Annotated in this window: 54 protein-coding genes and 4 pseudogenes (2 of these 58 only partly in view); 27 read left to right on the top strand and 31 right to left on the bottom strand. The window is 67.8% G+C overall.

Annotated features, from left to right (window positions below):
- A protein-coding gene (locus E4P42_RS08460) for a DMT family transporter (RefSeq protein ID WP_135125261.1) crosses the window boundary here: on the top strand, positions 1–527 show its 3' portion. It extends 307 nt beyond the left edge of the window; the window shows 527 of its 834 coding nt (coding positions 308–834); its start codon lies off the left edge, out of view; it ends in the stop codon at positions 525–527.
- A gap of 6 nt (positions 528–533) precedes the next feature.
- Here E4P42_RS08460 and E4P42_RS08455 read toward each other — a convergent pair whose 3' ends face one another.
- The 4 genes from E4P42_RS08455 to E4P42_RS08440 form a co-directional block, all read right to left on the bottom strand.
- Complete coding sequence (locus tag E4P42_RS08455; RefSeq protein ID WP_135124985.1) at positions 534–1391, bottom strand: ABC transporter permease; 858 nt, start codon at positions 1389–1391, stop codon at positions 534–536.
- Positions 1388–2263: an ABC transporter permease gene (locus tag E4P42_RS08450; protein WP_135124983.1), complete on the bottom strand. Its 876-nt coding sequence runs from the start codon at positions 2261–2263 to the stop codon at positions 1388–1390. The genes E4P42_RS08455 and E4P42_RS08450 overlap by 4 nt, the downstream gene beginning before the upstream one ends.
- Positions 2264–2273: 10 nt before the next feature.
- A complete protein-coding gene (locus E4P42_RS08445; protein WP_135124982.1) occupies positions 2274–3470 on the bottom strand; it encodes a spermidine/putrescine ABC transporter substrate-binding protein in 1197 nt (398 codons plus the stop codon).
- 88 nt (positions 3471–3558) lie between these two features.
- Positions 3559–4725 (bottom strand): ABC transporter ATP-binding protein, encoded by a 1167-nt coding sequence (locus E4P42_RS08440; RefSeq protein ID WP_135124980.1) that lies wholly within the window; start codon positions 4723–4725, stop codon positions 3559–3561.
- Positions 4726–5040: 315 nt separating this feature from the next.
- Here E4P42_RS08440 and E4P42_RS08435 point away from each other — a divergent pair, with 315 nt between their 5' ends.
- Positions 5041–5472: an SRPBCC family protein gene (locus E4P42_RS08435; protein ID WP_135124978.1), complete on the top strand. Its 432-nt coding sequence runs from the start codon at positions 5041–5043 to the stop codon at positions 5470–5472.
- On the opposite strand, the gene E4P42_RS08430 is transcribed toward E4P42_RS08435, so the two are convergent.
- Complete coding sequence (locus E4P42_RS08430) at positions 5469–6935, bottom strand: MFS transporter (protein WP_135124976.1); 1467 nt, start codon at positions 6933–6935, stop codon at positions 5469–5471. The genes E4P42_RS08435 and E4P42_RS08430 overlap by 4 nt on opposite strands.
- A 110-nt stretch (positions 6936–7045) precedes the next feature.
- Here E4P42_RS08430 and E4P42_RS08425 point away from each other — a divergent pair, with 110 nt between their 5' ends.
- From E4P42_RS08425 to E4P42_RS08415, 3 genes are read left to right on the top strand one after another with little or no spacing between them, the layout of a single operon-like run.
- On the top strand, positions 7046–8461 hold the full coding sequence (locus E4P42_RS08425; protein ID WP_135124974.1) for a cytosine permease: 1416 nt from the start codon (positions 7046–7048) through the stop codon (positions 8459–8461).
- A gap of 58 nt (positions 8462–8519) precedes the next feature.
- Positions 8520–8999, top strand: coding sequence for a TspO/MBR family protein (locus E4P42_RS08420; RefSeq protein ID WP_135124972.1), 480 nt, complete (start codon positions 8520–8522; stop codon positions 8997–8999).
- Positions 9000–9059: 60 nt separating this feature from the next.
- The gene (locus E4P42_RS08415; protein WP_135125259.1) at positions 9060–9587 is read left to right on the top strand and encodes a phosphate-starvation-inducible PsiE family protein; all 528 of its coding nucleotides are present in this window, start codon (positions 9060–9062) and stop codon (positions 9585–9587) included.
- Positions 9588–9591: 4 nt separating this feature from the next.
- Here E4P42_RS08415 and E4P42_RS08410 read toward each other — a convergent pair whose 3' ends face one another.
- The 16 genes and pseudogenes from E4P42_RS08410 to E4P42_RS08330 form a co-directional block, all read right to left on the bottom strand.
- A complete protein-coding gene (locus E4P42_RS08410) occupies positions 9592–10674 on the bottom strand; it encodes an isocitrate/isopropylmalate dehydrogenase family protein (RefSeq protein ID WP_135124970.1) in 1083 nt (360 codons plus the stop codon).
- Between the two features lie 56 nt (positions 10675–10730).
- Positions 10731–11783: a tartrate dehydrogenase gene (locus tag E4P42_RS08405; RefSeq protein ID WP_135124968.1), complete on the bottom strand. Its 1053-nt coding sequence runs from the start codon at positions 11781–11783 to the stop codon at positions 10731–10733.
- Entirely contained in the window at positions 11780–13384 is a 1605-nt protein-coding gene (locus E4P42_RS08400; protein WP_135124966.1) for a DASS family sodium-coupled anion symporter, read from the bottom strand. The genes E4P42_RS08405 and E4P42_RS08400 overlap by 4 nt, the downstream gene beginning before the upstream one ends.
- A gap of 92 nt (positions 13385–13476) precedes the next feature.
- Positions 13477–13851 (bottom strand): hypothetical protein, encoded by a 375-nt coding sequence (locus E4P42_RS08395; protein ID WP_135124963.1) that lies wholly within the window; start codon positions 13849–13851, stop codon positions 13477–13479.
- A 75-nt stretch (positions 13852–13926) separates the two neighbouring features.
- Positions 13927–14349, bottom strand: a complete 423-nt coding sequence (locus tag E4P42_RS08390; protein ID WP_135124961.1) for a hypothetical protein — start codon at positions 14347–14349, stop codon at positions 13927–13929.
- Positions 14350–14450: 101 nt separating this feature from the next.
- Complete coding sequence (locus E4P42_RS08385; RefSeq protein ID WP_135124959.1) at positions 14451–14636, bottom strand: long chain fatty acid-CoA synthetase Faa4p; 186 nt, start codon at positions 14634–14636, stop codon at positions 14451–14453.
- A 161-nt stretch (positions 14637–14797) separates the two neighbouring features.
- Positions 14798–15226 (bottom strand): DUF5313 domain-containing protein, encoded by a 429-nt coding sequence (locus E4P42_RS08380; RefSeq protein ID WP_135124957.1) that lies wholly within the window; start codon positions 15224–15226, stop codon positions 14798–14800.
- Positions 15227–15254: 28 nt separating this feature from the next.
- Positions 15255–15743 (bottom strand): MarR family winged helix-turn-helix transcriptional regulator, encoded by a 489-nt coding sequence (locus E4P42_RS08375; protein WP_135124955.1) that lies wholly within the window; start codon positions 15741–15743, stop codon positions 15255–15257.
- Positions 15744–15817: 74 nt separating this feature from the next.
- Positions 15818–16261, bottom strand: a complete 444-nt coding sequence (locus E4P42_RS08370) for a hypothetical protein (protein WP_245233941.1) — start codon at positions 16259–16261, stop codon at positions 15818–15820.
- A 39-nt stretch (positions 16262–16300) separates the two neighbouring features.
- Positions 16301–17392 (bottom strand): NADH:flavin oxidoreductase/NADH oxidase, encoded by a 1092-nt coding sequence (locus tag E4P42_RS08365; RefSeq protein WP_135124953.1) that lies wholly within the window; start codon positions 17390–17392, stop codon positions 16301–16303.
- A 467-nt stretch (positions 17393–17859) separates the two neighbouring features.
- Positions 17860–19044, bottom strand: a pseudogene (locus tag E4P42_RS08355) (FAD binding domain-containing protein); the annotation flags it as partial.
- Positions 19041–20411 carry an MFS transporter gene (locus tag E4P42_RS08350; protein WP_135124951.1) on the bottom strand — a complete coding sequence of 457 codons (1371 nt, stop codon included), beginning with the start codon at positions 20409–20411 and terminating at the stop codon, positions 19041–19043. The pseudogene E4P42_RS08355 and the gene E4P42_RS08350, both read right to left, overlap by 4 nt.
- Positions 20411–21892, bottom strand: coding sequence for an aldehyde dehydrogenase family protein (locus E4P42_RS08345; RefSeq protein WP_135124949.1), 1482 nt, complete (start codon positions 21890–21892; stop codon positions 20411–20413). Before E4P42_RS08345 ends, E4P42_RS08350 begins: the two co-directional genes overlap by 1 nt.
- A 219-nt stretch (positions 21893–22111) precedes the next feature.
- Positions 22112–24490 carry a PEP/pyruvate-binding domain-containing protein gene (locus E4P42_RS08340; protein ID WP_135124947.1) on the bottom strand — a complete coding sequence of 793 codons (2379 nt, stop codon included), beginning with the start codon at positions 24488–24490 and terminating at the stop codon, positions 22112–22114.
- A 3-nt stretch (positions 24491–24493) separates the two neighbouring features.
- A complete protein-coding gene (locus tag E4P42_RS08335; RefSeq protein WP_135124945.1) occupies positions 24494–25483 on the bottom strand; it encodes a TIGR03617 family F420-dependent LLM class oxidoreductase in 990 nt (329 codons plus the stop codon).
- Between the two features lie 7 nt (positions 25484–25490).
- Complete coding sequence (locus E4P42_RS08330; protein WP_135124943.1) at positions 25491–26606, bottom strand: hypothetical protein; 1116 nt, start codon at positions 26604–26606, stop codon at positions 25491–25493.
- Between the two features lie 50 nt (positions 26607–26656).
- Here E4P42_RS08330 and E4P42_RS08325 point away from each other — a divergent pair, with 50 nt between their 5' ends.
- Positions 26657–27274: a TetR-like C-terminal domain-containing protein gene (locus E4P42_RS08325; protein ID WP_135124941.1), complete on the top strand. Its 618-nt coding sequence runs from the start codon at positions 26657–26659 to the stop codon at positions 27272–27274.
- A 2-nt stretch (positions 27275–27276) separates the two neighbouring features.
- Here E4P42_RS08325 and allB read toward each other — a convergent pair whose 3' ends face one another.
- Positions 27277–28644: an allantoinase AllB gene (allB, locus tag E4P42_RS08320; RefSeq protein ID WP_135124939.1), complete on the bottom strand. Its 1368-nt coding sequence runs from the start codon at positions 28642–28644 to the stop codon at positions 27277–27279.
- A gap of 224 nt (positions 28645–28868) precedes the next feature.
- On the opposite strand from allB, the gene E4P42_RS08315 reads away from it, so the two are divergent.
- Together E4P42_RS08315 and E4P42_RS08310 are read left to right on the top strand one after the other, a co-directional pair.
- Positions 28869–30389, top strand: coding sequence for an NCS1 family nucleobase:cation symporter-1 (locus E4P42_RS08315; protein ID WP_135124937.1), 1521 nt, complete (start codon positions 28869–28871; stop codon positions 30387–30389).
- Between the two features lie 8 nt (positions 30390–30397).
- Entirely contained in the window at positions 30398–31120 is a 723-nt protein-coding gene (locus E4P42_RS08310; RefSeq protein ID WP_135124935.1) for an aspartate/glutamate racemase family protein, read from the top strand.
- A gap of 53 nt (positions 31121–31173) precedes the next feature.
- Here E4P42_RS08310 and E4P42_RS08305 read toward each other — a convergent pair whose 3' ends face one another.
- Positions 31174–32001, bottom strand: a complete 828-nt coding sequence (locus E4P42_RS08305; RefSeq protein ID WP_135124933.1) for a bifunctional allantoicase/(S)-ureidoglycine aminohydrolase — start codon at positions 31999–32001, stop codon at positions 31174–31176.
- The gene (locus tag E4P42_RS08300; RefSeq protein ID WP_135124931.1) at positions 31998–33275 is read right to left on the bottom strand and encodes an aldolase/citrate lyase family protein; all 1278 of its coding nucleotides are present in this window, start codon (positions 33273–33275) and stop codon (positions 31998–32000) included. Before E4P42_RS08300 ends, E4P42_RS08305 begins: the two co-directional genes overlap by 4 nt.
- 176 nt (positions 33276–33451) lie before the next feature.
- On the opposite strand from E4P42_RS08300, the gene E4P42_RS08295 reads away from it, so the two are divergent.
- From E4P42_RS08295 to E4P42_RS08280, 4 genes and pseudogenes are all read left to right on the top strand, one after another.
- Complete coding sequence (locus E4P42_RS08295; RefSeq protein ID WP_135124929.1) at positions 33452–34213, top strand: IclR family transcriptional regulator; 762 nt, start codon at positions 33452–33454, stop codon at positions 34211–34213.
- 26 nt (positions 34214–34239) lie between these two features.
- On the top strand, positions 34240–35526 hold the full coding sequence (locus E4P42_RS08290) for an MFS transporter (RefSeq protein WP_135124927.1): 1287 nt from the start codon (positions 34240–34242) through the stop codon (positions 35524–35526).
- Positions 35527–36363: 837 nt separating this feature from the next.
- Positions 36364–37002 carry a hypothetical protein gene (locus tag E4P42_RS08285; protein WP_135124925.1) on the top strand — a complete coding sequence of 213 codons (639 nt, stop codon included), beginning with the start codon at positions 36364–36366 and terminating at the stop codon, positions 37000–37002.
- 183 nt (positions 37003–37185) lie between these two features.
- A pseudogene (locus E4P42_RS08280) lies at positions 37186–38417 on the top strand (transposase).
- Positions 38418–38564: 147 nt separating this feature from the next.
- Here E4P42_RS08280 and E4P42_RS08275 read toward each other — a convergent pair.
- On the bottom strand, positions 38565–39239 hold the full coding sequence (locus tag E4P42_RS08275) for a hypothetical protein (RefSeq protein WP_135124923.1): 675 nt from the start codon (positions 39237–39239) through the stop codon (positions 38565–38567).
- A gap of 43 nt (positions 39240–39282) precedes the next feature.
- Here E4P42_RS08275 and E4P42_RS08270 point away from each other — a divergent pair, with 43 nt between their 5' ends.
- A complete protein-coding gene (locus E4P42_RS08270) occupies positions 39283–40038 on the top strand; it encodes a hypothetical protein (RefSeq protein ID WP_135124921.1) in 756 nt (251 codons plus the stop codon).
- Between the two features lie 895 nt (positions 40039–40933).
- Positions 40934–41676, top strand: a pseudogene (locus tag E4P42_RS27185) (NAD(P)H-binding protein).
- Here E4P42_RS27185 and E4P42_RS08260 read toward each other — a convergent pair.
- Positions 41649–41849, bottom strand: a pseudogene (locus tag E4P42_RS08260) (acyl-CoA dehydrogenase family protein); the annotation flags it as partial. The pseudogenes E4P42_RS27185 and E4P42_RS08260 overlap by 28 nt on opposite strands.
- Before the next feature lie 651 nt (positions 41850–42500).
- A complete protein-coding gene (locus E4P42_RS08255) occupies positions 42501–43328 on the bottom strand; it encodes a MerR family transcriptional regulator (protein WP_135124919.1) in 828 nt (275 codons plus the stop codon).
- 183 nt (positions 43329–43511) lie between these two features.
- On the opposite strand from E4P42_RS08255, the gene E4P42_RS08250 reads away from it, so the two are divergent.
- The 6 genes from E4P42_RS08250 to E4P42_RS08235 all read left to right on the top strand — a co-directional run bounded on the left by E4P42_RS08250 (position 43512) and on the right by E4P42_RS08235 (position 48120).
- Positions 43512–43805, top strand: a complete 294-nt coding sequence (locus E4P42_RS08250; RefSeq protein WP_135124917.1) for a nuclear transport factor 2 family protein — start codon at positions 43512–43514, stop codon at positions 43803–43805.
- A complete protein-coding gene (locus tag E4P42_RS08245; RefSeq protein ID WP_135124915.1) occupies positions 43802–44641 on the top strand; it encodes an SDR family NAD(P)-dependent oxidoreductase in 840 nt (279 codons plus the stop codon). The genes E4P42_RS08250 and E4P42_RS08245 overlap by 4 nt, the downstream gene beginning before the upstream one ends.
- 455 nt (positions 44642–45096) lie before the next feature.
- Positions 45097–45246, top strand: coding sequence for a hypothetical protein (locus E4P42_RS26945; protein WP_167759404.1), 150 nt, complete (start codon positions 45097–45099; stop codon positions 45244–45246).
- 99 nt (positions 45247–45345) lie between these two features.
- Entirely contained in the window at positions 45346–45504 is a 159-nt protein-coding gene (locus E4P42_RS26940; protein WP_167759403.1) for a hypothetical protein, read from the top strand.
- A gap of 50 nt (positions 45505–45554) precedes the next feature.
- Positions 45555–47252 (top strand): GMC family oxidoreductase, encoded by a 1698-nt coding sequence (locus tag E4P42_RS08240; RefSeq protein ID WP_135125253.1) that lies wholly within the window; start codon positions 45555–45557, stop codon positions 47250–47252.
- A 58-nt stretch (positions 47253–47310) separates the two neighbouring features.
- Positions 47311–48120, top strand: a complete 810-nt coding sequence (locus tag E4P42_RS08235) for an LLM class F420-dependent oxidoreductase (protein WP_135124913.1) — start codon at positions 47311–47313, stop codon at positions 48118–48120.
- A gap of 26 nt (positions 48121–48146) precedes the next feature.
- Here E4P42_RS08235 and E4P42_RS08230 read toward each other — a convergent pair whose 3' ends face one another.
- Positions 48147–48659 (bottom strand): DUF4189 domain-containing protein, encoded by a 513-nt coding sequence (locus E4P42_RS08230; protein WP_245233939.1) that lies wholly within the window; start codon positions 48657–48659, stop codon positions 48147–48149.
- Between the two features lie 33 nt (positions 48660–48692).
- On the opposite strand from E4P42_RS08230, the gene E4P42_RS08225 reads away from it, so the two are divergent.
- Positions 48693–48923 carry a hypothetical protein gene (locus E4P42_RS08225; RefSeq protein WP_135124911.1) on the top strand — a complete coding sequence of 77 codons (231 nt, stop codon included), beginning with the start codon at positions 48693–48695 and terminating at the stop codon, positions 48921–48923.
- 51 nt (positions 48924–48974) lie between these two features.
- On the opposite strand, the gene E4P42_RS08220 is transcribed toward E4P42_RS08225, so the two are convergent.
- The 3 genes from E4P42_RS08220 to E4P42_RS08210 all read right to left on the bottom strand — a co-directional run bounded on the left by E4P42_RS08220 (position 48975) and on the right by E4P42_RS08210 (position 50655).
- Positions 48975–49460: an SRPBCC family protein gene (locus tag E4P42_RS08220; RefSeq protein ID WP_135124909.1), complete on the bottom strand. Its 486-nt coding sequence runs from the start codon at positions 49458–49460 to the stop codon at positions 48975–48977.
- A gap of 69 nt (positions 49461–49529) precedes the next feature.
- Positions 49530–50075 carry an RES domain-containing protein gene (locus tag E4P42_RS08215; RefSeq protein WP_135124907.1) on the bottom strand — a complete coding sequence of 182 codons (546 nt, stop codon included), beginning with the start codon at positions 50073–50075 and terminating at the stop codon, positions 49530–49532.
- A gap of 64 nt (positions 50076–50139) precedes the next feature.
- Complete coding sequence (locus tag E4P42_RS08210; RefSeq protein ID WP_167759402.1) at positions 50140–50655, bottom strand: hypothetical protein; 516 nt, start codon at positions 50653–50655, stop codon at positions 50140–50142.
- Positions 50656–50847: 192 nt separating this feature from the next.
- Here E4P42_RS08210 and E4P42_RS08205 point away from each other — a divergent pair, with 192 nt between their 5' ends.
- From E4P42_RS08205 to E4P42_RS08180, 6 genes are all read left to right on the top strand, one after another.
- Positions 50848–51195 carry an L-rhamnose mutarotase gene (locus tag E4P42_RS08205; RefSeq protein ID WP_135124905.1) on the top strand — a complete coding sequence of 116 codons (348 nt, stop codon included), beginning with the start codon at positions 50848–50850 and terminating at the stop codon, positions 51193–51195.
- Positions 51196–51258: 63 nt separating this feature from the next.
- Positions 51259–52578, top strand: coding sequence for an MFS transporter (locus E4P42_RS08200; RefSeq protein WP_135124903.1), 1320 nt, complete (start codon positions 51259–51261; stop codon positions 52576–52578).
- A gap of 12 nt (positions 52579–52590) precedes the next feature.
- A complete protein-coding gene (rhaI, locus tag E4P42_RS08195) occupies positions 52591–53751 on the top strand; it encodes an L-rhamnose isomerase (RefSeq protein WP_135125247.1) in 1161 nt (386 codons plus the stop codon).
- A gap of 4 nt (positions 53752–53755) precedes the next feature.
- Positions 53756–55801: a bifunctional aldolase/short-chain dehydrogenase gene (locus tag E4P42_RS08190; protein WP_135124901.1), complete on the top strand. Its 2046-nt coding sequence runs from the start codon at positions 53756–53758 to the stop codon at positions 55799–55801.
- Positions 55802–55858: 57 nt separating this feature from the next.
- A complete protein-coding gene (locus E4P42_RS08185) occupies positions 55859–57331 on the top strand; it encodes a rhamnulokinase family protein (RefSeq protein ID WP_135124899.1) in 1473 nt (490 codons plus the stop codon).
- A gap of 38 nt (positions 57332–57369) precedes the next feature.
- A protein-coding gene (locus E4P42_RS08180; RefSeq protein WP_245233938.1) for an alpha-hydroxy acid oxidase crosses the window boundary here: on the top strand, positions 57370–57671 show its beginning. It continues 892 nt past the right edge of the window; only the first 302 of its 1194 coding nucleotides appear in the window; the start codon lies at positions 57370–57372; the stop codon falls past the right edge of the window.

The raw sequence follows: 57671 nt of genomic DNA, 5'->3' as shown, positions 1-57671 counted from the left end.
GCCGCGCCAGGGTGGTGTGGCCCGGACTGGCCGGCATCGGCGTGGTGCTGATGACCCAACCGTGGGCGAATGCCGTCGACCCGGTGGGTGTGCTGTACGCGCTGGCCGCGGCGGTGTGCTGGGCCGGCTACATCCTGCTGACGCAGCGGGTCGGGGATGCGGTCAGCGGGGTCAGCGGGCTGGCCGTGTCCATGCCCGTCGCCGGCCTGGTCGCCACCGTCGCCGTCGGGCCGCTGGTGTTCGACCGGCTGACCCCGCACCTGCTGCTCGCGGGCCTGGGCCTGGCGGTCATGCTGCCGGTCATCCCGTTCGCCCTGGAGCTGCTGGCGCTGCGCCGCCTCACCACCGCCGCCTTCGGCACGCTGATGAGCCTGGAACCGGCGTTCGCCCTGATCATCGGCTTCGTCGTGCTGCACCAGGTGCCCGGCGCCGCTGCGGTGGTGGGCATCGTGTTCGTCGTCGCCGCCGGGATCGGTGCGGCGCGCAGCGGCGCCAGGCCCGCACCGATCCCCGCGGAGGTGGGCTGACCCGGCTCAGGCGTCGATGCGCTTGCGGCGGTAGAGCGTGCCCGCCATCAACAACAGCAGGCTGACGATCAGGATCGCGGTCGCGATGACGTTGATCTGCGGGGGCACCGCGGCCTTGGTCGCGGCGTTGACGTACAGCGGATAGGTCACCGACGAGCCGCTGACGAAATAGGTGATGATGAAGTCGTCGAGCGACAGCGCGAACGACAGCATCGCCGCGGCCACGATGCCCGGCACGATCAGCGGCAGCGTCACCTTGAAGAAGGTCCGGGTGGGGCTGGCCCCCAGGTCCATCGACGCATCCTCGAGCGTCCAGTCGAATCCGCGCACCCGCGCCCGCACCGTCATCGCGATGAAGCTGACCTCGAACGCGATGTGCGCCAACAGGATCGTGACGTACCCCGTGGCCCACCCCAGGTCGAGGAACAGCACCAGCAGTGACGCGCCCATCACGACCTCCGGCGCGGTGAGCGGCAGCACCAGGAAGGTGTCGACGGCGCGCTGACCGCGCCACCGCTGCCGCACCAGCGCGATGGCCACCAGTGTCCCGAGCACCAGCGCGCACAGCGTCGACACCCCGGCCACGTTGAGGCTCAGCTTCATCGCCTCGGTCAGCGCCGGGTACTTGAACGGGTCGAGCCAGTTGTCGAGCGTGAAGCCCTGCCAGCTGTAGTTGAACTTGCCCTGCGGATCGTTGAAGGAGAACAGCACGATCACGAAGATCGGGATGAACAGGTACAGCAGCACGAGTCCGGCGACGATGCGCAGAGTCCAGTCGCCCCACTTGGGGGTGCCCCTGACGGTCTTGGGCCGCGGCGGCTGCTGGGCCGCGGCGGCGACCGCGGCGCCGGCCTGAACGGTCATACGAGATCCTCCGTGCCCAGCGCCCGGGTGTACATGAGCACCCCGACGAGAATCGTCCCCATCAGCACCAGGCTCAGCGCGGCGGCCGCGGGATAGTCCTTGACCACCAGGAACTGCTGCTGGATCACGTTGCCGATCATGGTGGTCTGCGTACTGCCCAGGTACTCGGCGTTGATGAAGTCACCGGCCGCCGGGATGAACACCAGCAGGCTGCCGGCCAGCACGCCGGGCAGCGACAGCGGCAGGATCACCTTGGTGAAACTGCGGGTGTTCGACGAGTACAGATCCTTCGAGGCCTCGATCAACCGCGGGTCGATCTTCTCCAGGCTCACGTACAGCGGCAGGATCATGAAGATGATCCAGTTGTAGATGAGCCCGCCGATCACCGCCCAGCTGGTCGACAGGAGCCGGCCTTCGGCGGGCAGCAACCCGATCGTGTCCAGTGCGCTGACCACCCACCCGTCGTCGGCCAGGATCGTTTTCCACGCGATGGTCCGGATCAGGAAAGTCACGAAGAACGGCAGGATCACCAGACCGAGGATCAGGTTCTTGAACCGGCCGGCCTTGAACGCGATCACATACGCCAGCGGATAAGCCAGCAATAGGCACACCACCGTCGCGGTGAGTGCGTACCCGAACGAGCGCAGGATCTGATCGGAGTACCGGCTGAACGCATCGGCGTAATTGCCGAAGTCCCAGGAGAACGTCAGCGTGGGCAGGAACACCGACCCGCCCGTCGACGACAGCGACGTGCGGGCCAGCGAGATCAGCGGCCACACGAAGAAGATTGCGAGGTAGGCCAACGCAGGCAGGACCATGAGGTACGGAGCGATCCTGCTGCGCTGGCGGCTACTGCTGGCTACGCCTGCCATGGTGGAACTGTCAGCCTCCGGTCACCGCGGCGTACATGGTGTTGTACTCCTGGGTCTGCTCATCGGTCAGCGCCGCCCAGCCCTTGGACTTGTCCAGGGTTTCCTTGGACGGGTTGATCAGCGGGTTGTTGGCGATCGCGGGATCGATCTTGGCCAGTTCGTCGGTCATCTCCGACAGCACGGGCACGTACTGGACGAAGGCCACCAGCTTCGCGTAGTTGGCGCGGTCGTAGATGTAGTTGATCCACGCCTCGGCGGCCTTCGGGTTCTGGGTGGTGTAGGGGATCACCATGGTGTCGACGAACGTGGTCGCCCCCGAATCGGGCACCACGAACTGCAGATCGGGATTGTCGGCCTGCAGTTGGACCACGTCACCGGAGTAGGCCTGCGCGACCGCGACGTTCCCGGCGGCCAGGTCGTCGGCGTAGTCGTTGCCGGTGAAGCGGCGGATCTGGCCGCGGTCTTTCTGCTCGCGGACGAGATCGACGGCGCGCTGGACGCTTTCGGTCGACGGCTCGGCCGGCGAGGCGCCCTGCGACATCATGATCATGCCGAGGCCGTCCTGGGCGTCGGAGAACAGGCTGACCCGGCCCTTGAACGCCGGATCCCACAGGTCGTCGATCGTGGTGATGTCGCGGCCGGTCGCGGCGCGGTTGTAGGCGAGCCCGACCAGACCCGACATGTAGGGAGCGCTGAACTTGCGGCCCGGGTCGACGTTGGCCTCCAACAGGTCCGACCGCAGGTTGTTCTTGTTCGACCAGCCGGCGTCGCTGATGTCGTTGAGCCAGCCCAGGCTGTGCAGCCGGGTGGCCATGAACGTGGTCGGCACCACCAGGTCGGCGCCGATGTCCTGCTTGCGCGACAGCGGCTCCTTGACCTTGGCGAACCACTCCTCGTTGTCGTTGAAGTCCTCCTTGTAGTCGACGGTGATCCCGGACGTGTCCTGGAAGCCGGCGACGAACCCGTCGGCCATGTACAGCGGCCAGTTCGAGACCCGCAGCGTGCCGCTGGCCGGTCCGCTGTCCTGCGCCGCCGTGTCACCTGAGCCGGAGCCGGAGCTGGAGCTGTCCGACCCGCAGGCGGCCAGAACCGCCGGGCCCAGCGCCAGTGCGGCGGCCGCCGCCGCGCCCCGGCCGAGGAACCGCCGGCGCGAGGTGCGATTCGTGGCGAGGCGGGCGAGCAGCCGGGGATCGATCTCGTTGGGCATGGCGAGAAGTGCCTTTCGTGGATTCTCCGGGGGGCGGAGGGGTTTCCGGGGGAGGGAGTGCGGTCGAGCGACGAACGGGGAACGACGGTCAGGACTCGTCGAGCATCTCTTCGAGATCCTCGGTGGTGGGGATGTCGGCGGCAGGCAGCACCAGCGACGCGTCGGGCGACCAGCAGACGTGCACCTGGTCGCCGGGCCGCAGCATCGGCAGGTTCTGTTCGGCGCCGACGTGCGCGACGATCGGCGAGTCGTCCGGCGCCGCCAGCGACAGACGCACCACCGGACCCTGGAAGGTCATGTCCCGCACGGTCGCCCGCACGCATGCGACGTCACCGATCGGTGGCTCCATCGACACGCGGACACGTTCGGGCCGCACCATGAGCGTGGCGTGCCCGCCCGATTCGATCGCGGTCTCACCGGGTTTGGCCTTGAGCTTGCTGCCGAGCACCTCGATCTCGACGTAGTCGCGGTTGAGACGCCCGGTCTGGCGGCCGGGCCAGAGGTTGGCCTGCCCGATGAAGTTGGCGACGAAGACCGTGGCGGGCCGGTCGTAGATGTCGGTCGGTGTGCCGATCTGTTCGACGTTGCCCGCGTTCATGACCGCGATGCGGTCACTCATCGTCAACGCCTCCTCCTGATCGTGGGTGACGTAGATGAACGTGATGCCGACCTCGCGCTGGATCCGCTTGAGCTCGAATTGCATCGCATGGCGCAGCTTGAGATCGAGTGCGCCGAGCGGTTCGTCGAGCAGCAGCGCGCTGGGGTAGTTCACCAGCGCGCGGGCCAGTGCGACACGCTGCTGCTGGCCGCCGGAGAGCTGGCCGGGCCTGCGGGTCGCGAAATCGGTCAGCCGCACCACCTCGAGCAGTTCGTCGACGCGGCGTTTGACCTCTTGCTTGTCCTTCTTCATGCTGCGCGGTCCGTACGCCACGTTGTCCCACACGCTCATGTGCGGGAACAGCGCGTAGTGCTGGAACACCGTGTTGACGTTGCGCTTGTGCGGGGGCACGCGCGACACGTCGTCACCCTCGAGCCGGATCGCCCCTGAGGTGGGGGTCTCGAACCCGGCGATCATCCGCAGCGTCGTGGTCTTGCCGCAGCCCGACGGGCCGAGCATCGAGAAGAACTCGCCGGAGGCGATCGAGAAGTCCGCGTCGGCGACCGCGACGTAGTCGCCGAAGCGCTTCGTCACATGATCGATCTCGATGACGGGGGAGCCCTTCTTCGGGTCGACCCCGTCAACGGTCTGGTTCACCGCGGTGGTGTGTGTGCCGGTCAGAGCTCAACCTCCTAGAGACGCAGCCCCGGTGGACTGTGGGTAAACAATCGCCGATCGGAGCGACCTTCGCAAGCGATTCCGCAACGATTTAACATTCCTACAATGGATTCCTTCGTCAGGGACGGGTTCTGACAGAAGAATCCGCGCAATTTTGTGGTTCAGGGCGAACACGCTCCGGACCCGGTTCCGGTCCGGGTCAGGTCGTTGATCAGTCTGTCAGCGCGGGCAGGGCGGCGCCGGGATTCCGACGACGTCGTTTACCGCGGCCGGACGGCCGGGTAGTGGAGGGACATGGCATCGGTCGACGTGGCGGTTTCCAGTGATCTGACCCCTGAACGCGCGTGGGAGTTGGCGTCGAACCTCAAGCGGTTCGACGAGTGGCTGACCATCTTCGGTGGGTGGCGCAGCGAGGTGCCGTCCGAGATCGAGGTGGGTACCTGCGTGTCCTCGCTGATCAAGGTGAAGGGGTTCCGCAACACGATCCACTGGCGCGTCACGCGGTACGACGAGCCCAAGGACATCGAACTCATCGGCACCGGCTTCCCCGCGGTGTGCATCGCACTGTCGCTGCACGTCGAGGAGGAGCAGCCGGAGGGGTCCCGATTCCGGGTGGTCGCCGACCTCTCGGGCGGTCTGCTCAACACCAGGGTCGGCACGCTGGTGGCCAAGGTGATCGAGTCCGACGTCCGCAAGTCGGTGAGCAATCTCGCCGCCCTGCGTTAACCCCACTCGTGGTTCATCGCGCGTGACTCGGTGCGTGCGTCGGGGTCGACCGGCCGTTCCCGCGAGCGCGACAGCGCGATCAGCGCCAGCGCCAGCACCGCGGTCACCGCGCCGGCGGAGAAGATGACGACGAAACTGGACTCCTTCGGCACCGCGGTGCCGGGGACCGACTGGCCGAGCAGGACCGCCACCACCGCGGCCGCGGTCGAACTGCCCACGGTGCGGGCGATCGCGTTCATACCGGTGGCCACGCCCGTCTCGTCCGCATCCACCTCGGCGACCACCAGTGCCGGCAGGGCGCCGTAGCCGAGGCTGATGTAGGCGTTGGCCAGCATCCCGGCGAGGATCACCTGCCAGGACCGGTCGTGGGCGACGGCGAGCGCCACGAATCCGGCCGCCCCGGCCATCGCGGCGATCGCCAGCACGCGTACTGCGCCGAACCGGTCGATGAACCGGCCGCTCACCATCGCGACGGCGAATCCGGTGAGCGCGCCGGGCAGCAGGTAGACGATGCTGGACTCCAGCACGGTGGCGCCGAACCCGTAGCCGCCCACCTCGCGCGGACTCTGGACGAATTGGGTCAGGCCCAGGAACGCGAAGTACAGGCCCATACCGACGAACACGGTCGCCACGTTGCTCAACAGGATCGGCCGCCGGACCAGCATGCTGGTCGACACCAGCGGATGCGCACGCCCGCGCTCCCAGCGCCACCAGCCCGCCAACACCGCGACCCCGCCGGCGCCACATCCGATGGTCCAGCCCGACGCCCAGCCCCAGGTGTTGCCCTGGGTGATCGCCAGCAGCACCGCGGACAGGCCGACGGCCAGACCGACCGCGCCCAGCCAGTCGATGGACCCGGTGGCCGTGCGGCCCCGCCGGGGCACCAGGAACACCACCACGGCCAGCACCGCGACGGTGAACGCGGTGGTCAGCCAGAACACCCGTTGATATGCGGCGTCGCCCGCCATCAGCAGGCCGACGACCACGAGGCCCATGCCGCCGCCGAAGCCCAGCGTGCCCGACATCACCGCCATCGCACCCGGCAACCGGTCGGACGGGATCTCCTCGCGCAGCACCGCGACGCTGATCGGATACAGGGCGAACGAAGCGCCCTGCAGAACCCGGGCGACGATGAGCATCGGTAGCGACGCGGTGGCGGCGGCGAGCACCGACCCCGCCAGCACCACCAGCAGCACCGCGATCAGCACGCGCTTCTTGCTGTACAGGTCGGCCAGCCGGCCGAGCAGCGGGGTGGCCGCGATCGCCGCCAGGAGGTTCGCGGTGACTGCCCAGCTGACCGCGACGGTCGACGCGCCGAGCTGGTCGCCGATGATCCCCAGCACCGGGACCACCGCGGTCTGCAGTACCGCGACGGTGAGCACCACCAGGCTCAGGCCGCCGACCAGCAGGCCCGGACGGTGCGTCGCGAGGGCCGTCGACCGCGTCTGCCCGGTCCCGACCACTTCCGCTCCGATCTCTGCTCCGAATCCCCAGCGCACCCCGACGTCGCTGACGCTAGTCGAGCCGGGCGGCCAGCCGCTCGCGCGGGAGGTTGACGTGGTCGAATGTCCGCATGCCCGAAGGGTCATCAGCGAGCGCCCTGCGCGCAGCGACATTCAGCGGACGCCGCCCCACCGCGGCCGGCGACCTCGCGGTGGAGACCCACGGCATCGCGCCGCTGGCCGCCGACCAGCGCTACGGTCACCCGGCGCGGCTGTTCACGGTGTGGTTCGCCCCGCAGGTCAACATGGCCGGCGTGTTCACCGGCACGCTGGCGATCGTGCTCGGCCTCGGGTTCTGGCTGGGCATGCTCGCGATGGTGATGGGCACCGTGCTCGGCTCGCTGGTGGTGGCGTACCTGTCGACGTGGGGGCCGCGCACGGGGGCGGGCCAATTGCCGCTGTCGCGCATGGCATTCGGCGGCGGGGTGGTGGTGCCCGCGGTCCTGCAGTGGGTGTCGTCGATCGCGTGGGACGCGCTGGTCGGCCTGTTCGGCGGCGAGGCGCTCTCGCTGCTGCTGGGCATCCCGTTCTGGGCCGGGGTGCTCATCGTGCTCGGTGTGCAGGCCGTCGTCGGCGTATTCGGGTACGAACTGATCCACCGGATGCAGGCGGTCCTCACGGTCGTCCTGTTCGCGACGTTCGTGGCGTTCGCGGTCCAGCTCGCCGGCGGGCACCCGGTGATCACGCCGCCGACGGTCGGCGGCGCGGACCTCGCCGGCGCCTTCGTGCTGGAGGTGACCATCGCGTTCAGCCTGGCGATCTCGTGGGCCAGCTATGCCGCCGACTTCAGCCGATACCTGCCGGCGACGTCACCGCCGTCGCGGGTCTTCGGCTACACCTTCGCCGGCCTGGCCCTCGGCTACGTGTTCGTCCAGGGCATCGGGATCGCGGGCGCGGCTGTGCTGGCCGAGCACACCGCGGCAGGGGTGCAGGCCGTGATGGGCGGGGGCGTGGTCGGTGCACTGGCCATGCTGGTGATCGCCGTGGCCTCGATGGGCTCGGGCGTGATGAACGACTACAGCGGATCGCTGGCGTTGCAGACGATCGGGGTGCGCGTGCGCCGGCCGGTGTCCGCGGTCATCGTCACCGCGCTGGCCTTCGGATTGATCCTGTGGCTGCACGCGGCCGACACCGCCACCCGCTTCCAGGACGTGCTGCTGCTGGTGAGCTACTGGATTCCGGCGTTCGTGGCGATCACGGCCGTGGACTGGCTGCTGCGGGTGCGCGGCCGGGCCTTCCTCGATCCCGCACTGGAGCGCTGCGCGCGCCGCGACGCCGCGGTGGCGCTGGGCGTGTTCGTCGTGTCGTACGTGGTGGCGATCCCGTTCATGAACACCACGCTGATCACCGGTGCGGTGGCGCAGGCGTGGCACGGCGCCGACATCGCGTACTTCGTCAACTTCGCGGTCGCTCTGGCGTGCTACGGCGGCTACCGGCTGGCGACCCGCACCGGACGCACCGCCGGCGATGACGCGACGGTGACGTGACGGTTCGGATGATCCGGGCCCGGGTACGTGATCTTGACCCGTCGGAAAGGCAACTCCCATGCGCGCATCGACACTCGCCAAGACCGCGGCCGCCGTGGCGGCCACCGGAGGACTCGGCGGACTGGCCAGCCGCCCGGCGCAGTCGCTCTGGTACGCGCGGCTGAAGAAGCCGAGTTTCCAGCCGCCGCGCCAAGCCTTCCCGATCGTCTGGCCGATCCTCTACGCCGACATCGCCGCGGTGTCGGCCTCGGCGATCGACCATTACGAGGACACCGGGCGCTCCGACGCCGCCCGGGCCTACACCACGGCGCTGGTGGCCAATCTCATCCTCAACGGCAGCTGGTCGTGGCTGTTCTTCAACCGCCGCAAGCTCGGCTTGTCCGCCGTCGCGGCGGGCGCGTTGACCGTCAGCAGCGTCGACCTGACCCGCCGCGCGGCCGAAGCCCGCGGGGCGCAGGCCGCGCCGCTGGCGCTGTACCCGCTGTGGTGTGGCTTCGCCACTGTGCTGTCGTCGCGGATCTGGTGGCTGAATCGCTGACCCCGCACACCCGCCAGCGGATAGCCTGGCGCTCTTCGATCGAAAGGTCAGACGGTGGCGGTGGCGAAGCGGACGGCGGCCAAACCCCAGGAGGAAGAACGGCAGCGGTTCGCCGACCGCGCTCTCGGACTGCTCGAGGACGCGGTGTACTGGGCCATCGCGATCGTGTTGGTCATCTGTTCGGTGGCGCTGTTGGTCGCGCAGTTCAACACCATGCTCCGACTGCGCAACACACCGACGACCACGGTCATGCTCGAGGTCCTCGACGGCCTGCTGCTGATCTTCATCTTCGTCGAACTGCTCTACGCGGTGCGGTCCTGTCTGCGATCGCACGAGATCGTCGCCGAACCGTTCCTGATCGTCGGGATCCTGGCCGGCATCAAGGAGATCGTGGTGCTCTCGGTGGAGGCCGCGACGATGCTGGAGAAGGGGCCGTCCTTCGCGCGCGCGGTCGTGGAGATCGGGGTGCTCGGCGGTGTGGTGCTCGTTCTGGCGTTGGCGGCATTCGTCCTTCGGGAGCGCCGCCGCGACACCGAGGACGCCGCCGAGGGCGCCGCCGAGGATGACGACGGGCTCGACGCGACGTAGCTCCTCAGGTCGCCGCGATCACCGACAGCACGTGCTCGGTGAAGCCCGTGGTGGTCGCCGCACCGCCGAGGTCGGCGGTGTGCACCCCGTCATCGAGGGTGCGGCGTACCGCGGTCCGGACGGTCTGCGCCGCCTCGGCGAGCGTCGTGTCGCCGTCGCGGTCGGCGAGCCAGTCGAGCAGCATCGCGGTGGACATGATCATCGCCACGGGATTGGCGGTGTTGCGGCCGGCGATGTCGGGTGCCGACCCGTGCGCGGCCTGGGCCATGGCCTTGTCGGCGGAGGCGTTGATCGACGGCGCCATGCCCAGCGAGCCGGTCAGCTGGCCGGTGAGGTCGGACAGGATGTCACCGAACATGTTCTCGGCGACGATGACGTCGAACTCCGCCGGCCGGGCGACCAGCAGTGCGGCGAGCGCATCGATGTGCTCGCAGCGTACGGTCACCTCCGGGTAATGCCCGGCCACCGCCAGGCAGCTGTCCCGGAACAGGCCGGTGGTCTTGGCCAGCACATTGGCCTTGTGCGCCACCGTGACCGAGCGGCGACGGGTGGCGGCCAGCCGGAACGCCCGGTGGGCGATCCGCTCACATGCCTCGCGGGTGAACACCGCGACCGCCATCGCCACATCGGGGGTGGGCATGAACTCGCCTGCGCCGTCGTACATGTTGCGGTCGGCGTAGAAGCCCTCCGTGTTCTCGCGGACCACCACCACGTCGAGACCGGGACACGCGGCGGGCACGGTGTCGCTCAGCCGGCGGGCGGGCCGGATGTTGGCGAACATCCCGTAGCGTTTGCGGATCGCGCCGCCGGGGGAGAGCGCGTCGCGAAACGGTGCCGGATAGGCGGCGTTGTCATGCGGGCCGAGCAGCCAGGCATCGAGCCCGTCGAGTGCGTCCAGCGTCGATTCGGGCAGCGGCGTGCCGTCGGCGGTGATCGCCTCGGCGCCGATGCGCAGCCGACGCCACCGGACCGGCACGGACACCGTGGCCAGCGCCTGCTCGGCGACCTGCGTTGCGGCCGTGACGATCTCGGGGCCAATGCCATCACCGGCGAGCACCCCGAGGGACAACGGTTCCTGTGCGGACATCCCTGCGCGCATCCTCTCGCTCGACGACGCCACCAGTGTGCCGCAGGGCGCCGGGCTCAGGACAATCGCGCGACCAGCGCCTCGGTCACCTCCATCGTCGACGCCTGCCCGCCGAGGTCGCCGGTGCGGGTTTCCGGGCGGGCCAGTGTCTGTTCGACCGCGGCCAGGACATCGGCGGCGGCCGCGGCGTGACCGAGGTGCTCGAGCATCATCGCCGCCGACCACACCGCGCCGATCGGGTTGGCGATGCCCTGTCCGGCGATGTCGGGTGCCGAACCGTGGACCGGTTCGAACATCGACGGATGCTCCTTGGTGGGGTCGAGGTTGGCCGACGGGGCGATGCCGATGGACCCGGCCACGGCGGCGGCGAGGTCGGACAGGATGTCGCCGAACAGGTTCGAGCCGACCACCACGTCGAACCGGCCGGGCTGCAGGACGAACTTCGCCGCCAGCGCGTCGATGTGCTCGCTGTCGAACCGCACCTGCGGGTGGCGCGCGGCGCGTTCGGCGACCACCTCGTCCCAGAACGGCAGCGTGTGCACGATGCCGTTGGACTTGGTGGCCGACGTGACGTATCCGCGGCGGGTCTCGGCCAGTTCGAAGGCATAGTCGGCGATCCGGGAGACCCCGACGCGGGTGAACACCGACTCCTGCACGGCCATCTCGTCGGGGAAACCGCGGTTGAGCCGCCCGCCGATCTCGCTGTACTCGCCCTCGACGTTCTCTCGGACGACGACGAAGTCGACGCCGGCGGCGTTGCGCAACGGGCTCTCGACGCCGTCGAAGACACGGATGGGCCGCAGGTTCACGTACTGGCGGAACTCGCGGCGGATCGGGATCAGCAGGCCCCACAGCGAGATGTGGTCGGGCACACCGGCCCAGCCCACCGCACCCAGCAGGATCGCGTCGAACCCGCGCAACGTGTCGAGCCCGTCGGCCGGCATCATCGCACCGTCGCGGGTGTAGCGCTGGCACGACCAGTCGAACTCCTCGTAGTCCAGCGCGATCCCGTGGCGGTCGCTGACCGCGTCGAGCACCGCCCGCGCGGAGTCGATCACCTCGGTGCCGATGCCGTCGCCGGGTATCACGGCGATGCGCTGTGCGCTCATGCGCCGAGGCCCAGCATCGCGATCAACAACGGCAGGAACACGATGATGAGGACCGCACCGGCGATGTCGAAGCTGATCCCGGAGCGGATCATCGTGGTGATCGGCACCGCGCCCGAGCCGTAGACGATCGCGTTCTGCGGGGTCGAGACCGGCAGCATGAAGCCGAACGAGGCGGCGAAGGTGGCGGCCAGCGCCGGCACGAACGGATTGACCCCGGCGGCCACCGCGACCGGGATGATGATCGGCACCACCACCGCGGCCGAGGCGGTGTTACTCGTCGTCTCCGACACCACGATCGCCAGCAGCACGGCGAAGATCGTGATGGCCACGACGCTGGTCAGGCCGAGCGAGTCGGCGACCGACGTGCCGATGGTCTCGGCCAGTCCCGTGTCGGCCAGCAGCGAGCCGAAGATGATCCCGGTGCCGAACAGTACGATGGTGCCCCAGTCGATCGCGGCGGCGTCCTTCCAGCGCAGCGTGAACTCGCGCTGCTCCCAGTCGGTCGGCAGCAGGAACAGCAGGGCCGCGCCGAAGACGGCGACCGTGCCCTCGTCGAGGCGGTCGCTGACCAGCGTGTAGATGTCCGACTCGTTGCCGAAGAGCAGCGCGATGATGCCGGGCAGTATCCACAGGCTCACCGTGACGCCGAACGCGATGAGCGTGTTCTTCTCCGCGCGGCTCAGCCGGCCCATCTCCTCGCGCTCGCGGGCCACGTAGTCCGCGACGCCCTCGATCCTCTTGATCTCCGGCTTGTTCAGTTTGATCAGCACGACGGCGAGCGCGATGAACATCAGCAGGCAGATCGGTGCGGCCATCACCATCCACTGCCCGAAGCTGATGCGCTCCCCGGTGGCCTCTTCGATAAGGCCGCGGCCGATCAGGTTCGGTGGGCTGCCGACCGGGGTCAGCAGGCCCCCGACACTGGCCGCGTAGGCGAGCATCAACATGATCGCCGCGCCCACCTTCAACCGCAGCGGGTCGAAGTCCTCGGCCACCTTGCCCTGCTTCTGCAGCAGTTTGGCGATCACCCCGAGGATGCCGAGCGCGGTGGGCAGCAGCATCGCCACCGTCGCCGTGTTGGAGACGAACGCCGAGAGCAGGCACGTGATCGCGCCAAAGGCGATGATGACGCCGGTGGTGGACTGGCCGGCGCGGGGCAGGGCGAGGATGCGGAACGCGAAGCGCCGGGCGACGCCGTGTTTGAGCATCGCCTGGGCGAGGATGAACGCGCCGATGAACGTGAAGACCGTCGAGGAGCCGAACGGTCCGAGCACGTCGTCGACCGGCGCGACACCCAGGAACACGACCACGGCGACGCCGAGCAGGCCGCCGATCGGGATGGGGACCGCCTCGGTGACCCACAGGACGATCACGCCCAGCAGTACGCCGGCCAGCGTCTGCTGTTGCGGCGGAATGTCCAGTGGTAGCAGGAGAAAGACGATCGTCAGGACAGGCGCGAGGAAGAGCCCGACCGTGCGCCGGCCCTTCTCGAACTTCTCCTCGGCCGGGGTGAGCCGTTGCTCGCCGAGGCTGCGATAGGTCGCGCTGCCGAGCAGCGCCTTGTCGACATCGGTTCTCTTGACCGGGTTGTCAGCGGTCATCGGGCCACTCCTCGGCGACGTACGACGCGGCGTGTGAGGTGCCTCACACGGAACGTGGATTCCCGATCTTGATGAGGTTCAACCGTCGCCGGTCAATTGCGCGCGGCGGCGCGCGCGAGGCCGGCGGTGAGCCGGGCGGGTAATGCGTCGGGATCCCACGCTCCGGCGCGCAACCAGTCCCGCACGGTGGTGACATCTGCGGGATCGGTGAGGGGGCCGATCCAGTGCGCGGGCCCGATCGGGCGGCGTTCCGCGGTGCAGGGCTGCACGATCACCATCGTTCCGCGGCCGTGTAGGCCCGTCGCGCAGGCGAATCGGCCCGCAAGGCACCGTGAGGTCACCAGCACGCCGAGGGCGCTCTCGCGGACCACGGCGCGCAGCGCGTCGAGCACCGCGAGATGGGCGGACGCCGGACAGCTGCTGCACACCACGGCGGTGAAGCCGCGGCGGGTGTTCGGCACGGTCACGGAACCCCCGTCTAATCGACAACGATTGTCGATAGGGAGGCTACCCGTGGCGGAGCCACTTGTCGAAAATGATTGTCAGGAAGCGCTCAGCACGGCGCGATCGCCCAGTGGTGCGTCGAGGGTGATGGTGGTGGCGCCGAGGACGGCCTTGGCCGAGCAGAGCCGATCGGCGGCCTCCGGGAGCAGCCCTTCGCTGAGGTGCACGGTGACCGCGTCGGGCGTCTCGGTGGTGGTTGCGTGGACGCCGTAGCACGACGGCGTGCCGGCGACGAAGTAGACGCGAATGCTGTTCGTCTCCGGCAGGCGGCTCCACCCGTCGAACGCGAGCGAGGTCGTGTTCACGATGTCGGCCCGGTCGGTGAACGGCACCTCGGTCGAACTCAACTGCCGCTCAATCGGTTCGGTGGTGGTCGGCGCGGCGGCCGCAGGGGCGGCCAGGGAGGAGAGGCCGACGCTGAACAGGGCACCCGCCACGGACGCGGACAGCGCGATTCGCATGTGATGACGGTAGATCCGGCGCCGGGTAGGTCGGCCTCGATCACGCCACGCGTCGCGTCACGGTTGTGCGTCGGTTGGGTCACCGCCGGGGCGGTGGGCGGTCAGTCCCGCGACCAGAGCGCGACGAACGCGTGGGGGATGCCCGTGAGGTGTGAGATCAGATCACGCGCAGTGGCTTCGGCGTCGGCGCGGGACGGGTCGCGGGTCACGGCGCCCAGTTCGGGGACGCTCACCACCCAGCCCGTCGCATCCCGGGTGATCACCATCTCGAACGCCTGGCCGGCCATCGGCGGCATTGCCCTGCGACGCGCCGTCCGGTGGAGCGCCCGGCGCCGGCATGCGTGAGAACTCCGAATCGTGGCAGGCATGTGTGCGCTTTCTGCAGCGGGGATTGGCCGCCGGTCAATCTACTTCTGCGCAATGCCGCGGGCAAATTGCCGCAGCAGGGCTAGAACGGGCTGCTGTTGGACTGCCACTTCGCCTCTTCGGGACGGGGTCCGAAGCGGCGGGCGTAGTCCTCGTGAATGTGGGCGTCCCTCTTGCGCTTGATCACGTCGACCAGGTTGGGGTCGAGGCGGTGCTGCGCCAGCCGGTGCCGCCGCCACACCTTGTTGAGGGCGAGCGCCATCAGGATGGCCCAGATGTAGATGGGCGCGGTCATCTCGAGGCGGACGTAGAAGGAGGCCGGCAGCAACCAGAACGGAGCGAGGATCAGCAGCGGCGGGATCGCCATCCGGATCATGTGCCGGCGGACGGCGCCCTCGCCCGCGAGGTCCTCGGCGACCCAGCGGTTCATGGATGCCGGCAGTCGCTTGCCGTAGATGTAGCGGAAGCGCTGCCAGGTCGAGGGGCGTTCTGGCGCGGTGTCGGCGGCCATGGTGGCTCTCCTGTGCGGGTTGGTGGGGTCAGAGGGGCAGATCACCGGCGGCAAGGGCCGCGGTGTTGACGCGGGTGAGTACCCGGTGCAGCTCTTCGAGTTCGGACAGGTCGACGCCGAGGCGGGAGACGACGGCGGGCGGGATCGCCAGGGCACGCTCGCGCAAGGCGACACCCTGTCCGGTCAACGCCACCTCGGTCGACCGTTCGTCGGCGCTGCTGCGCGCTCGGGTGATCAGCCCCAGCGTCTCCAGCCGTTTGAGCATCGGCGACAGCGTCGCGGAGTCGAGTTGCAGCGCGGTGGCGATCTGTTTGACCGACATGGGTGAGCGCGTTTCCGGCGCCGCCTTGCGGTGGTCCCACAGGGCCAGCATGACGAGGTATTGCGGGTGGGTCAGCCCGAGCGGTTCGAGCAGCGGGCGGTAAACCGCCAGCACCGCCCGGTTGGTGACCGCGAGGGCAAAGCACACCTGCCGCTCGAGGGCGAGCGGGTCGATCTCGGTCGTCGTGATCGTCACAACTAGATCGTACGCTAACTATTAGCGGCCTAACAGAGTGCGCACGGTGACGTCGGGCACTGCGCGGCCCGGTCTCACGTGATGCTGACCACCGCGCGACTGCCCACGGGCGCGCCGAGTTTCACCGGCATCGACCCGATGACGCCGATCGCGATGCACGCTCGGCCGACCGCCTCCGGCACGGTGCCGGACCGCAGTTTGATCGCGACGATGTCGGCGGTCTCCTGCACCTCGGCATGCACGCCGTAGCACTCCGGTGTTCCGGTGGTGAACTGGACGGCGACGGCGTCGGGGTCCGGCAGGCGGCTCCAGGCCTCGATGCCCTGCGGCCGCGCATCGACGATGGCCGGGTTGTCGGTGAACGGAGTGACCCCGGTCAGCGCCGGACGCTCCGGAATCATCGTGATGGTCGGTGTCGCGGGCGGTTCGGCGGGCTGGGCGGTGGCCGTCGCCGGGGTTACCGTTCCGAACGCGGTGGCCAGGGCGGCCGCGCAGGCGGCGAAGCGGGTGGTGCGCACGGGCTCACTGTAGGCGCGAGCCGCCGCGCCGGGCGGCGTCTACACGAATGCGCGGCGATACTGCGGCGGGTAGTCCAGCGTGGCGCCGAGCTGATCGGCGGCCTGGCGGATCCAGGCCGGGTTGCGCAGCAGCACCCGGGCCAGGAACACCGCATCGGCCTGCTCGCCGGCGACGACACCCTCGGCCTGATCCGCGTCGGTGATCAATCCGACGGCGCTGGTGGCGATCTCGACCTCTTTACGGACCCGCGCGGCGAACGGCACCTGGTAGCCGGGCGCCACCGGAATCCGCGCGTCCGGTGCGGACCCGCCCGACGACACGTCCATCAGGTCGACGCCGCGGACCTTGAGCTGCGTGGCCAGTTCGAGGGTGTCGGCAACCGTCCAACCTGGCCGCTCGTCGTCGGTGTCGCCACCCAGCCAGTCGGTGGCCGACACCCGGAAGAACAGCGGCAACTCGTCGGGCCAGGCGCCGCGCACGGCCTCGACGACCTCGAGCGCGAAGCGGAGCCGACTGGTCAGCGCGCCGCCGTACCCGTCGGTGCGGGTGTTGGAGTAGGGCGAGAGGAATTGGTGGATCAGGTAACCGTGCGCGCCGTGCAGTTCGAGTACCCGGAATCCGGCGTCGGCGGCCAGGCGGGCCGACGCGGCGAATGCCTCGACGATTCGCGCGATCTCGGCGACCGACAGCTCGGCGGGGTTCGGTAACCGCCCGAACGGCACCGCGCTGGGTCCGACGGTGCGCCACCGGTAATCATCGACGCCGCCCTCGTCGGCCCACGGCCGACCCGTGGCACCCTTGCGACCCGCGTGCACCAGCTGGATTCCCGGGATCGACCCGGCAGCGGTGACGAACGCCGTGATCCGGCGGAACGCATCGGCCTGCGCGGAGTTCCACAGCCCGAGGTCGTGGACGCTGCTGCGGCCGACCGGGTCGACGGCGGTGGCCTCGGCCATCACCAGGGCCGCCCCTGCGACCGCCCGCGATCCAAGATGCGCAAGGTGCCAGTCGGTGGGCGCGCCTTCGTGCGCTCCGGCCGGCACCGCGGAGAACTGCATCATCGGCGACATCCACGCCCGGTGCGCGAACCTGACCTCCCGCAGTGTCAGGGGGGTGAACAGCGCGGACACGGTCAGGCCCGTCGGATCGGCAGCGGGGCGTTGTCGCTGTCGAGGTGTTCGACGGTGGTGAACACCAATTCGCCGTCCCCGATGTTCTCGATGTCGTGCAGTAGGTATTCGCCCGGCCCGAAATGGAAGTGGCGGGTCTCGCCGGCCTGGTAGGACACCTCGCGGGTGGTGCCGTCGTGGGTGTGCTGGCGGCTACGGCCGGCGTTGACGGCCGTCCAGAAGTAGTCGAGCACATGGCGGTGGGCGTGCCAGCGTTGGCCCGGGGCCAACCGGATCTCCCAGACCCGCACCCGGGAGTCCTCGCTGAGCAGCCGGGAGCCGACCTCACCGTCCATCGCGTGGTCGGCGAATTCGGTGCGCAGCCAGTCGGGCCAGCCCTCGAAGTCGGTGGCGACCAGGTCGCCGGCCAGGGGCAGGTCGGTCAGGAAGTCGTTGTGCGGCATGGTGGTTCCTTTCGGGGTCAAGAGTCCGGGGCCGTACAGGCCGAAGCGCAGGTCGGGGTCGCCCGGCGTCCAGGTGTTGCTGAATTGGGAGCGGTCTCCCATCGCGACGACGCGGCGCAGCAGCGAGTCGCTGAGGTGAAGTTGGGCCGGTTCCCACTTGGTGAGCGCGGCGGGGATGTCGCCGCCGGCATCGTGCAGCGCTGCCGCCAGGGTCCAGCCGTCGGCGGCGGCCTTGGCCGTGCCTGCCGCGGCGTGGGGCCGCGACGCGCACGCCGCGTCACCGATCAGCGCCACCCGTCCCAACGCCATCCGGTTGGAGCGCACGTCCGAGAGCACCTGCAGGTACGGCTGTGCGGTCTTTTCGACCACCTCGGCCACCGCGGGCGCCAGCAACTCCGCGGCGTCGGCCTTCATCTCCGCCACGTAGCGGTCCTGCACCTGTCCCGGATGGACCGACACCGCGCCGGCGAATCCGCGCTTGTCGATCTGCATCTCGGTCAGTTCCGCGCCGGCCGGCACGTTGCGGTACCACACGTAGTTCATCAACCGGTCGTTCAGCGCGAGGCTGTTCTCACCGGGGATCGGATACATCGTGATGTGCGAGTGCGGGATCACGTCGTAGGTGATGGCGTCGGCGAGGACGTCGCGGGTGGCGGGGGAGAGCTCCTTGAGCGCGACGGTGCCGCGCCAGCCGATGTAGCCGGCGTAGCGCAGGCGCGCCTCGGGGTCGAACCGTTCCCGGGCCACCGAGGTGACGCCGTCGGCGAAGACCACCAGATCCGCGGATGCGGTGGTGCCGCTGACGAATCGAACGGTCGCGCCGGTGTCGTCCTGGTCGAACCCGCAGGCGTACTCCCCGTAGTGGTAGTGCTCGGTGCCGAAGTCGGCCAGCAACGCCCGGTAGAAGGTGCCCCAGGAGGTGTAGGTCCAGGTGCATTGCTCGCGGAACACCACCGCACCGGAGCGGTCGAGGTACTGGACGTAGTTGGTCGACGTCTTCAGGTCCTCGAGGCTTTGGCTGCTGCGTTCGGTGAACCAGCGGACGGTGTCGGGCTGCAGGACGATGCCGGACCCGCGGCCGTCGAGCGCGGTCGGGGTGCGCTCGTAGACGTCGACGGTGAAGCCGAGGTCGCGCAGCAGCAGGGCGGTGGTCAGGCCGCCGATCGAGCCGCCGATGACGATGGCCGTTGCGTTCGTGTAGTCACTCACGACCGGCTCCTTTCCGTGCGAACGGTGACAGTGGTTGCGGTGGCGGGATCAGCCGGAAGCGGCTGCCCGCGGGTCTCTCTGGCGAAGGCCAGTCCGATGACGGCGACCAGTCCGAGCGCCGCGACCGACGCGGTGGCCAGCCCGAGGTTCCCGCCGAACCAGGAGGTGGCGATGGCTCCGGCGGTCAGCGGGCCCAGGGCGGTGACGTACCGGCCGAAGCTGTTGCAGGTGGCCAGGGCGGTGGCCCGGACGCTGGGCGGGAACAGTTCGGGCCCGTAGATGAACGTCCCCGACAGGGCCCCGAACAGTCCGAAGCCGAGGAACGGCATGGCCACCATCAGCTCGGTGTAGCTGCGGTCGAACGGGAACGCCCAGGCGACGGTGACCGCGGAGACCGCGAAGCTGACGACGAACGATCTGCGGCGCCCGATCGCGTCGGCGAGAAATCCCCAGGAGGCGTAGCCGATGATGCCGCCGGCGTTGAACAGCATGGCCGCCATCGCCACCCGGTGATCGGCGATGTCCTTGGGCAGGTCCTCGAGTGCGGTGACGCCACGGATGATCTGCGGGTACCACGTGCTGACGCTCCAGAACGCGATCAGCGCGCCGGTGGCCAGCGTGGTGCAGACCAGCATCGGCCGCAGCAGCGGCGGGGCGAACAGCCGGCGCAGCACGAATCGATCGTGTGAACTGTTGGTGCCGTACTTCTTTCGGGCGCGTCGGGCCTGCATGGTGGCTTCCACCTCGGGCGGTTCGGGCACGTAGCGGCGGATGAACCACACCAACAGCGCGGGTAGGCCGGCCAGCAGCAACATCGGGCGCCAGCCGTACTGGCCGAGGACGGCATAGGCCGCGGCCGCGGCGAAGAACCCGCCGGCGTAGCCGGCCATCATGATGCCGCCGGCCCGGGCACGGTAGCGGTTGCGCCAGGTCTCCGCGATCAGGGCGGCGCCCACGGGAGCCTCCACGCCGGATCCCACCCCGGCGATGAAGCGCAGAATGCCCAGCTGCCACCATGTTTCGGAGAACGCGGCCAGGGCGCTGAAGATGGCGTAGGTCAGGATGCCCGCCGACAGCACCCTGGTGCGGCCGAAGTAGTCGGCCAGCACGCCGAACAGAATTCCGCCGGTGGCCCAGCCGATCAGAAACAGCGCGACCGTCAGGCCGCCGTAGTAGCCGATGGCCGCCGAATCGACTGCGATCCCACTGTGCGGCAACAGCTCTGACATCGTTGGTCCGAGGACCAGGACGTAGAGACTGCCGGCGAAACCGTCCAGGCCCCACCCGAGAGTGGTGCCGGCCAGCACCAGCCACTGGATGCGGGTGATCTCGGTGCGCCACCCGGTGCGCGACGTCGACGTGGTCATCAGTTCAGCCGCCCCTGCTCGCGGCCGCCGTACCAGTCGACCGGTTCGGCCGCGGTGCGTACGACGATCGTCTTGATCCACGAGAAGTCGTCGAAGGACTCCGAGCCGGCGTCCTTACCGGTGCCCGACTCCTTGACGCCGCCCCACGGCAGCGACGGTTCGAGGCGGTGGTGGTCGTTGACCCACACCATGCCGGCGACGATGCGACCGGCGACGCGGTGCGCGCGGCCGATGTCGCGGGTCCACACACCCGCGCCGAGGCCGAAGCGGTTGTCGTTGGCCATGGCGACGGCGTCGTCCTCGTCGTCGAAGGGGATGACGACGGCCACGGGGCCGAAGATCTCCTCCAGTGCGACCGTCATGCCGATGGTGGCGTCGGCCAGCACGGTCGGCTGCAGGAAGAAGCCGTCGCGCAGGGTTTCCGGCAGATCGGGCACGCCGCCGCCGGCGGCCAGCCGGGCGCCCTCGCCCAGGCCGATCTCGATGAGATCGCGGACCTTGTCGCGCTGCCGTGCGCTGATCAGCGGACCCATCTGCGTCTCGGACCGGGCGGGGTCGCCGATGCGGATGGCGCGGGCGCGGTCGGTCAGTGCGTCGACGAAGGCGTCGTAGACGCCGCGCTGCACCAGGAACCGGGAGCCCGCGACGCAGGACTGGCCGGCGGCGACGAAGGCGGCGAAGGCTGCGCCCTCGGCCGCGGCCACCGGGTCGATGTCGTCGAAGACGATGACCGGGGTCTTACCGCCGAGTTCCGCTGTGACCCGGGCGAACCGGGCCGCGGTGGCCACCGCCGCCGAGCGGCCCGCCTCGGTGCTGCCGGTCAGCGTGATCTTGGCGACGTCGGGGTGCTCGGTGAGCCGGGCGCCGGCGTCCCGGGCGCCGGTGACGACGGTGAGCACACCGTCGGGCAGGCCGGCGCCGGCCATGATCTCGGCCAGCGCCAGCGTCGTCAACGGCGTCAGCTCCGACGGTTTGACCACCACGGTGTTGCCGTTGGCCAGCGCCGCGGACACGCTGCGGCCCAGGATGAGCAGCGGATGGTTGAACGGCGTGATGATGCCGCAGACCCCGAGCGGCAACCGCTGCTGGTAGGTCAGGTAGGGGCCGTCGCCGGGCAGGACCGCCGGACGCTGCGCCGCGAGCAGGCCCGCGTTGTACCGGAACCACTCCGGCACGCGCGACAGTTGCGCGCGCGTCTCGGTGATCGGCCTGCCGTTGTTCGCCGCCTCGAGGGTGTAGAGCCGTTCGGAGTCGGCCTCGATGGCCTCGGCGATGCGCAGTAGCAGCCGGGCGCGGGCGCTGCGGGTCATCTCCGGCCACGGGCCGGTCTCGAACGCGGCCTTGGCGGCTGCCACGGCGGCGTCCACAGCTTCGGCGCCCAGTTCCGGGACGGTGGCGATCACCGCTCCGGTGGCCGGGTTGATGATGTCGCGCTGCGCCACCGGCGTGGTGGTGTCGACATCGCTGGCGACCTGGGTCATGTGTTCCGTCCTTCCCTGCCGTGAATCGGTCCGATTCAGAGCATGGGTATGAGTGTCGCCACACCGCACAGCGGGTTCAATGTCTACGACAACACTGTTGGGGACGGATCTATGTGCCCACGAACAGGTCGGGGAGTGCATGCACGCCGAGTTCTGCGTCACGCGGACGACGCCGGTCCCGCGACCCTCATGCAGAACTCGGCGACCCCCGCCGCGCCGTCACCGCGGGTCGAGGCGAGTGACCACGCCCCGGTCCCCGTCCACCCGCACGCGGTCGCCCGTGGCGAGGGCCTGCGTGGCGACCAAGGTGTTGACGACGCACGGCAGGCCGTACTCGCGAGCCACGACGGCACCGTGGGAGACCGAGCTGCCGATGTCGGTGACCAGTGCGGCGATGACCGTGAAGTAGGGCGTCCACCCCACGTCGGTGACCGGTGCCACGAGGATCTCGCCGCGCTGCACCGCACGGGCGTCCTGGATCGACTTGGCCACGCGGACAACCCCGTCCACGGTGCCACGGCTGGCCGGCCGGCCGACGATCTGATCGTCGGTGTGCGTGCTGGGCGCCGGTGCGACGACGGGCGTGGGCCGGCCCACCGAGACGTCGTCGAACTCGAGCGTGTTCTGGTAGGCCAGCGCTTCCCGACGCTGCACCGCCCGCTGCACCAGGTCGGTGATGTCCTCGTCGCCGACGACGCGGGACAGTTCACCACGGTCGAAGAAGAAGACCAGATCGGCGTCGGGGAGCCGGCCCGACCGGGCCAGCACCTCGCCGAGATGGCGGTAGCCGCGCTTGAGTGCATGCGCCATCAGCGCCATCTTCGATTTTGTCTCTTCGCGGCCCCGGGCGCCGCCCTGGGCCAGCCGGGCGAGCAAGCTGAGCGTGCGCGAGGTGGGCGCGTCGGCCGGCGTCTGCGTCGAGGGGCGTTCGGTCGGGTCGGTGACCGCCCCGAGCATCACCTGCATCATCGATCCCAGGCCCAAGGGGTCCTCGGCCCAGGAGGCGTCACGCATGCACAGCTCGCGGTATCCGCGGTGGCCGTGTCGGGCGAGGAACCGGCGCAACGCGATTCCGGCGGGGTCGTTCGCTGCGCGCAGCCCGGTGACCGCGTCCTCAGGGGTGGCGGACAGGAATCGGTCCTTGGCGGCACCGTCGGCGGCGATGGTGCGAATCACGGACTGGAGCTCGTCGAGCATCATCGCGCTCTCGACGTCGGTCGCCCCGGCCATCAACCGCATGGCCTCGGCGCGGCCGTCCTCTTCACTGCGTCCGTGCCTGACCGCCTGTTTGACCAGGAAGCTCTCGAGGATGTTGGCCGCCACCGCGGCGCGCGACGACGACCGCACGTGGGTCAGCGTGACGTCGCAGTACAGGTCGACGCCGACCTCCAGCTGGTCGAAGACGGCCCGCGGGTCGGTTCCGGTCGGAATGCGGAACCCGGCGATCTGGCCGGCGAGCCGGCGGATCGCCGGGCCGGCGGACAGCGCGTGGGAGGTGAGCAGATACGTGTTGACCAGCTTGCGGTGCAGCGGCTGTGGTGGCTTGGGCACCAGTTCCTCGACCACCCGACCGCAGATGGACATCGAGAACTGTTCCAGCGAATTGCCCAGAATGCCGGAGCTCAGCGCCGTGCCCTCGGTCATGTTGAGGAACATGTGCCCGTAGAAGTAGCCGACCTGCAGCCACGGCTTCTCGTAGCGCGGTTGCGCCCGTGCCACCACCTGGGTCATCTGCATCGCGTAGTCGATGGCGAAGCCGGACACCGACGCGGTGAGCGGGCAGAACGCGCCCGGCATCATCTCGCCGATGTTGCAGCGGGTGTAGACGTGCGTCTCACCGGCCACCGGCGAGTCCATCTCGTTGAGATCGCCGGGCAGGGTGGTGATCGGCCGGGCCTGCAGCCACCACAGTGTGCCGGTTCGGTCGATGGCCCACTCGAGGTCCATCGGCTTGCCCCAGTGCCGTGCCGCGCGCAGCGCGCCCGCCCGGATCTCGGTTACCGCCGCCGGCGACAGGACCGGTGACCCACCGACCTCGTGGACCGCGACGGTGCCGTCGGCGCTCAGCACAAGGTGGTCGGGGGAGGCCGACCCGTCGACGAGCGCCTCGCCGAGCCCGGCGATCGCGTCGATCACCATGAGGTCGCGCCGGCCCGTCGCCGGATCCGCGGTGAACACGACGCCGGCCGCACACGCGTCGACCATCTGCTGCACGACGATGTTCATGGTGGCCGCGGCCCCGCCGCTGTAGGACGAGGCGCGTCGGGACCCCACGGAGTCGGCGCACGTGCGCACCGCCGCGGTGAATCCGTCGACCGAATCGACGCCCAGCACCGTGTCGTACTGGCCGGCGAAGGAGTGGTCGTCACCGTCCTCGCCGACCGCCGAGGATCTGACGGCCACCGGCGTCGCCCCGGCGGCGGCCATCTGGGCGAACCTGTCCGCCGCGGCGTCGAGGGCGCCTGGCGCGGAGGCGTCGGCGATCACGAAACCCCCGGGCACGGCGAGGCCGAGGCGGCGCAGCTCCGCCAAACCCGCTGCCTTGCCGCCGAATCGGGTGTCGGTGATGTCGTCGAGGTCGATCGTCGTCGGCGCCATGCGTCAGCCCAGCGCGTCCACGATCTCGGCGAGCGCCTCGACGGCGATGGGGCCCGGTTGGTACAGGCAGATGCGATCGGACACCCCGTCGACGCGGTCGCGGATGTGCGCGGCAACCTCGGCCGGTGTTCCGCACGCGGCGATGGTGTGCAGTATCTCGTCGTCGATCAGTGTGGCCATCTCCTGCCAGCGGCCCTGTTTGGACATCGCGTTGAGCTCCGGCTGCAGATCGCCCCAGCCGTGGGCGTCGAGCACCGGCCGGTAGGCGGGAGTCGAACCGTAGAAGGACAACAACATTCGCGTCGAAGTGTGGTCCGGGTCGGTCTCGGATCCGACCGAAACGATGATCTCGGGTATCACCTCGAAGTCCGCCTCTGCGCGACCGGCGGCAGCCAGCCCTTCCCGCACCGCCGGCAGCGTCGTCTCGTGCAGGAACCGCTTGGAGCCGAACGGCATCACCAGCAGACCGTCGGCGACCTCGGCGGTGGCGCGGGTCAGTCGTGGGCCCAACGCGCCCAGGTAGATCGGCGGCGGACCGAACGGATTGGGTCCGGGGATGAAGGTCGGCGTCATCAACGTGTGGCGGTAGTACTCACCGCGGAAGTCGAGCCGTTCGCCGGTGTTCCAGGTGGCGAAGATCGCCCGGAGCGCGCCCACCAACTCCTTCATCCGCGCGACCGGATGGTCGAACTCGGCGCCGTAGCGCTTCTCGATCTGCGCGCGGATCTGCGTGCCGAGGCCCAGGATGAACCGGCCTTCGGAAATCAACTGCAGATCGTTGGCCTGATGGGCCAGCTGGATCGGGTTGCGCGGAAACGCGATCGCGACGTTGGACATGATGTCCAGGCCCTTGACCGCCGAGGCCAGCACCAGCGGCGTGAACACGTCGTGCGGACCTTCGAAGGTGAACACCCCGGACGCGCCCGCCTCCCGCAGGACCGCCGCCCGGCCGGCCGCATCGGTGGGGCCGAACAACGCAGTCATGACCTTCATACCGTGCCTACTCCGCGACGTCGGTCCAGTCGGAGAAGCCCGACGGGTGGTGCGGGCCGATGATCCCGTGCTCGAACAAGCCCGCCCCTTCACGGGTGCGGCCGTCGGGTTCGGTGCACACCGCGGTCCCGACATGGTCGATGAGACTGAACGGCGCCCCGGCCATCACGGCCGGGTCGGTCAGGTCGAACGTGACCCGCTCAGTGAACGGCCCGCCTGTCCAGGTGCCGTGGGCCCACGAGGAGTCCCCGCCGTAGCCTGATCCGAAAGCGATGGGCGCGAACAGCTTCGACTCGACGTCGAGCTGGATGCGGTCACCGGCACGGTTCATGAACTCGACGTGTGCGCCGTGAGGGATCCGGGTGCCGACGGTGTAGTGGATGGTGGCGCGCACGCCGTCGAGCTGTTCGACCCGGCCGTCGCGCCAGCGTCGCGTGCAGTCGTAGAGGCTGCGATGGCCGTCCGGATCCTCCTGCAGGATCAGGAAGAGTTGGTAGTCGTCGAACGCCAGCGGCAGGTAGAGCCACCACATCCCTTGGAAGGCGCTGTCGGGACGGCCTGCCGGCTCCGGCTCGCCGACCGGCCGGATGCCCCAGGACCGGTCACGGCTCGCCACGCTGGTGTCGTGCTCGACGGTCAGGCGCTCGCCGTCCACGTCGATCCAGCCCTGCCAGGTGCCCACCTGCGCGAATCGGCACGCCTGCAATGTCACTCGACGCTCGGTGAGCATCTCGTGGGGCCGCTCGAGGGCGGCGGGGAACAGGCCTCGCCAGGTCAGGTCCGCGGAGATGCCCTCGGTCTCGGCCAGCGTCAGGTGCAGTTCCTGCAGCGGTTCGACGACGTCGAGGCGGTACCCGTTGACGCCTTGGTGGAGACGGTCGTCGTCGATCGCATCGCTGAGGTGCACCGCGGTCTGCGTGTCACCGCGCCGGACGACGAAGTAGGCGTCCTTGACCCCGAGGCGAGGGTAGTAGCCGATTCCGGTGAGCGCCATGAACCGTCCGGCGCGGTCGAGCACGTTGAGATAGGACCGGTCGTAGAAGTTGCGGTCCGAGGTGGCCGGCGACGTGATCGGTGCGGGTGTCTGGTGGATCGGGTACTCGTCGAGCGGACTGAGGTTCACAGGCTCCCCAATAGATACGATGCATTCTGTATTGGAAGTAGGCTGGAGCTATGACAGCAGATCGGCGCGCGCATGGCAAGGGTGCGGCGCGGTCCGCTCCTGGGCGGCCCCGGGACAGCAGGATCGACGCCGCGATCATCGCGGCCACCCGCGAATTGATCCTGGAGACGGGCTATCCGGCGTTGTCGCTCTCCGCGATCGCCGCACGCGCGGGCACGACGACCGCGGCGATCTACCGACGGTGGACGAGCAAGGCGCAACTGGTCCACGAGGCGGTGCTGTCCGCCGAAGTGATCGCCCCGCCGGACGGCTCCGGTGACATCCGCCAGGACATCCGGGCGCTGGTCGAGACCACCCGCGCGATGTTCGACCGGCCCGAGGTCAGGGTGGCCTTGCCCGGCCTCATCGCCGACACGGTCGCCGACCCGGACGTGCACAGCATGATGATCTCCCGCCTGGCCGGGAATCTGGCGGCCTTCGAAAGCCGCTTCGGTCTGGAGCGCCGCGGTGACGACGACCTACCCATGCTCGCGGAGGTGGTGGCGGGCACGGTGATCTTCCGGCTCCTGATCCGTCAGGACGCCGCCCTCGACGACGGGTGGGTGGATGCGATGACCGAGATGATCACCGAGCGCTGGCCGACGGACGAGCGTCACGCGGAGCGCTAGCGCTACACGCCGCCGCGGCGCAGCATCCGGCCGCGCGGGGTCTGGAAGTCGATCTTCCTGCCGCGCAACCAGGTACCCGTGACAACACCGGCGAGTGCACGCCCGTCGTACGGGCTGATCGGATTCTTGTGGTGCAGTTTGTGGACGTCGACGACCTGCGCGGACTCGGGCTCGAAGATCGCGAAATCGGCGTCGTAGCCCAGCGCGATCTTGCCCTTGTTGTTCAAACCGGCGAGCGCGGCAGGGTTGGCCGCCATCCACTCGATCACCTGAGTGAGTTTTATCCCGCGACGCTTTGCCTCGGTCCAGATCAACGACAGACCCAGCTGCAGCGACGCGACGCCGCCCCAGGCAATACCGAAGTCGCCGTTCTCGACGTCCTTCAGGTCAACCGTCGATGGAGAGTGATCAGAGACGATGCAGTCGATCGTGCCGTCCAGCAGGCCCTGCCACAGCAATTCCCGATTCGACGCCTCGCGGATGGGCGGACAGCACTTGAACGCGGTCGCACCGTTCGGGATCTCCTCGGCCAGCAGCGTCAGGTAGTGCGGGCAGGTCTCGACGGTGATCTTGACGCCGTCACGCTTCGCGGTGGCGAGCATGGGCAGCGCGTCCGACGACGACAGGTGCAGGATATGCGCACGGACGCCGGTCCACCGAGCGCGCTCGATGACCTCCGCGATCGCCACGTTCTCCGCACCGCGCGGCCGCGACGCGAGGAAGCGTTCGTACTTGTTGCCCTCCGCCGAGGGAGCCCGGTCGATGGCGCGGGAGTCCTCGGCGTGCACGATCATCATGGAGTCGAAGCCGGCCAGTACGGCCATGTCCTTCTCCATCTCATCGGCGTCGAGGTGCGGAAACTCGTCGACGCCGGAGTGCAGCAGGAAGCACTTGAAGCCGAACACGCCATCGTCGTGCAGAGCGCGCAGATCACCGGTGTTGCCCGGGATCGCGCCGCCCCAGAAACCGACATCGATGTGTGTCTTGCCCGATGCGGCCGCGCGCTTGGCGTTGAGTGCCTCGACGTTGACCGTCGGCGGGATCGAGTTGAGCGGCATGTCGATCAGCGTCGTCACACCGCCCGCTGCCGCTGCGCGGGTAGCCGAGTCGAACCCCTCCCACTCGGTGCGGCCCGGCTCGTTGACGTGCACATGCGTATCGACCAGGCCGGGGATCATCACCTGCTCGGACGTGAGCTCGACGGTCTCTGTGCCGGTGAGGCCGCTGCCCAGCGGCTCGATCGCGACGATGCGACCGTCGCGGATGCCGATCTCGCGCGCGACGATTCCCGCCGTCGTCAACGTGCGTTCGCCGCGAACCACCAGGTCGAAATCGGCGTGGTTCGACTGCTCGGGTACGTCGGCGGTCATGGGCAGATCTCCGTTGTCATCGAGACTGATTCCTCATCGTGGAACTGGAAGTCCACTTCCCGGGAGACTTTAGATGTGACCGTAGGCACAGTCAATCGTGCCAAAAGCTTGACAGGTGGGTCGGGATGCGACTTACTTATCAAATCCGTGGAATATTACTTCCGCACAATGGAATGTTTGCGGCGGCGCTGGGCGTCGGCGCTCCGACCGTGACAGGCGTATCCATGAGCACAGAGTCCACCGGGCTCATCGGCGATCCCAGCCGTGGCCCCAGCCGTGACGATGCCACCTCGTTCGCCGACGTGAGTCCGCATCTGTACAACGCCGATCTGGCACCCACCAAACGCGAAGGTCGACGGTGGGGGGCGTACAACATCTTCACGCTGTGGGCGAACGACGTACACAGCCTCGGCAACTATTCGTTCGCCATCGGACTGTTCGCCCTCGGCCTCGGTGGGTGGCAGATCCTGCTGGCGCTCGGACTGGGCGGCGTCTTCCTCTTCTTGTTGCTCAACCTGTCCGGGTTCATGGGGGAGAAGACCGGCGTCCCGTTCCCGGTGATGAGCCGCATCGCCTTCGGCATCCGCGGTGCGCAGATCCCCGCCCTCATCCGCGGCGGGATCGCGATCGCCTGGTTCGGCATCCAGACGTATCTCGCGTCGGTGGTGCTACGCATCATGATCATCGCGCTCGCACCGTCTGCCGAGTCCCTCGACTCGAACAGCTTTCTGGGGTTGTCGACGCTCGGCTGGATCTCGTTCATCGCACTGTGGGTGATCCAGGTGGTCATCGTCAGCTACGGCATGGAGATGATCCGCCGGTACGAGGCGTTCGCCGGTCCGGTCATTCTGATCACGATGATCGCGCTCGCGATCTGGGTGCTGGGCAATGCCGACTGGACCATCGCGTGGACGACGCCCGACTCGCTGACCGGCGTCGACATGTGGCTGCAGATCATCGGCGGCGCCAGCCTGTGGGTTGCGATCTACGGCACCTTCGTCCTCAACTTCTGCGATTTCACCCGTAACGCGACGTCGAAGCGGGCCATCGTGGCAGGCAACTTCTGGGGCATTCCGCTCAACATGCTGGTGTTCGGCGCCATCGTGATCACCCTGGCCGGCGCTCAGTTCCGCATCGACGGACGCGTCATCGAAGCGCCTGCCGACATCGTGCAGGAAGTGCCGAACACCCTGCTGTTGGTGCTCGCAGCACTCGCGCTGCTGATCCTGACCGTCGCCGTGAACCTGATGGCGAACTTCGTCGCCCCGATCTACGCGCTCAACAACCTGTTCCCGAAGCACCTGAACTTCCGTCGCGCAGCGTTCATCTCGGCCGTCATCGGCCTGGTGATCCTGCCGTGGAACCTGTACAACTCGCCGGCCGTCATCAACTACTTCCTCGGCGGGCTCGGTGCCATCCTCGGGCCGCTGTTCGGCATCGTCATGGTCGACTACTGGCTGGTGCGCCGTTCCAACATCAATGTTCTGGCCCTGTTCACCACCGATGTCAACGGCGAATACCACTACACGAAGGGCGTCAATGTGCGTGCCGTGGTGGCGCTCGCCATCACGGCGGTAGCGGCACTGCTGCTGGCGTTCGTTCCGGCGTTCAAGATCGTCTCGGAGTTCTCCTGGTTCATCGGCGCGGGACTCGGCGCAATCGTGTACCTGGTGGTCGCCGACCGCCGCGGTCCGTTCAACGATGTGTCCGGCGAGCCCATCGCCGTGGCGAGCACGCACCACTGAGGACCGCCATGAAAATCCTCGTAGCCAACGTCAACACGACGGCCTCGATGACTGATGCGATCGCCGACTCGGCGCGCAGTGTCGCGTCGCCGGGCACCGAGATCGTCGGCATCACACCACGGTTCGGCGCGGACTCGTGCGAAGGCAACTTCGAGAGCTACCTTGCGGCCATCGCCGTCATGGACGCGATCACCTCGTATCCCGAACCGTTCGACGCGGTGATCCAGGCCGGCTACGGCGAGCACGGTCGGGAAGGCCTGCAGGAGTTGCTCGACGTTCCGGTGGTCGACATCACCGAGGCGGCTGCGTCGACGGCGATGTATCTCGGACACAAGTACTCGGTCGTCACCACGCTCGACCGCACGGTCCCGCTGATCGAAGACCGTCTCAAGCTGGCGGGACTCGACGCACGATGCGCATCGGTGCGGGCGTCCGGCCTCGGTGTGCTCGAACTGGAGTCGGATCCGGATCGGGCGGTCGAGGCGATCGTCCGCCAGTCCCGAGAGGCAGTCGCGAACGATCACGCCGAAGTCATCTGTCTCGGCTGCGGAGGCATGGCCGAACTCGAGGAGAAGGTGTCGGCCGCGACCGGCGTCCCGATCGTCGACGGAGTCCGCTCGGCGGTCACCATCGCCGAAGGTCTGGTCCGGATGGGTCTGTCCACGTCGAAGGTGCGTACCTACGCGACTCCGCGCCAGAAGAAGGTCGTCGGGTGGCCTTTTGAGGTGTAGGCCAACGAGATCAACGTAACGGGCGCCCCGGCCGGGGCGCCCGTTACGTCGTGTCAGAGCATGATCTGGCGGTTGACGTCCTTGTACAGCAGGTAGCGGAAGTTCGACGGCCCGCCCGCGTAGCAGGCCTGCGGGCAGAAGGCGCGCAGCGCGAGGAAGTCGCCTTCCTGAACCTCCACCCAGTCTCCGTTGAGGTGGTAGACGGCCTTGCCCTCGAGCATCAAAAGACCATGTTCCATGACGTGGGTCTCGGCGAACGGGATGGTCGCGCCGGGCTCGAAGGTGACGATGTTGACGTGCATGTCATACGCGAGGTCCTGCGGGTCGAGCATGCGTGTCGTGCGCCATCTGCCGTCGGTCCCGGGCATGGCCGACGGTGCGATGTCCTGCTCGTTGCCGAACGTGACCGACGCCGTGTGGCCCTCGATGGCCTCATAGCGCTTGCGGATCCACACGAATGACGCGTCGGCGTCGCCGTTGTTGTGGGCCGACCAGTCGGTGCCTGCCGGAAGGTAGGCGAAGCCGCCCTCGGTGAGTGTCTGCGACTGGCCCGCCGCGTCAACGGTGAGCGCACCGGACGTGACGAACAGGAAGCTCTGCACCTCGGGTTGCGGCTCGGGTCGCTGCGCCCCACCGCCCGGCTTGACCTCGACGATCGCCTGGAAGTACGTCGTCGCACCACCGGCGACCGGCCGGTTGAGGATCCATGCGCGCGTATCGCTCCACTCCGGGAACACCGACGTGACGATGTCGGAGAGCACGCCACGCGGGATGACCGTGTAGGCCTCGGTGACGATGGCGCGATCGGTCAGCAGATCGGTCTGCGGGGGCAGACCGCCGCGGGGCGTGTAATACGGCGCTGCGGTCTTTGGGTGGGTCACTGATTGCTCCTGGTTGTGCGGCCGAGCGCGATATCGCGCACGGTGGACAGGGGGAGATCGGCGGCTGCCTCGATCTCGTCGACGGTGAGGGCGCCGCACACGCTGCCCCGATGGATCACGTTGGCGAGTGCGCGGGCGGTGGCCGGCTCGTCCATGACGGCCGAGTCGTGTTGATGGACATAGTTGCGCAGCCGTGTGGCGGCGGGGGCGAAGGCGCCACGGTAGAACGCGTAGGTCGCCAGGTACCGGGTGACGAGTTGGGCGGGATGCATGTCCCAGCCCTGGTAGATGCCGCGTTCCAGGTGACGGCGGACGAGGCGCGCGTGCAGCTTCCACGCCATGGCGACGTTGTCGGGGTCGCCGACCGGGAGGATGTTGGTCGAGCCATCGGACATGTGGACGCCGGTGCCCGCGACGGCGAGCTGCATGACGTTCTTGGCGTGGTCCGCCGCCGGATGCTCCATCGACTGGTATGCGGCGGCGATACCGAGGGACGCCGAGTAGTCGTAAGTCCCGTAGTGCAGCGCGCTGACGCGGCCCTGGCCGGCGTGGATGAACTGGGCAACCGGCGCGCGGCCGTCGGCGTCGAGGATCGCCTGCGGTGTTTCGACCTGCACTTCGAAGCGGATGCGCCCGGCCGGCAGTCCGTTCGCATCTTCGAGGGCGCTCGCGACCGCGACCATCGCCTCGACCTGGTCGACGGACGTCACCTTGGGAAGGGTGAGGGTGAGGCCGTCGGGCAGGCCGCCGGATGCGACGAGTCCGCTGACGAACATGTCGAGCGTACGCAGCCCGCGCGCACGGGTGCCTGCCTCCAAGCACTTGAACCGGGTGCCGACGAACGGCGTCGAGGTGCCTGCGTCGAGCGCCATCCGCAGCGCGGCGACCGCGCGTGCGACATCGGCGTCCTCGATCGCGTCATCGAAGGTGCCGTAGCCGTCCTCGAAGTCGATGCGGAGGTCTTCGATCGGCTCGGTGCTCAGCTTGTGCTCGACGAGGGTCGCGAGAGTCTCGGGTTCGCAGTCGGTTCCGCTGCTCGCACCGACGAGTGCGGCCACGACGTCGAGCCCGCCTGCGTCCTTCGCGGCGGCGAGCGCGGTGGACCCCCAGTCGGCGGGCATCGTGGGCGAGTACCGGTTGCCCGGGATGTAGACGGTGTGGACGGGCTGCCGACGGCCGTCGTCGCCGGGGTATCGGGCCACCAGTCGAGCGTCGGCGGCCGAGAGGCGACGGTCGACGTCGGCCAGCACCGCATCCTCGAGGCGTCGTGTCACAGGTGTCCCTATTCTTGCTGGCAGTTTCCGTAGAGACAGAATTCCACATTGTGGAGATTAGCGCGAGGCCTCACGGAGGATCGGTATCGCGCATCGCCGCCGAAACAGTTCCATATTGCGGAACAAAACTCCGGCATGTTGAATGGAACGACAATCGTGGGCCGGAAGTGGAACGTATGGCGGAGAAGTCAGGCGGCGTGCAATCGGTGGAGCGCGCGTTCGAGTTGATGGAGCTGATCGGACGGGCGGGAGGGGAGTGCTCGTTGACGGAGTTGTCGGCGGAGTCTCCGTTGCCGCCGCCGACGATTCACCGCCTCCTGCGCACGCTGGTCGGACTCGGCTATGTGCGCCAGCTGCCCAATCGCCGTTACGCCCTCGGACCGAGGTTGATTCGGCTTGGTGAGGTGGCGAACCGCCAGCTGGGCGTGGTCGCCGGTCCCGTGCTGCGGTCGTTGGTCGACGAACTGTCGGAGACGGCGAGTCTCGCGGTACTCGACGGTGACATGGTGATCTACACCGGGCAGGTTCCGTCTTCGAAGCAGATGCAGACGAACAACGAGGTCGGCAAACGCGTCGGTCTGCACACGTCCGGTGTGGGCAAGGCTGTTCTGGGTGAACTGGACGACGCTCGCATCCTGAAACTGGTCACACAGTCCGGACTTCCAGCGCCGACCGAGAACAGCGCGTCGACCCTGTCTGCGGTGTTCGCGAACGTCGAGCGTGTGCGCGCCGATGGTTATGCGATCGACGATGAGGAGTTCGAGATCGGCATCCGCTCCGTCGCGATGGCGGTGCCCGGTGCGCCGACTCCGATGGCAATCGGCATATCCGGCCCCTCGGCTCGGATGAGCAAGGATCTGATCGCTCGCGCCGTTCCAGCGCTGAGGAAGGCAACCGGCGTGATCTCTGAAGCGTTGATCGGCGCGAGGGAACAGTAGCTCGGCGCTCAACAACAAGGAGAACGATGTCGTCACCGCGGAACACCGCTGAGCTCGAACCCCTGGCCACGCACGGGCCAACTCGCGCGTGGGCCGCCGTCGTGGTTCTCGCCCTCGTCGGCACCCTCAATTACGTCGACCGCTTTCTGCCGGGCGTGCTGGCCGAGCCCATCAAGCAGGACCTGGCGTTGTCCGACACCGCAATCGGCGTGATCAACGGGTTCGGGTTCCTCATCGTGTACGCCGTCGTGGGCATCGTGATCGCGCGTTTCGCCGATCGCGGCATATTCGGCGCCGTCATCGCCGGCTGCCTGGCGTTGTGGGGGTCGATGACCATGCTGGGTGGCGCGGTTCAGTCCGGCCTCCAGCTCGCCCTTACCCGCGTCGGCGTGGCCGTCGGCGAGGCGGGCAGCACACCGGCCGCGCACGCCTATGTGGCCCGCAACTTCGTCCCGGAGCAGCGGTCGGCGCCGTTGGCGGTCATCACCATGTCCATCCCGCTGGCCAGTGCCGCCAGCCTGCTCGGCGGGGGTCTGCTCGCCGAGAGTATGGGCTGGCGGATGGCTTTCGTGGTGATGGGCGGGATCAGTGTGCTGCTGGCGCCCCTGGTGCTGTGGGTGGTCGGCACCCGCCAGAGGCTGCCCACACCGCCGCCGCAGGAGCGCTCCGCCGCACCGAAGTGGTGGGATCTCCTGCGGAAACCCAGCTTTCTGGCCATGGTGGGCGGCACCGCGCTGGTGTCGGCGGCCGGCTATTCGCTGACCACCTTCGCGCCGGCCTTCCTGATGCGCACTCGAGGTATGTCGATCGGCGAGGTCGGTGTCGAGTATGGCCTGGCCACCGGTTTGCTCGGTGTTCTTGGGCTCCTCATCGTCGGACGGATCGCCGACCGGCTGGCCACCCGGGACCCGCGCTGGCTGCTGTGGATCGTGGTCATCCTGATCGCGGCACTGCTGCCGGCCTCTACGTTGGCGTTCATCGTCGAAAGCCGCACGTTGTGCGTATGGATGCTGGCGCTGGCTTACGTCATCGGCACCGCGTATCTGGCGCCGTCCATCGCGGCAATCCAGCGTCTGGTGCTCCCGAAGCAGCGCGCGACGGCGTCCGCCATCTTCCTGTTCTTCAACGCCACGCTGGGCGCGGTCGGGCCGTTGCTGACCGGTGTGATCAGCGATTCACTGACTACGGAGCTGGGCCCGCAGGCACTGGGTCGTGCACTGCTGATCCTGGTGCCGAGCATGCAACTGGTGGCGGTCGGCTGCTACGCGCTGGCCGCGCACCGCTACCGCCGCGACATCGTCGAGGAGCCGTGAGCAAGTGCAGTCAACCCACGCGCGAAGCCGAGCGCGGGCCGAACATGGCGCCAAGTCAGTATTGCTCGGCTACGCCAATACGTCACAGTGACGAAAAAGCGCACAGATCACGTGGGCGCTGTAGGGGGCCGATACGGGCTGCCGGATTCGTCGGCCGAATGGCTCCGGCGAATCTGGGGTGAGACATGCCTGGGTTTCTGGCCGAGCTTGTCCGGCGCTGTCGGATCTCCGATCGTGCGAACCGTCACGAGTGCGGATCTCACGTAGTCGCAGGACCCACGCTCGCGGGATGGGTTCGCCGGCTGAAGCAGGCGGCAGGTGGAAGGCTCGAACGTGCGAGTGCATGCATGTCACGCCAGCGACATCGTTTTACCGATAAGCCACATTATGTCAATCAACCGCTAGGCCCGCTTCCCGACTTCTACTCCTGCGCTGTCCGGTTGTTCGCTCTCAACTGACATGGCGGCGTTCTTGCTCAAGCTGGCGGACGAAGGAATCCGGCCACTGTGTCGATCAAGCGGGCGGCCGAGGTCAGATCCGTCGAACTGCTTCCGCACTTCATAGTGCAAGCCTCGCTTCGCGACAGGTTGCCTGCTGGCACGGACAACGACCCATCAGGTACGTCATCGAGGCCTCCGATCTAGAAACTCTGCGTCCAATGCATAGAGGGGCGCGATGCCATTCGGGGCTGCTGGCGGCTCGGTGGGGAATCCTCCCCGACCCCTGATGGTTGCTGGGCTCGCTGCGCGTGGCTGTGGGTGCCAGGGGTAGCCGGACAATAATGTCGGCGGGTGTGTGCGTCGTCGGCGCCCGGGCCTCCGGGCGATCGTCGCCCTCGTGCCGAGTAAGTTCGGGCCCATGGGGCCAGTCATTGTGGGGATATCTGCAATCGTCGTCTCTGCGTTGTTCAACGTCTGGACCCTACAGCGATCTGCGAAAACTCTTCGATTAGCGGAGAAGACGTTCGAACGGACCGAGGAGAAGTACCGCTTCGACCGGCTCGCCGCCCGCAACGACAAGCTACGTGAGGCGCTCCTGGCGGTGCAGACGTCTGTAGACCGAGAATGGATGCACGCGATTATCGAGCTTGAGCGGGCAACGAGGGCGTGCGCCGCCGCACTCCGTGAGTCGGAACTTGATGCTTCGAAGCTGCAAGCGGCGATGCATGCCATGAACCAGGCCCAGATGAAGCAGATGCTTCCAGCGTTGAACAGCGCGGGTATTGCGCTCTCCAACCTCAGGTTCTTAGCCGAGGGAATCGAGGAGCTGATGGTTCCTCTGCGCAGCTTGACATCGGCCCTGACCGCTGTAGATCAATCATCGATACCCGACGCTCCACCGGGACCCGATTGGTACGAGGCGCGGTCGGAAGCACTAGTAGCACAGCGATTAAGGACGACCGAGTGCGCCACCAAACTCACCTTGGCGCGTATGCGACTGTTCGTGAGGGATTCGCATCGCGAGCTTCCTTCGTAATCACTTCCTCGTTGCCGCTTCAGGTCGGGCGACTTCCGGCTCGTATGGCGATGACGACGTCGGAGTCGAGTTCGAACGCGCATTCGGTGGCGGCCACCAGTTGGTCGTCGCGTTGACTCATCAAAAATGCGCGCGAAAGGGTGATTCGTTGCCTCACTGAGAATGCGCGCGTACGCCCAGTGGATGGGGTTGACGTTGGCAGAGCGCAGAGCAATCACCGCGACGGTGGCGACCCGCTACGAGCGGGCCAGTAAGCGCGGCAAGAGCCGGATCCTGGACGAGTTGTGCGCGAACACCGGGTGGCACCGCAGTCACGCCCGCAAGGCGCTTAAAGCAGGGCGCGCATCCAAGCTGGCGGCCCCGCGCAGTCCGCGGCCAGCGAAGTACGGACCTGAAGTCATCGCGGCGCTGACGGTCTGCTGGACCGTGCTGGGGATGCCGGCGGGTAAACGGCTAGCGCCGATGCTCAACGAGCTGGTGGGTGTGTTGCGGCATTTTGGAGAATTGGTCATCGACGACGACACCGCGGCGTTGCTGGTGTCGATGTCGGCGGCCACCATCGACCGCCGCCTGGCCGATGCGCGAGCGAAATCGCAGCTCAAAGGTCGTTCCGGTACGAAGCCGGGCTCTCTGCTCAAAAGTCAGATTCCGGTGCGGACGTGGGCCGAGTGGAACGATGCACGACCCGGGTTCGTGGAGATCGACCTGGTCTGCCACGACGGCGGCAGCATGGCGGGGCCTCATGCGTTCACGCTGACGGTCACCGATATCGCCACCGGGTGGACCGAGAATCGGTCCGTACCGGCAAATCAGCCAAGTGTGTCGTGGCGGCCCTCAACGGCATCGCCAACACAATGCCGTTTCGGATCCTCGGCGTGGACTCGGACAATGGCTACGAATTCATCAACGGTCACTTGCTGTACTGGTGCGAGCGGCGGCACATCACATTCACCAGATCTCGACCGGGCAACAAGAACGACTGCTGCCACGTCGAGCAGAAGAACTGGGCGGTGGTGCGCACCATTGTCGGCTACCACCGCTACGACACCGCCGCAGAACTGTTGCTGCTCAACGAGATCTGGCGGTTGCAGTCACGGCTGACCAACTACTTCCACCCTCAGCGGAAATTGGTCTCCAAGGTCCGTACAGGCGCCAAAGTAGCTAAGAAGCACGACACAGCCACCACTCCATATCATCGCGCGATTAATCACCCCACCATGACCGTGGAAGTTATCGTCGCGCTGACCCGGGCTCACTCCCTGATCAACCCTGCAGCCACCCAGCGCCAAATCCAAGCCCTCACCGCCCAGCTCCTCGCCTTGACCACCAGCAAAGCCCGAGCCGGCGCCGAACCGCCCCTACCCAAGCGCGCACGAACACGTGAGGCAACGAACCCGCCCTCGCGCGCATCTTGACATGAGGCAACAGGGGTCGTGAATGCGGAGGGCGACTGCTTGCCGTGCCTCAACGGGGTCGCCGCCGCGGTCGGCAGGATGATGTACCGCAACATCGATTGGCGCGGTGGCGGTCTGTCGAGTTGCTGCCCAGCATGGTGCGCTGGGTCAGGGCAGCGGCTGCTCCACGGATGGTTCGTTGCCATTGAAATAGATCGTGTCAAAGTCAGGGCTGAGATTCATCGCCGTATGCCACTGCTTGGCGAAGTCCAAACTGGTTGTGACAGCCCAGTCGGCGCAGCCAGCGCCGAGCGCCCTGTTGGGAAACCACGGATCGACCACCTGCTGGCGGTTCTCTCGACCCCGCAACCGGCGCTCCAAATCGGCGTATAGATCGCCGTTGATGAAGTCGTGCTCCCACTCAGGAACGTAGTGCAGCAGGGCATTCCGCAGGTGTCGCACCACGTTGAAGCTCTGGCCCGGGTCTCTGCCGATGTCGAGTGGCTGTCGCCCTGACGCTCTCAACGCCTCCTGGGCGTTGTGGATTGGGTTGGGCCGACTGTTGATCTGCAATCCCTGCCGGTCGACCGCATCATTGACCAGAGCCTCAACGAAGGCCACCGAGCTGAAGACAGCGGTGGTGACGTGGGCACGGTGTTCGCGATCCACGTTGCGATAGTCGATGTCCACCAGGTGTTGCTCGCGCTGACTGCTCAGCCACGCCGCTCGGCGCGCCGTCCACAGATGTTGTGTGGTGAAGCCTGGTCGCACCGACATTGTCGTCTCTGTTCGCACCTCGATCCGCTGGTCCATCTCTAAGCCTTCAGAATCGGAATCTGTCACGTGGGAAGCTTAAGCCGCAGCGCGCGGCAGGCAGACTTGCGGAGTGAACGATAGTCAGCGACGGCTCGACCGGATCGTGAAGTGGATATACGAGGTAGCTGACCCGTGGATGCAGGACGCGGCCAACGCCCAGCCTCAGCCTGGTAGTGACTTGGCCGTCGATGACGCGGAACATCCGCCGTCATCCCCGCTGTCTCACCGCGGGAAAGTGATGGCCTTGGATCATTTGGGGGCGGTTGTAGACGCTGTGGCGGCCAGCCCGCCGATGCGACTCAACGCCCACTTCACTGCGCTACGGACCGCGCTGATCTGCGGCGCCCGAGTGTGCTGGCTGTTGGAACCTGACTCATCAAATGGACGGCAGCTTCGCGCGATCCGCTACCGGTACGAGAACCTGGAGGAGCAGCGCAAGGCCATGACCGACTTCGCCGACACCCACCTGAATGATGATGAGGACAAGGCGTTGGCCGAAAGCCTTGTGATCACCGAGCTCGAGAGGCAGGCGCTCAACAAGCGGGCGTTGGAGCTGGGCGCCAAGCTGACCACGCCGACTTCAACGACGCAGATGATGAAGGACTTGGTGAACCTCACCACACCCGGGGGCACGGGGATGGTGCATCTATGGCGTACTGGCTCGGCGTCCGCTCACGGGCATTACTGGGCCGATGACATGCGCGACAACCCAGCAGCTTTCGATCACAAGTGGTTTCAGCCCGCGATACAGGGCACGGTGCTGACGATCAACGACGCCTTGATCTTGCGGCGCAAGCGGGCGACAACCCGTAGCGGGCGGGACTAACCCGCGCTTGTGCCTTTCATGCATCACACACCAGCCCAGGTGTGCCGTCGCTGTAGGCACAGCGTGATCACGTACCCGCCGGCACACCTCGCTGCAGCAGTTTGTGCCTCGCCGTCCGGCCGGCTGGCCGTCGCCCTTAATGTGGGTGGCGACCGTTACCGTCCCCGGCCATGAGTAATGCAGCCCCGTAGGCAATCGGTGCTGTGATATTCCACAGAAGTCAGAGACGGGTCACGCTTGGCCCTTCTGTTCAACGCGGACGGGTAGGTCGACGGTCGGGCGCCTGCGGTGGTCATGAAGGCTCCGCGACGAACAGGGCTCTACTCCCCCGTATAGCCGCCGGTCGGACTTCTCACATATTGCGGGGAGGCTCTTGACGCATGCACTTCGCGTCTGTGGGAAGTCGATCACTCACGTTGCCAGTCGCTGGCGGCCGTCTCCGCGGTGCGTCGGGCTTCCCGAAGCCGCGTCCCGCGCGATTGGGCGCGCGGCGCGGACGCGTTGTCGCCGGGGCGTGGAAGGCCCCGAACGGTGCGAAACGCGACGGGCGCATGTGGCGATGACAGAACGACCAAGGTCGAGTGATTTCCGCAACGGCGTCGACATAGCACCTGTAGAGGCTGACCGCCGTAACCCCTAGCTGGTATGCCGGGCGGCCGGGGCCCCGGCTCGTGTCGCCTAAATGTACTTCAGTATCGAAGGGACCACCGGCTCGTGCGGCAGCGCATAGCGCTCTTCGTCACCCATCGTCGACCGTTGCTTGCGCGGAAGTGGCGCGACAGATCGAACGGACCGGGCTACTCATGGTTCCGACAATCCCCCGGGCCGGCACCGTGCGATGCGCACGGTGCCGACGTTATCTACATGAATTCCACGTCGAGAAGGAGCACGTCCTATGTCCTCAGAAGCCACCGTTTCGGATTCAGCACGCAAGATTTTCGTCGTCGGTGCGACCGGCGGTGCCGGCCGACGACTCGTCGCCGCCCTCACCGCCAGAGGACACCACGTCACCGGGCTGCACCGCTCCCCCGACACCGCGGACGTCGAACGCGCGCGGGCGCCAAGCCCGTCCGAGGCGACATTGTCAACGACGGGCCGACTGACTTCGTCGACCGCATCGCCGGGCACGACGCGGTGGGCTTCTGCGCCGGCGCCGGCGGCGGCGGTGATCAGGTCGAGGCCATTGACGGACAGGGCCCGGGCAAGCTTGCGCAAGCCGCGGCCCGCGCCGGGCTGAACCGCTTCGTGCTGGTGTCGGTGTTCATGGATGCCTGGCGAGGCGACCAGTCACCGGGGGCAGGCTTCGAGCAGTACATGGCCGCCAAGCGCACCGCCGACGTCGACCTCGCCACCAACCTCAACTTCCTGATCGTTCGACCTGGCACACTGACCCAAGACGACGGCACCGGTTTGGTCAACGCTGGCATCTCCGTGGCTTACGACGAGATTCCCCGCGACGACGTCGCGGCGTTCATCGCCGCGAGCCTGTTCACGCCCCACCTCAACCGCACCGCCATGGAGATCACCCGCGGGGACACGCTATCGACGATGCCGTCGCCTCACTGCAACCCGACCACTGAGCAGTACTGGAGCAGGGAGCGGCCGTCCAACCGCTCGACCGGTAAATCGACGGTGTAGCCGTAGCCGCCGAACAACTGCACGGCGTTAGTGGTGCCCTCCATCGCTACATCGGACGCAAAGCACTTCGCCGCCGACGAGATGAAGCCAAGGTTCGGTTCTATCCGCTCAGCGCGCGCCGCGGCTGAGTACACAATCAGCCGGGCAGCCTCAATGTTCATCGCCATGTCGGCAGCACCTGACGCACTCGCGCACCTCGGCCGCCCTCGACCGAGCTGCTTCGCAAGGCGACAACCCCCACCGGACTACAACGGTCAAGGGTATAGGAGGCGCTGACCCGCGACGCGCGCCGTAATTGCGTTGCGCGATCAGTCACGCAGGGCGGCCGCCGCCACGGGCTCCTCGATCTGCTTGACGAAGCGCCCTACGGAGATGACAACATCGCTGAGACGTCCTCCCCCAACCTCGTCTCAGTACAGATGACATCCCACAGGCCGCGAGTGACAACTTCTCTGAGACCGGACAGCAACCCACTCCCACCGTCCAGACTCGAAGCACCTGGCGGTCTCCGCGATGGAGGTCGATCAACTCCTGCCTCGGCCACTCCACACCCCAGTGTCTACTCGCCGGCCAACGTGAGTGTTCCTCCCCAGGGCGCCGAGGACGATCGCCTCGGCCGGTACCGCGTTGCGCAGGAGCGCAATGACATAGTCGGCCATCCGCTCGAAGGGCCGTTCGTAGGTGTCTCGGGTCTGCGCCGACACCCACCCAGATCGTCCGATACTCCAGCTCTTCGAGTTCGGGAGCGTAGGCGATACGGGGGGCACCACCCAGTGCGGGGGTGAGCCATGCTCCGTATGCGCCAAACCGCTCGTGTGTGTCGTTCATTGCGTCGGCGCGGTGGTGCTGAAGATCGGCCAGCAGATCTCGGTTGCGGTGAACCGGGCTGGATTCGTAGGCGTGCTGCCGTGGTAGTGCTCGCGAATAGGCCCTTGGCCGCTGATCAGATGCTCGTTGACGTAGACGCCCAGGGCTGCGTAACTGCGGTCGATGCCGTCGTGACCGTCCGGGTGGGTGAGCACCGCGAATTCGGCCCTGGGTAAGACCTCGGCGTGGATACCCTCGGGAGGCTCTGCGGATGGCGGTGCCTCGACGAACATGGTTGCGCGGCCGCGCTGTTCGAGAAACAGCGCGCGGTCGTACAAGCCGCCCGGCACCACCGCGGTCGGTGCGCCTGCGGCCCTGGCGACGGCCCGGTGCAGTGTCTGCAGTGACACCGCGAACCAGTCGTCGATCCCGGAGGTGTCGATGGTGGCGCTGACCGACCACACGGCCAGCGCCGTTTCGTGGCGTAACGTGACGTCGGTTGGAGTGCGCACAGGGGACAGCAACTCGCGCAGCGCACCCACTGCGTCACGGGTCTGCTGCAGCTGAGCCTCCATCTGTTCGAGATGGGTGGTGATGATGTCGGTGCGGGCCCCGGCGTCGTCGGTGCTCAGTAGCGCCTTGATGTCGGGAATGGACATGCCCAGCGATCGGAACCGGCGAATGATGTGGGCGTGATCCACCTGGCTGGTGTCGTAGAAGCGGTAGCCGGTGTAGGGATCGATGTGGGCGGGTTCCAGAATGCCGATGTCGTGGTAATGGCGTAGCGCCTTGCGGCTCAGACTGGTCATCACCGCGAAGTCACCGATCGAGACCTGTGCGCCCATGGCGTCCTCCTCTGCGTTGCGTCACCTACATCGATGAGGCCATGTTGAAGCCTCCCCCTGGGGCAAGGTCAACCTCGCGGCAAGCCCGCGATCACGGGTTGACCTTCCCCTTACGGCAACCTCCATGGTTGGGCCATGACCACAACAGAATGGGAAACACTCCCAGAAACCGTAAGAACGTTCATGACTGCGCTAGATGCCCGTGAGGTGAACGAAGCGCTGGCCACGCTCACCACCGATGCTGTCGTCACCGACGAGGGTCACGACTACAAGGGACACGACGAGATCGGTGCCTGGATCGCGACTGCAGCCAGCGAGTACACCTACACCACCGAGATCACCGGCGCAACGACGACCGACGCAGGCGTCGACGTCGGGCAGCATCTGGAGGGCAACTTCCCGGGCGGGGTCGCCGACCTGCACTACCGATTCACCCTCGACGGCACTGTGATCAGCCGGGTGGTGATCGAACCATGACGCGGCGTTGGTTCATCACCGGGGGCACCCCCGGCAACTTCGGGATGGCGTTCGCTGAAACGGCACTCGAGGCCGGAGACCGGGTGGTGCTCACGTCCCGGCGTCCGCAGGAGCTGGCGACGTGGGCCGAGCAGTATGGCGACCGCGTTCTCGTCGTGCCGCTGGAACTCACCGATGCGGCGCAGGTGCAGCGTGCGGTGCGTGCCGCCGAGGAGCGCTTCGGTGGTATCGACGTGCTGGTCAACAACGCCGGCCGCGGTTGGTACGGATCGATCGAGGGCATGGACGAGTCCTCGTTGCGGGCAATGTTCGAACTGAACTTCTTCGCAGTCCTGTCGGTGACGCGTGCAGTGCTGCCGGGGATGCGCGCCCGCGGGAACGGGTGGATCGTCAACGTGTCCTCGGTAGCCGGGCTTGCATCAGCGCCCGGATTCGGCTACTACAGTGCGACGAAATTCGCCATCGAAGCCGTCACCGACGCGCTGCACGACGAGGTCGCTTCACACGGCATCTCGGTGTTGGCCGTCGAACCGGGAGCGTTCCGCACGAACGCCTACGCCGGCTTCGCGAACGAGCCCGTAGCGGAGTCGATCCCGGATTACCACGACATGCTCGAAGAGGTCCGTGCCACCTTCGTCGGGATGGACGGCGTGCAACCCGGCGATCCGCGCCGCGGTGCCCGTGCGGTGATCGCGGCGATGGCTCAGCACTCACCGCCTCGTCGGCTGGTCTTGGGCAACAGCGGATACGACGCCGTGATCGATACGCTGGAGAAGAAGCTGGCCGACATCCGGACCAACGAAAAGCTCTCTCGCAGCGCGGATTTCCCCACCTGACCGGCCGCCGGAGCGAGACGTACCAGACCCGCCCCGCCGGTCATAGTCGGGCACGATCACCCGATAGCCGGCGGCTAGCGGCATCATGACCTGGCGCCACTCGTACCGCGTTTGGGGGGGCGCCGTGGAGAAGCACGACCGTCTTAGTGGGTTCGGGTGGAGTGACAACTGTATAGCCGATACGAACCGTCTCATCCGGGTCGACCCAGGCCCGCCCGTGGTGAACAACGACATCGCGCGCTGTGGTCATGGTCTTCCGCCCTTCGGTGTGCATGCCTGTCGGCGGCCGGTGTCGCCCCCCCCGGCAGGCCCGAATCACCGCTAGGGCCACCCACCCCGAGAGCGGCCCCGGCGCCCGACGCTCGTCCGGGTTCGGGTCGGCGTGAAACGGGCACCCTCGCGACGACGAAGCTTCCGGCGGGACGACTCCGCGGGAGAATTGGGAGGACCGGACAGTGACGATGCCCAGTGATGCAGCGGATGCGGTCGAGAGACGAGGAGCCAACGAAGGTCCGCGTGACCACGCCCAGGCCGACACCGAGCACGCCCCCTACGTCGATGACGACAACGTCCCCCATCCCGGCGATGCCAACGAGGCCGACTGACCAGCCTCCACTCACGTCTTTGAGGAAGTCGCCGGGCGCGACACGGGCGGGCGGTGAATACCGGCCCGAACGGCACGGCCGCGGGTGGAGAATCGCGGTATGTCGACTGCGCTCTGGATCCTGATCGCCGTACTGGCCGTCGGCGCCATCGCCGGCGGCCTACTGCGGATACGGGCCTGGTTGGACAAGCCCGCCCCGCCCGAGGTGATCGAGGCGGCGCGCCGTCGCGACGAGGAAGATGACCGCTCCCCTGACTGAGCGTGGACCGTGTGCGATCGTCGATTGCCGCACCGACGCCATGGAGGAAGATGAGCCCCGTCTCCGAGTTCGACTACATCATCGTGGGAGCAGGCAGTGCGGGCTGCCTGCTCGCGAATCGGCTCAGCGCCAATCCCGATCACCGGGTGCTCTTGGTCGAGGCGGGCGGCAAAGACAATTGGTTCTGGATCAAGGTGCCGGTGGGCTATCTGTACACCATCGGCAACCCCCGCACCGATTGGTGTTTCACCACCGAACCTGATCCGGGTCTGGCCGACCGCAGCATTCTCTATGCGCGGGGTCGTGTGATCGGCGGCTGTTCGTCGATCAACGCCATGATCCATATGCGCGGACAAGCTTCCGATTACGAACTCTGGGCGCAGGCCACCGGTGACGACCGATGGCGTTGGGGTGGCCGGGACGGCGCCGGCCAGACGCTGTCGATCTACCGGGAGTTGGAGGACTACTTCGGCGGGGCCGACGAATGGCACGGCGCCGGTGGTGAGATCCGCGTCGAGCGGCCACGGGTGCGCTGGAAGATCTTGGACGCCTGGCAGGCCGCCGCGGACCAGGTTGGCATCTCTCCCATTGACGAATTCAATCGCGGTGACAACTCCGGCAGTGCGTACTTCCACGTCAACCAGCGGCGTGGCCGTCGCTGGTCGATGGCCGATGCCTTCCTGCACCCGATCGCCCATCGGCCCAACCTCACCGTCTACACCCAGACCCAAGCCGTGCGGCTGCTGATGGACGACCAGGTCCGGGAGCATCAGCGTCGCGGTGCCTGGACCACGGCTGCGCACCGCGCCACCGGCGTGCGGGTGCGCAGAGACGGTCAGATCATCGACATCCGGGCCCGCCGGGAGATCATCCTGAGCGCCGGCGCGATCGGGTCCCCGCACCTCATGCAGGTCTCGGGGCTGGGTCCCGCCGGGCTGCTCACCCAGCATCACGTTCCGGTGGCCGTCGACCTGCCGGGAGTCGGTGAGAACCTCCAGGACCACCTGCAGCTGCGGACGGTCTACCGGGTGCGGGGTGCCCGGACCGTCAACAGCCTGTACCGCAACTGGATCACCCGGGCAGGCATGGGACTTCAGTACCTGGTGCTGCGTTCAGGACCCATGACGATGCCGCCCTCCACGCTGGGCGCCTTCGCCAAGAGCGACCCCAAGCTGGCCAGTCCCGACATGGAATGGCATGTGCAGCCCCTGTCGTTGGCCAAATTCGGCGAACCGCTGCACCGGTTCGGGGCGATCACACCCTCGGTGTGCAATCTGCGCCCGACCTCGCGGGGTCACGTACGTATGGCCAGTGCAGATCCGCTGACCCACCCGAAGATTGCCTGCAATTACCTGTCCACTGACGCCGATCGTCAAGTCGCTGTCCGCGGCTTGAGGATGACCCGGCAAATCATGGCGGCGTCTCCCCTGGCTCGCTATCGCCCAGAAGAACTGCTTCCCGGCCCGCAACTGGTGAGCGACGAGGATCTGCAGCAGGCGGCCGGCGAACTCGGCACCACCATCTTCCATCCGGTGGGCACCTGCGCGATGGGCGCCTTCGACCCCCGCGGCATGCCGCGGTCGGCCGCCACGGTGCTCGACACCGACTGCCGCGTGTACCGCGTGGCCGGCCTTCGAGTGGTCGATGCTTCGGCGATGCCCACCATCACCTCCGGTAACACCAACGCGCCGGTCATGCTCATCGCCGAGCGCGCAGCGCGCGCGATCCTGGGCTGCCTCCCGGAATAAACCGGCACGCGGTGAACTTGGCTCGAGAGTCGCCTCTTCCTCCGACTCAGGAGCATCCATGACCCGTCCCGTCCGCGTCGCCGTGCAGATCCCGCCCGGCGGCACGCCCGACTACGCCACGTGGCGTGACGCCGTCCTCGCCGCCGACGATCTCGGCGTCGACGTGATCTTCGGCTACGACCACTTCCACCGTCCGGCGATGGAAGGCCTCGTCGACGGCAAGCCCATCCTCACCGACGAACAACCCGACGTCGCCCACTTCGAGGGGTGGACCGCGCTCGCGTCGTGGGGTGAGATCACCTCACACGCTGAGATCGGGCTCCTGGTCACCGGCGTCGGCTACCGCAATCCGGACCTGCTCGCCGACATGGCGCGCACCGTCGACCACATCAGTGGTGGCCGGCTCATCCTCGGCCTCGGCGCCGGATGGTACGAAAAGGACTACACGACCTACGGTTACGACTTCGGCACCTTCGGGTCCCGCTTCGACCTGTTCGACGAGAGCCTGATCCGCATCGAGAACCGGCTCGCCGCACTGATTCCGCCGCCCGTGCGCAAGCTACCGATCCTCATCGGCGGCACGGGACCCAAGCGCTCGCTGCCCGCCATTGCCCGGCACGCCGACATCTGGCATGCGTTTCAGGACCTCGACGCGTTCCGCAGAAGCAGCGACCGCGTCGACGAGCTGGCCGCGACGTTCGGCCGCAACGGCGCCGAGATCGAACGCTCGACCCTCTGGGCAGACGCCGATAGTGCCGACGCCTTCCGCGAGGCCGGCGTCACGCTGTTCCAGACTCAACTCGCCGCCGACGACGGCTACGATCTCACGTCTCTCAAGCAAATCATCACATGGCGGGATAACGGCTGACCGTGGCACTCGTCTCGAGGAGGCGGTCAGCTACATGCCACCCCGACGACGCGGCAGCCCGGACCGTACCGACTGCACGAAATCAACGCGGCTCTCTGCGCGCCGGCGCTGTCGCGGCCCACACCCGTAGCCCACGACGCGTTGGGCGCCTGGCCAACCGCGCCGCATCCTTTCGTGAAGTTCACGACGGCCCGGCAGTCGCGGGCGCTGCAGAGGCCGATGGCCGCGCGCTCGGCCTCGAGAGCAGAGTTGAAGCCTTGCGAGTATCCCACCTTGCCGGTATTCACGGAGACCGCGATCGCGCCCCAACCGAGGGCTGCGGCAGTAGGTGCCGTGAACACCGCACCTCCGCCGAGGCACACGGCCATCAGCGAAACCACGAGCAGACGCCGGAGGGCCACCATAGGAGCGGATCGTAATGGCGCCGTGCAGAAGCGGGCAGTGGAGCTACGGAAGCGGTACCGTCCCGAGACTGCGATGAGATCGATCTCGCGCGTACGCTGCTGACGGCGGTTCTCCGGCTCGGCAGGGATGTTCACCTTCGCGACACCTTGCCTCGGCATACTCGTGTGATGTCGACGTCGGATCCCCTGCTTCCCTCATCCGGTGACCCGGAGCAGTCCACCGTCGCGGCCGAGCCCGGTTCCGGCGGTCCGCAACCGCAGTCCTCAGAGGAGCCCGATCTGGCGATCGGCGACGAAACCGACCGAAGCCTGGACGACGCCGTCGCGGACGAGAAACCGCCCTTTCGGCCACCGACGCCCGGCGACAAGCTCTCGCCGGGTGACCTCCAAGCCGAATGACCTCCTGAGTCACCCAGCCACTTCAGTCCTCCCCCGCGGCGCCGATCCGTCTCATCCTTCGCGGACGTCCGTTCCGTGTTCGGCGAACGCCTTGAAGTCCTGCATGTGCTGCTGCGACTGCGTGCGGAAGGCCCCGGGCATGAGAAGTCCCACCAGCCGCATCAGCGGACTGCTGAACCGGTATTCGCTGTCGCTTTCCCAGAGCGTCGTCGCCGGGTCGGCTTCAGTCAGCCGATCGCGCACGGCGCTCCACATACCGGCGCCGGCGATCTCCCGGTCGAAGTGAACGATGACGTTCGCGGGGATCTCGTGCAGGTCCGCCGGCTCCCGGCGGGTGATCGTTTCGGTGCACTCGATCTCCCTCTTCCCTGACCGCATCACGACTCGCGACGTGGTTCCGAGTTGCCCATGTATCCCGCTCACCGGCTCGTGCACCTCCACGCCTCGCAGCCACTTCGGTATGTGTGCCGGATCGGCGAGCAGCTGGGCCACTTTCTCCCGCGGCAGAGCGATCTCGATCGAGTTGGTGTACTTCATCAGTCCCCACTGTTCGTTCGGCGACTTCCACCACTACCATTGGGCAACGCGATCTGCAGCGCAGCCCTGTCAGCCGTTCAGTGACCAACTGACGGTAAAGCCATGCCGGAGAACCAGTTCCGTCAGGACGTCGGTGCGATCGGCGAGTGACCACGCCCGCACTCGGAAGTGATCGTGGGCGAAGAACGCATAGTTGGTGGATTGCTCCGGGGTGGTCCGCGAGCGGTACACGATCGCGCCGAGGTCAGGCCACCAGCCCCGGACGGCGTCGGCCAGGTGTTGGCAGGTGTCCCAGACGGCGTCGTGTTGTCCGGTACTGATCTGGTCGTCGACGTCGAGCGCGTCGAGGTTGCGCTCGGTGCGCAGGTCGAGCACCCGCATCGGACGCTCGGTGACCATCTCGATCAAATGGTGCTCGGCGTGATCGGCCGGGATGACCAGTCCGGTGGCCCGATAGCGCTCGCGGCAGGCGCCGACGAGATCGGCGCCGGCGTACCGCGTGCGGAACGCGCCCGACGGCGGGTCGAAGCGGTAGCGCGGCTGCGGAAAGCCGCGCCAATCCCACTCGTCGGGGGCGGCGGCCTCCACTCGCCACATCGCGGTGCCCGGCCGCACCGTTCTGCTCCTCAGCCCCGTGGGCCGGGCAGAGGGCAGCGGACGGCGAAAGCCGGGAAGGAGGTCAGGCACCGAGCGCGGTGAGGGCGCGCCACGCCGCCGCAGCGGTTACCGGGTGGTCGAGCGCCTCGGCGATCGAGGTGTCCCCCAAGTCCTCGCGCTGGAGCCGCATGATGCGGTCCGCCGCGACCGCGTCGTCGGTGTAGCGCGTCAGCAACTCCAGGATTCGCGGCAGATCGGCGCGGAGCCGTCCGCCGTCGAATTGCCAAGCCGGGAACCAGGTCGTGTTCCCCACTGCGGCACCGATCAGCCGCTTGCGCGTGCGCAGCCGGTGCACCGCCTGTGGCGAGGCGTATGCGAGTTGAGTCTGTACCTGGGCGGTGGACAGGGCGCCCTCGATGAACTCCGCGATAAGGACGGCGCGGCGCTGCTCGTTGAGGGTGTGCGCTGCCGAGCGTTCCAGGGTGCCGTGCGGGCCTGTCGGCGCGTCGCGCAGCGCGTCGAGGACCCGCAGGAAACCGGCGTCGCGTCGGGCCCGGGCCTCGATGTCCCGGACAAGCGGAGTCACGGCTGCGGTCATGCGGCCAGTCTATGCACACCAGCGGGCAAACGAAACAATTGAAACACAGTGGACACGCCCATCTGGATGGCGCCGTGCACCACATGGTGGCCGGCGCGGGCGTTCTTGACTCGCTCACACCGCTGCCGTACTGTCACCCCCATCACAAATTGAAACGTTTCATTCAGTTCAGACGATCCGGCGGAGGCATCGATGCCCGACACCTTGCAACGCGTGTGTTTCGTGATGTACCTCAAGCCCGACCGGGTGGATGACTATCTGGCCGCCCATGAGCAGGTGTGGCCGGAGATGCTCGACGCACTGCGGGACGCCGGCTGGCGCAACTACTCGCTGTTCCTGCGGCCCGACGACGGCATGGTGGTGGGCTACCTCGAGACCGAGGACTTCGACCGCGCCAGCGCCCTGATCGAACAGACCGACGTCAACGAGCGCTGGCAGGCCCGCATGTCTGACTTCTTCCGGCCCGCAGTGACCGGCGATCGCGGCGCCAACCCCGATACGGTCCGCCAGCGGCTCACCGAGTACTTCCACCTCTGCTGACCACCTCTTCTGCCCCTCCCCCTGACCCCCCTCCCCTGACCACCCGAACCACGAGGACTGCCCATGAAGATCGGAGCTCACTCCACAACCGGCTGGCGAGCCACCATCGCGGTCGCCATGTCGAATTACATCGAGGCCGGCTCGATCATCGCGATCGCCACCAGCCTCGGTTTCTGGCAGGCGGAGTTCGGCATCAGCAACTTCGCGGTCGGCCTGCTGGCCGCGCTGAGCGCCAACGCCTTCGGCGCCGCGATCGGCGCCATCCTCGGCGGCCCGCTGTGCGACCGGTTCGGCCGCAAAGCCATCTACACCTACGACCTGCTCGTCTACATGGTGGGCGTGCTGCTGGCCGCGTTCGCCCTCAACTTCACCATGCTGCTGGCCGCCTTCGTCATCACGGGCATCGCCGTGGGTGCCGGAGTGCCCGCCTCGTGGACCTACATCGCCGAGCAGGCGCCGTCGGTGGAGCGCGCCAAGCACGTCGGCACCGCGCAACTGGCCTGGTCGGTCGGTCCGTTCATCGGCTTTGCGCTGGCCGCCGCGCTCGCCCCGCTGGAATTGCTCGGCTCGCGGCTGATCTTCCTGCACCTGTTCGTGGTGGCGGCGGTCGTCTGGTGGGTCCGGCAGGGCCTGGCGGAATCACAGATCTGGCAGGACGAAAGCGTCAACGAGACCCGCGAACTCGCGTCGAGCGTCGGGGTGCGCGGTCTGCGCGGCCTGTTCTCCCGCAAGGTCAACATCACCGCCCTGCTGTTCCTCGGCGGCATCTACCTGTTCTGGAACACCGTCGCAGGCCAGGCCGGCATCTTCATGCCCCGCGTCTACGACACCGCCGGCCTGCACAGCCCCGTCCAGCAGAACCTGCTGCAGGTGCTGGTGTGGGGTTGCACCGTCGCCGCAACGTATTTCGGCTTCATGCGGTACGCCGACCGGGTGTCACAGCGGGCGCTCTACAGCTTCGGCGCCGCACTGGGCATCGCCGGGTGGATCGTCCTGGTCGCCTTCACCGACAGCGGCATCGCCACCATGCTGATCTTCGCGATCCTGTGGGGTGTGTCCTCGGGCATCGGCGCGCAGGCGTTCTACAGCCTGTGGGCCAGCGAACTGTTCGCCACCCCGTACCGCGCCAGCGCGCAGGGCACCATGTTCTTCGTGGTGCGCACCGCCACCGGTCTGCTCAGCTACTTCTTCCCCACCATGCTCGCCGTCATCGGGCTCACCTGGGTGGGCGCCCTGCTGGTCGGTCTGCTCACCGTCGCCCTGATCATCGGCGCCGTTTGGGCCCCGAAGACCCAGGGAAAGACCTTGCAGCAGATCGAGACCGAACGCTACGGGTCGCCGGTGAGCCCCGCCGCATCCGCACCGTCCACCGCCACCGCCTGAGGACCACCGATGATGCATGACTTCACCGACACCGTTCTGGACAATCTGCAGATCGAGCTGCCCTCCTGGGCGTTCGGTAACTCCGGCACGCGATTCAAGGTGTTCGGCACGCCGGGCACCCCCCGCGACGTCCGGGAGAAGATCGCCGACGCGGCGCAGGTGCACCGCCTCACCGGCCTGGCGCCGTCCGTGGCGCTGCACATCCCGTGGGACCGCGTCGACGACTACCGCGCGCTGTCGGACTACGCACAGGACCTCGGAGTGCGGCTCGGCACCATCAACTCCAACACGTTCCAGGACGACGACTACAAGTTCGGCAGCCTGACCCACACCGACAAGGCGATCCGGCAGAAGGCCATCGACCATCACCTCGACTGCATCGAGGTGATGCACCAGACCGGGTCCCGCGACCTCAAGATCTGGCTGGCCGACGGCACCAACTACCCCGGCCAGGGCGACATCCGTGGCCGACAGGACCGGCTGGCCGAATCGCTCGCGACGATCTACCAGCACATCGGTGAGCAGCAGCGACTCGTCCTGGAGTACAAGTTCTTCGAACCCGCCATGTACATGACCGACGTGCCCGACTGGGGCACGGCCTACGCCCACGTCTGCGCCCTCGGCGAGCGCGCGGTGGTGTGCCTGGACACCGGCCACCACGCGCCGGGCACCAACATCGAGTTCATCGTGGCGCAGCTGCTGCGGCTCACCAAGCTCGGCTCATTCGACTTCAATTCGCGGTTTTACGCCGACGACGACCTGATCGTCGGCGCGGCCGATCCGTTCCAGCTCTTCCGCATCATGTTCGAGGTGGTGCGTGGCGGCGCGCTCGACGCGCACTCGCCGGTGGTGTTGATGCTCGACCAGTGCCACAACGTCGAGGAGAAGATCCCCGGTCAGATCCGGTCGGTGCTCAACGTGCAGGAGATGACCGCCCGCACGCTGCTCGTCGACACCGAGGCCCTGCGCGCGGCGCAGGACGACGGCGACGTGCTGGGCGCCAACGCGATCATGATGGACGCCTTCTACACCGATGTCCGCCCCGCGCTCGCGCAGCGGCGCGCCGAGCGCGGACTGCCCGAAGACCCGATGGCCGCCTTCCGCGACAGCGGATACCAGGCCCGCATCACCGCCGAGCGTGTCGGCGGAACTCAATCCTCGTGGGGAGCGTGACGCAATGACCGATACCGCCGAAAAGACCGTCTCCGAGCTGATCTCGCGGTCCAACCGCCTCGGCTCCGACCCCAGGAACACCAACTACGCCGGCGGTAACACCTCCGCCAAGGGCACCGGCACCGACCCGGTGACCGGCGAGGACGTCGACCTGCTCTGGGTGAAGGGTTCGGGCGGAGACCTGGGCACGCTCACCGAGAAGGGACTGGCCGTGCTTCGGCTCGACCGGATGCGCGCACTTGTCGACGTCTACCCGGGCGTGGACCGTGAGGACGAGATGGTCGCCGCGTTCGACTACTGCCTGCACGGCAAGGGCGGTGCCGCACCCTCGATCGACACCGCGATGCACGGACTGGTCGACGCGGCACACGTCGACCACCTGCACCCCGACTCCGGTATCGCGATCGCGACGGCCGCCGACGGAGAGTCCCTGACGGAGAAGATCTTCGGTGAGCGCGTGGTGTGGGTGCCGTGGCGCAGGCCGGGCTTCCAGCTCGGACTGGACATCGCCGAGATCAAACGCCGCCACCCGCGGGCGATCGGGTGCATCCTGGGCGGGCACGGCATCACCGCATGGGGGGACACCTCCGAGCAGGCCGAGGCCCACTCCCTGGAGATCATCGAGACCGCTGCCGAGTTCATCGCGGCCAACGGCAAGAATGAGCCGTTCGGCGCGCCGCTGCCCGGCTACGGCGCCCTGCCCGACGACGAACGCCGCGCCAAGGCCGCCGCGCTGGCCCCGTTCATCCGCGGTCTGGCCTCGACCGACAAGCCCCAGGTCGGTCACTTCACCGACGCCGCACCGGTACTGGAGTTCCTGGCCGCCGCCGAGCACCCTCGGCTGGCCGCGCTGGGCACCAGCTGCCCCGACCACTTCCTGCGCACCAAGGTCAAACCGCTGGTGCTCGACCTGCCGGCCGACGCGACCGTCGAGGACTGCAAGGCCCGGCTGGCTGAGCTGCACGCGGCCTACCGCGAGGACTACCGCGCGTACTACGAGCGGTACGCGACCGCGGACAGCCCGGCGATGCGCGGCGCCGACCCGGCGATCGTGCTGATCCCGGGGGTCGGCATGTTCAGCTACGGCAAGGACAAGCAGACCGCGCGCGTGGCCGGCGAGTTCTACCTCAACGCCACCAACGTGATGCGCGGCGCCGAGGCGATCTCGACCTACGCCCCGATCGACGAGTCGGAGAAGTTCCGCATCGAGTACTGGGCGCTCGAAGAGGCCAAGCTGGCGCGCATGCCCAAGCCCAAGCCGCTCGCCACCCGGATCGCCCTGGTCACCGGGGCCGCGTCGGGCATCGGCAAAGCCATCGCGACGCGGTTGGCCGCCGAGGGCGCCTGCGTGGTGATCGCCGATCTCGACGCCGAGAAGGCCCGCGCTGCTGCCGAAGAGATCGGGAACAGCGACGTGGCCGTCGGAATCGCCGCGGATGTGACCGACGAGGATGCGGTGCAGGCCGCCATCGATGCGACGGCGCTGGCGTTCGGCGGTGTCGACATCGTGGTCAACAACGCCGGCCTGTCGCTGTCGAAGTCGCTGCTGGAGACCACCGCCGCGGACTGGGACCTGCAGCACAACGTGATGGCCCGCGGATCGTTCCTGGTGTCCAAGGCGGCGGCCCGCGCACTGATCGACCAGAAGCTCGGCGGGGACATCATCTACATCTCGTCGAAGAACTCGGTGTTCGCCGGCCCCAACAACATCGCCTACTCCGCGACGAAAGCCGATCAGGCCCACCAGGTGCGGCTGCTGGCCGCCGAGCTCGGCGAGTACGGCGTCAAGGTCAACGGCATCAACCCCGACGGTGTCGTGCGGGGGTCGGGCATCTTCGCCGGCGGGTGGGGCGCCAAGCGGGCCGCGGTGTACGGCGTCGCCGAGGAGGATCTCGGCAAGTACTACGCGCAGCGCACACTGCTCAAGCGCGAGGTGCTGCCGGAGAACATCGCCAATGCCGCGTTCGCGCTGTGCACGTCGGACTTCTCCCACACCACGGGTTTGCACGTGCCGGTGGACGCGGGCGTCGCGGCGGCCTTCTTGCGATGAGCGCTTGCGCGAAGAGATGGCGGCACCGATGAGCGCTTGCGCGAGGAGATTGAACCGATGAGCCAGGTCGCCGCGATCGATCTCGGTGCGACCAGCGGCCGCGTCATGCTCGCCGACATCACCGGGGAGCGCATCGCCGTCGAGCAGGTAGCCCGGTTCCCGAACGAGCCGGTCTACCTGTGGAACGGCCACCGCACCGCCATGCACACCGATGCTCCGGGTCTGTTCCGGGCGGCGTGCGCGGGGCTGGCCGAGGCCGCCCGGCGCGCGGAGGATCTGGTGGCCGTCGCGGTGGACTCCTGGGCCGTCGACTACGGGCTGCTCCGCGACGGGGCGCTGCTCGGGTTGCCGCACCACTACCGCGACGTCCGCTGTGAGCAGGGCGCCGCCGCCGTCCACGACCGGATCGGCCACGCGGACCTCTACCGCCGCAATGGATTGCAGTACCTGCCCTTCACCACGGTCTACCAGCTCGCCGCGGAGGATCGCCTCACGGTGGCCGACCGCGCACTGCTGATCCCCGATCTCATCGGGTACTGGCTCACCGGTCGCCTGGCCACCGAACGCACCAACGCGTCGACCACCGGGCTGTTGCACACCGGCGGGCACTGGGACAGCGAGCTGTGCGACGTGCTGGGCGTGCCGTCGGGTCTCTTCCCCCCGGTCGTCGACCCCGGAACCGTGCTGGGTCCCGTGCTGCCCGACCTCGCCGGCACCCTCGGGCTCGACACGGCGGTCTCGGTGACCACCACCGCATCGCACGACACGGCGTCGGCGGTGGTCGCCGTCCCGATGGATCCCACGTCGGCGGCCTACATCTCGTGCGGCACCTGGGGTCTGGTCGGCGTCGAGCTCCCGCAGCCCGTCCTGAGCGAGGCCGGCCGGCGCGCCAACTTCACCAACGAGGTGGGCGCGGACGGCCGCATCCGGTATCTCCACAACGTCATGGGCCTGTGGCTGCTCAGCGAGACGATCCGCCAGTTCGAGCGCGACGGCGAGCGTGCGGACCTGTCCGAACTGCTCGCTCAGGCCGCCGAGGTACCCACGGGGCTCGATGTCTTCGACACCGCCGATGCCCGCTTCGCCCCGCCCGGTGACATGCCGGGCCGGATCCGCGCGTGGTACGACGAACGCGGTCTGCGGGTACCGACGACGCACCCCGAACTCGTCCGCGTCATCGTGGAGAGCCTGGCTGCTGCCTTCGCCGACAAGGTACGTCAGGCCGCCGAACTGTCCGGCGTACCGGTGCGCACGGTCCACCTCGTCGGCGGCGGCTCGCAGAACCGGCTGCTGTGCCAGCTCACCGCAGACCGGCTCGGCCTGCCCGTGCTGGCCGGGCCCGTCGAGGCCACCGCCCTGGGCAACGTCCTGGTCACCGCGCGCGCCCACCACCTGATCACCGGTGATCTCGAAGCCCTGCGCCACCGTGTCGGCGCGAGCTTTCCGGCTCAGCGGTACCTCCCCCGAACGTCGACCACCGCAGCCCGCACCGGAATCCCTCCGGTGGGAGCGGGAAAGGCCACATCGTGAAACGTCGCGTCCCCCGCGTCCGCGATCTCGCGCCCCTGATGCAGTTCAGGAAGCCCGAGCTCAACGCCCGCACCCGGCGGCTCAACCGGGCGTTGACCATCGAGGACCTGCGCGCCATCGCGAAACGCCGCACCCCGCGGGCGGCCTTCGACTACACCGACGGCTCCGCCGAGGCCGAACTGTCCCTCGCGCGGGCGCGACAGGCATTCTGCGACATCGAGTTCCATCCGGCCATCCTGCGCGACGTGTCGAAGGTGGATACCAGTTGCACGGTCCTCGGCGGCCGGTCCGAACTGCCGTTCGGGATCGCGCCGACCGGCTTCACCCGGATGATGCAGAC

Origin of the sequence: Mycobacterium sp. PS03-16, from assembly GCF_004570325.1 — a bacterium.
Lineage (GTDB): Bacteria > Actinomycetota > Actinomycetes > Mycobacteriales > Mycobacteriaceae > Mycobacterium.
This window is presented reverse-complemented; position numbering and strand designations above follow the sequence as displayed.

Bases quoted from the DNA above. Each gene is read 5' to 3' on its own strand.
- E4P42_RS08185 (WP_135124899.1), top strand. From the start codon at position 55,859: ATGAGCCAGGTCGCCGCGATCGATCTCGGTGCGACCAGCGGCCGCGTC.
- E4P42_RS08235 (WP_135124913.1), top strand. From the start codon at position 47,311: ATGACCCGTCCCGTCCGCGTCGCCGTGCAGATCCCGCCCGGCGGCACG.
- E4P42_RS08445 (WP_135124982.1), bottom strand. From the start codon at position 3,470: ATGCCCAACGAGATCGATCCCCGGCTGCTCGCCCGCCTCGCCACGAAT.
- E4P42_RS08225 (WP_135124911.1), top strand. From the start codon at position 48,693: ATGTCGACGTCGGATCCCCTGCTTCCCTCATCCGGTGACCCGGAGCAG.
- E4P42_RS08250 (WP_135124917.1), top strand. From the start codon at position 43,512: ATGACTGCGCTAGATGCCCGTGAGGTGAACGAAGCGCTGGCCACGCTC.
- E4P42_RS08325 (WP_135124941.1), top strand. From the start codon at position 26,657: ATGACAGCAGATCGGCGCGCGCATGGCAAGGGTGCGGCGCGGTCCGCT.
- E4P42_RS08420 (WP_135124972.1), top strand. From the start codon at position 8,520: ATGCGCGCATCGACACTCGCCAAGACCGCGGCCGCCGTGGCGGCCACC.
- E4P42_RS08310 (WP_135124935.1), top strand. From the start codon at position 30,398: ATGAAAATCCTCGTAGCCAACGTCAACACGACGGCCTCGATGACTGAT.
- E4P42_RS08435 (WP_135124978.1), top strand. From the start codon at position 5,041: ATGGCATCGGTCGACGTGGCGGTTTCCAGTGATCTGACCCCTGAACGC.
- E4P42_RS08350 (WP_135124951.1), bottom strand. From the start codon at position 20,411: ATGACCACGTCGACGTCGCGCACCGGGTGGCGCACCGAGATCACCCGC.
- E4P42_RS08380 (WP_135124957.1), bottom strand. From the start codon at position 15,226: ATGGCCGCCGACACCGCGCCAGAACGCCCCTCGACCTGGCAGCGCTTC.
- E4P42_RS08245 (WP_135124915.1), top strand. From the start codon at position 43,802: ATGACGCGGCGTTGGTTCATCACCGGGGGCACCCCCGGCAACTTCGGG.
- E4P42_RS08385 (WP_135124959.1), bottom strand. From the start codon at position 14,636: ATGGCCGGCCAGGCGTTCGAGATGGTGATCACCCGGGATGCGACGGGC.
- E4P42_RS08425 (WP_135124974.1), top strand. From the start codon at position 7,046: ATGCCCGAAGGGTCATCAGCGAGCGCCCTGCGCGCAGCGACATTCAGC.
- E4P42_RS08210 (WP_167759402.1), bottom strand. From the start codon at position 50,655: ATGACCGCAGCCGTGACTCCGCTTGTCCGGGACATCGAGGCCCGGGCC.
- rhaI (WP_135125247.1), top strand. From the start codon at position 52,591: ATGCATGACTTCACCGACACCGTTCTGGACAATCTGCAGATCGAGCTG.
- E4P42_RS08345 (WP_135124949.1), bottom strand. From the start codon at position 21,892: ATGACCCAGGTCGCCAGCGATGTCGACACCACCACGCCGGTGGCGCAG.
- E4P42_RS08190 (WP_135124901.1), top strand. From the start codon at position 53,756: ATGACCGATACCGCCGAAAAGACCGTCTCCGAGCTGATCTCGCGGTCC.
- E4P42_RS08455 (WP_135124985.1), bottom strand. From the start codon at position 1,391: ATGACCGTTCAGGCCGGCGCCGCGGTCGCCGCCGCGGCCCAGCAGCCG.
- E4P42_RS08400 (WP_135124966.1), bottom strand. From the start codon at position 13,384: ATGACCGCTGACAACCCGGTCAAGAGAACCGATGTCGACAAGGCGCTG.
- E4P42_RS08340 (WP_135124947.1), bottom strand. From the start codon at position 24,490: ATGGCGCCGACGACGATCGACCTCGACGACATCACCGACACCCGATTC.
- E4P42_RS08335 (WP_135124945.1), bottom strand. From the start codon at position 25,483: ATGAAGGTCATGACTGCGTTGTTCGGCCCCACCGATGCGGCCGGCCGG.
- E4P42_RS26940 (WP_167759403.1), top strand. From the start codon at position 45,346: ATGTCGACTGCGCTCTGGATCCTGATCGCCGTACTGGCCGTCGGCGCC.
- E4P42_RS08240 (WP_135125253.1), top strand. From the start codon at position 45,555: ATGAGCCCCGTCTCCGAGTTCGACTACATCATCGTGGGAGCAGGCAGT.
- allB (WP_135124939.1), bottom strand. From the start codon at position 28,644: ATGACCGCCGACGTACCCGAGCAGTCGAACCACGCCGATTTCGACCTG.
- E4P42_RS08290 (WP_135124927.1), top strand. From the start codon at position 34,240: ATGTCGTCACCGCGGAACACCGCTGAGCTCGAACCCCTGGCCACGCAC.
- E4P42_RS08315 (WP_135124937.1), top strand. From the start codon at position 28,869: ATGAGCACAGAGTCCACCGGGCTCATCGGCGATCCCAGCCGTGGCCCC.
- E4P42_RS08450 (WP_135124983.1), bottom strand. From the start codon at position 2,263: ATGGCAGGCGTAGCCAGCAGTAGCCGCCAGCGCAGCAGGATCGCTCCG.
- E4P42_RS08205 (WP_135124905.1), top strand. From the start codon at position 50,848: ATGCCCGACACCTTGCAACGCGTGTGTTTCGTGATGTACCTCAAGCCC.
- E4P42_RS08390 (WP_135124961.1), bottom strand. From the start codon at position 14,349: ATGCGAATCGCGCTGTCCGCGTCCGTGGCGGGTGCCCTGTTCAGCGTC.
- E4P42_RS08405 (WP_135124968.1), bottom strand. From the start codon at position 11,783: ATGAGCGCACAGCGCATCGCCGTGATACCCGGCGACGGCATCGGCACC.
- E4P42_RS08255 (WP_135124919.1), bottom strand. From the start codon at position 43,328: ATGGGCGCACAGGTCTCGATCGGTGACTTCGCGGTGATGACCAGTCTG.
- E4P42_RS08410 (WP_135124970.1), bottom strand. From the start codon at position 10,674: ATGTCCGCACAGGAACCGTTGTCCCTCGGGGTGCTCGCCGGTGATGGC.
- E4P42_RS08220 (WP_135124909.1), bottom strand. From the start codon at position 49,460: ATGAAGTACACCAACTCGATCGAGATCGCTCTGCCGCGGGAGAAAGTG.
- E4P42_RS08295 (WP_135124929.1), top strand. From the start codon at position 33,452: ATGGCGGAGAAGTCAGGCGGCGTGCAATCGGTGGAGCGCGCGTTCGAG.
- E4P42_RS08200 (WP_135124903.1), top strand. From the start codon at position 51,259: ATGAAGATCGGAGCTCACTCCACAACCGGCTGGCGAGCCACCATCGCG.